This window comes from Bradyrhizobium sp. UFLA05-109 (assembly GCF_054185165.1).
Genome location: NZ_JBBIAR010000069.1, coordinates 1 through 49,295, shown reverse-complemented (window position 1 = coordinate 49,295; position 49,295 = coordinate 1). Strand labels below are relative to the sequence as shown.

Genomic DNA, 49,295 nt, shown 5'->3' with positions numbered 1-49,295 from the left:
TACGTGTTGCCCGTGTGCGCCCTCACGGAGAGCGACGAATCGAGCAGGTAACGGCTATTCAGCAAATAGAAGACCTGGCCGATTGTGATCGCATTGACGGCTACCGTTCGGGCAAGCGCGTCCGATGCGCCGTGCCCTTTCATCCAGAAGAACGCCAGCAAGGTGTAAGCAAGGAGCGCCAGGCCGACGAAGATGATCCGCCAAATCCCGAAGCCGGTCACGATCGGGCGGTCTACCGCGCGCGGGGGCCGTCGCATCACATCGATCTCGTGCGGCTCGAAGGAGATGACCAGGCCGAGTGCGACCGACGTGACCATATTGACCCAGAGCACTTGCGGAGCCGTGATCGGCATGGTGAACCCGACAAAGATCGCCACCGCAATGACCAGCGCCTGCGCGACGTTGGTCGGCAGCATGAATAGCATGGCCTTCTCGATGTTGTTGTAGACGGTGCGCCCTTCCTTTACCGCCGCCGAGATCGAGGCGAAATTATCGTCGGCCAGGATCATTTCGGCAGCTTCCTTCGTGACCTCGGTGCCTTTGATACCCATCGCGACCCCGATGTCGGCTTTCTTGAGAGACGGCGCGTCGTTCACACCGTCACCCGTCATCGCCACGATTTGATTGTTGGCCTGGATCGCTTTCACCAGGCGCAGCTTGTGTTCGGGACTGGCGCGCGCGAAGACGTCGACGGCGCGAACGCGTTCCTGCAGCGTCGCGGTGTCCATGTCCTCGATTTCGGCGCCCGTGATCGCGGTCTTTCCGTCGCCGAGGCCAAGCATCTTGGCGATCGCCGCAGCGGTGATCTTGTGATCGCCGGTGATCATGGTGACGCGGATGCCACCACCTTGGCACTCCTTCACGGCTTCGATGGCCTCCTTGCGCGGCGGATCCAGGAGGCCGATCAGGCCGAGCAAGACGAGCGTCCTTGGCAGATCGGCCGCGGTCAGACCGCCAGCCTTCACGTTCGGGTTCTGGAGCCACGCGAAGGCCAGCACACGCTCGCCTTGAGCCGCAAGCCTGTCCGATTGTTTCGAGAAGTGATTGCGGTCGAGCGGGCTCGACTGGCCGTCGTCGGTCTGCTGGCGATCGCAGTGTTCAAGAATGACCTCCGGGGCGCCCTTGACGAGCAGGACTTGCTCGCCGTTCGCATCTTTCTGGAGGGTCGCCATGAACTTGTGCTCGGATTCAAACGGAATGGCGTCGATACGCGGAGATGCAGCCTGCTCGCGCTGCCGATCCATGCCGAGCTTTGCCGCGAACGGATAAAGCGCGCCCTCGGTCGGATCGCCCTCCACCTTCCAGGTCCCCTCCTCCTGGAACAGCTCCGCATCGTTGCAGAGCAGGGACACTCGCCCCATCAGCGCGAGGACCGGATCCTTGCCGGCGGGCTGTCCGTCCTTTTTGATTTCTCCCACGGGAGAATAGCCATCGCCGGTGACCTGATACGCCGAGTCGGCTGTAACGGCGGACACCACCATCATCTCCATGAGCGTCAGCGTACCCGTCTTGTCCGAGCAGATTCGTGACACGGAGCCGAGCGTCTCGACCGCGGGCAACCGCCGGATAATCGCGTTGCGCTGCGCCATGCGCTGGACGCCGATGGCCAGGGTGATCGTGATGAGTGCAGGTAGTCCTTCCGGGATGAGCGATACGGCGATGCCGACGACGGCCTGGAAGAGCTCGACAAAGTCGATCCCTTTCACCCACTTGCCGTAGGCGAAGATCAGGACGCTGATCACCCCGATAGCCGCGCTGATGGCGTAGCCAAATTTCTTGATCTGGCGCAGCAGCGGAGTTTCGAGCGGGCTGACGTCGGCGAGCAACTGGTTGATGCGGCCGAGTTCGGTCTGAGTTCCGGTCGCGACGACCACTCCGGTTGCGCGACCGGATACGACCATGGTGCCGGAAAATGCCATGTTCTCGCGATCGCCGACCGTCGCGTTCGCAGGCACCGCGTCGACGCTTTTTTCTGCCGGCACCGATTCACCAGTGAGGGCCGCTTCTTCGGTCCGCAGGTTCTTTGTCTCGAACAGTCGCAGATCCGCTGGAATCTTGTCGCCCGACTCCAGGAGCACGACGTCCCCCGGGACAAGCTGCTCCGCGGGAATCATGCGGGTTTCCCCACCGCGCACCGCCCTGGCCTCGGCGGTCAGCATATTGCGGATGGAATCCAGTGCCTTCTCGGCCTTGCCCTCCTGAATGAACCCGAGGAGCGCGTTGAGAACGACCACGCCAAAGATGATCGCCGCATCGACCCACAGGTTCAGCATCAACTTGGTGAACCCTGCGGCGAGCAGCACATAGACCAGGATGTTGTTGAATTGTGCGAGAAGTCTCGCAAACGAGCCGCGTTTCCTCCCTTCGGGCAAGCGATTCTGACCGTATTTCTGAAGTCGGACAGCGGCCTCAGCCGGAGCAAGCCCTTTCTCGCAACTGGTAGCAAGTCGCTCCACGACCTCATGCTGAGGTATCGCGTGCCAGGGCGCCGCCTCGTTGGTCGTGCTCGCATTCGCTGCTGCGCGCATGCCGTTCTGCCTATCGGCCGATGTCTAAAGCCGATCTAGTCCGCTCAGCGGTCGACATCTGACATTTATTTCGAAGTCGCAATGACATGGGTTGTGATCCGCAAGGCTCTTGATCTGAATCAAGGGACTGAGAGCCGTTGGAAGAGCGATTTCAATCCGGAGAATCCCCCACTCAACTCGGGGCTTCGCAGTATGGTTTGACGAGCCTGGGAGCGAACGTTCGTCGAGAGCTTGCGCATGCGCGACGGTCTGGCGCGAGGCTTCAGGCGGACGCTCCGGGCGGCAATGGAAAGAATGCGCCGGTTCGCACCCGTGGGCGCGGCAGAGCTCGTCGGGTGCGCGCCGGAGACCGGCCAACGAAGACTGCCGGCGCCGACAAGGCCGGCCGAAAAAGCCCGGATGATGTCGACCGGGCCACTGGTCCACTCCCGCACCACCCAGGCGAACGTCACCGGAATCGCAGGCGAGAGCGAAGCGTCCCGAGATAGGTCGTCATGCAAAAAATCCGACTTTCAGTCTTCGGGAACGCCGGAGTTTTACAAAATGCCAAAGCCTCAAAGCCCCGGTTTCAGCTTTAGGTTCCCTGCTTACCCCTGAAATCGACCCCTTCCCGCTTTTTTTGGGCTGGCTCTGTGCCATAGTGCTGGCCGTAATTTGGGTTTCGCAACGGATGACATCGGCCATGAAGCCTGGCACTTCGCCCCGCTCCCCCATGGACAACGACTACATCAAACTGTCCTCCCCCAGCGTGTTCCTGGTGCGGATGCTGGTGTTTCTGGTGCTCTGCTCGCTGGTCGGGGTCGTGCTCTACAAGCAGATCATCACCGCGTTCTTCGCCAATCCCGGGCTGAACGCCCTGATCGGCGGCGTGCTGTTCATCGGCATCATCCTGGCGTTCCGGCAGGTGATTCGGCTCTATCCCGAGGTCTCCTGGGTCAACAATTTCCGCATCGCGGATCCCGGCCTTGCGCCGTCGCGCCATCCGAGACTGCTGGCCCCGATGGCGGCGATCCTCGGCGGCGAGCGGTCTGGGCGCATGAGCATCACCCAGCAGACCATGCGGCACCTGCTCGATTCGATCGCGACCCGCCTGGACGAGGCCCGCGACATCTCCCGCTATATGACCGGATTGCTGGTCTTCCTCGGCCTGCTCGGCACCTTCTGGGGCCTGATCGAGACCGTTGGCTCGGTCGGCAAGGTGATCGACGGTTTGAAGGTCGGCGGCGACGCCGGTGCTCTCTTCGATACCCTGAAGGAAGGCCTCGCCGCCCCGCTCGGCGGCATGGGTATCTCGTTCTCCAGCTCGCTGTTCGGCCTCGCCGGTTCGCTGATCCTCGGCTTCCTCGACCTGCAATCGAGCCAGGCGCAGAACCGCTTCTACACCGACCTCGAAGACTGGCTCGCCACCACCGTGCGCGAGTATAGCAGCGGCGAGGCCGTGGCTGTCGCCAGCGGCGGCGGTGTGGCATCCGGCGAGCTCCAGGCAGCGCTGGAACGGCTGCGCTCGGTGCTCGAGGAAGGCAGCGGCAGCCGCGGCACGACCGCGGCGATGGCGAGCCTTGCCGAGGCGATCCAGGCGCTGGTCTCGCATATGCGCACCGAGCAGCAGATGATCCGCGAATGGGCCGACGGCCAAGGCGAGCAAAATCGTGAGATCCGCCGCCTGCTCGAGCGCCTCGCGCGCCAGCCGGAGAAAAGTTGAAACGGTCTGGTGCCCCGTTCGAGACGCAGCATGAAATGATGCGTCGCTGAGCCGGGACACAGCGTTACTTGAGATGTGGGTCCCGGCTCTGCGGAGCAGCGTTGCACGCGCTACCCGCGCCCGGGACACGAAAGCGGAGTAATTCGAATGGCTCTTGCACGCGCCCGCCGCAGCGAAGGCCCCTTCAACTACTGGCCCGGCTTCGTCGACGCACTGTCGACGCTGGTGCTGTCGATCGTGTTCCTGCTCTCGGTCTTCCTGGTCGTGCAGTTCTTCCTGTCGCAGGAGGTCACCGGCAAGGACAAGGCGCTGGAGCAGCTTAATGCCAAGATCGCCCAGCTCAACGAGCTGCTGTCGCTGGAAAAACTCGGCAAGCTCAGCCTCGACGACCAGGTCTCGCAGCTCAAGGCCGGCCTCGCCTCGGCCGAGACCGAGCGCGACCGCCTGAAGGGGCTCTATGAAGGGCTTGCGAACGCCGGCAACGACGCGCAGGGCAAGACGACGGAGCTCAGCAAGGCGCTGGATTCCGAGAAGCAGGTGTCCGCGCGCGCACTCGCGCAGATCGAGGTCTTGAACCAGCAGATCAGCGCGTTGCGGCGGCAACTGGCGGCGCTTGAGGAAGCGCTCGACGCCTCCGAGAAGCGCGACAAGGAATCGCAGACACGGATTGCCGATCTGGGTTCCCGCCTCAACGTGGCTTTGGCCCAGCGGGTGCAGGAATTGTCGCGCTACCGCTCGGAATTCTTCGGCCGCCTGCGCGCCATCCTCGGCAACCGCCCCGACATCCGCGTCGTCGGCGACCGCTTCGTGTTCCAGTCCGAAGTATTCTTCGACACCGGCCAGGCAACGCTGCTGCCCGAGGGCCGCGTCGAACTCGACACGGTGGCAAGCGCACTCAACGAGCTCAACGGCAAGATCCCGAGCGAGATTCCCTGGGTGCTGCGCGTCGACGGCCACACCGACGTGCGGCCGGTCAGCGGCGCCAACTTCAAGTCCAACTGGGAATTGTCCTCGGCCCGCGCGATCTCGGTGGTGCAATACCTGATCTCGCTCGGCGTGCCCGCCGAGCGCCTGGTCGCGGCCGGCTTTGCCGAATTCCAGCCGCTCGATACCGGCAACACCGAAGACGCCTTCAAGCGCAACCGCCGCATCGAGCTGAAGCTGACGGAGCGGTAGTGGTCAGGCAGGCACGGTGCAGGCCACATCGTCATGGCCGGGCTTGTCCCGGCCATCCACGTTCTTGCTTCCTCACGCGCGGCTCTTCGTGGATGCCCCGGGACAAGCCCGGGCATGACGGTCTTTGCTAGATGAGCACTTTCCACCTCCGCCCCTATCGCGCCGAGGACGAGGCGGCGGCGATCGCGCTGTGGCATCGCACCTGGCAGCAGGCCTATCCGCAGATCGACTTCGCGGCGCGGCTGGACTGGTGGCGCGAGCGCTGGCGCAAGGACCTGGTGCCGAAAGCCGAGATCAGGGTCGCCGAGCAGGATGATGGCGCGCTGATCGGCTTCGTCACCATCGATGACGAAGGCTATCTCGACCAGCTCGTGGTCGATCCCGGACAATGGGGCTCGGATGCCGCGCGGCTTCTGGTGGATGAGGCCAAGCGCCTCTCGCCAACCGGCGTCACGCTGCTCGTCAACAAGGACAATACCCGCGCCATCCGCTTCTACGAGCGCAGCGGCTTTGCCCATGCGGGAGGTGATGTGAACCCGACCTCGGGACGGCCGGTGCTAAGGATGGAATGGAAGCCGTAGGCGCGGCGACCTCCCCAACGTCGTCGCTCTACTTTGCATGGGGTTGTTTTCGATGTTTTGCTTTGGGGTGCGAGAGTTAGCCGTTTCCGAGCCGCCCCGTCTCCCTCTGCTGTCATGCCCCGGCTTGACCGGGGCATCCAGTGCGCCGCGGCGCCTCCGTATCCTCGCACTGTCTGTGGAATGCTGGACCTCCCGCATTCGCGGGTCATGACACCGAGAATGGGGCGACGGTGGAGGCCCCTCACGCCCCCTCGAACTGCAACCTCGCCAGCCGCGCATAAAGCCCGTTCGCCGCGACCAGCTCGGCGTGCGAGCCCTGCTCGACGATCCGGCCCTGGTCCATCACCAGGATGCGATCGCATGACAGCACCGTCGCGAGGCGATGTGCGATCACGATCGTCGTGCGATGGCTCATCAGCTCTTCCAGCGCGGTCTGCACCAGCGTCTCGCTTTCCGCATCCAGCGACGACGTTGCTTCATCGAGCAGCAGCAGCGGCGCATCCCGCAAGATCGCGCGCGCGATCGCGATGCGCTGGCGCTGGCCGCCGGACAGCGTCACGCCGCGCTCGCCGAGCGACGTCTCAAAGCCTTCCGGCAGGCGGCGGATGAACTCGGCGGCATGCGCAAGCTCGGCGGCGCGCTCGACCTCGGCGTCGGTCGCATCGGGCCGGCCGAAGCGGATGTTCTCGCGGGCGGTGGCGGCGAACACCACCGATTCCTGCGGCACCAGCGCGATGCGCGCACGCAGCTCGCGCGGATCGACCGATCTGACCGGCACACCGTCGAGCGCGATCGCGCCCAGCATCGGATCGTAGAACCGCAGCAGGAGGTGAAACAGCGTGCTCTTGCCGGCGCCGGAAGGACCGACGATCGCGACCTTCTCGCCGGGGCGCACGTTGAGCGAGACGCTGTCGAGCACCTTGACGTCAGGCCGCGCCGGATAGGCGAAGCTCACTCTGTCGAAGCCGACTTCGCCGCGCGCTGGCGACGGCAGCGCACGCGGCATCGCCGGTGCGGTGATCTCCGGCTGCACATGCAGGATCTCGAACAGACGCTCGGCGGCACCGGAAGCGGCCGCGACCTCGCCCCAGACCTCGCTGAGCTGGCCAAGGCCGGCCGCGGCAAATGCTGCATAGAGCACGAACTGGCCGAGACGGCCGGGCGTGATCGAGCCGATCAGGACGTCATGCGACCCGATCCAGAGGATCGCGACCACGCTCGTGAACACGATGAAGATGATGATGGCGGTCAGCACCGCGCGCGCCTGCGTCGAGGTGCGTGCCGCCTCATAGGCCTGTTCGACCTCGCCGCCAAAGCGCTTCGCGGCGAGCTTCTCGCTGGTATAGGCCTGCACGGTACGGATGGCGCCGACCAGCTCGGAGGCGTAGGCCGAGGCGTCTGCGAGCGTATCCTGCGCATTGCGCGACAGCCGCCGCACCCAGCGCCCGAAGGCGACCAGCGGCAGCACGATCAGGGGAATGGCGAGCAGCACGAAACCGGAGAGGCGCGGGCTCGTGATCACCATCATCGCGACCGCGCCCAGGAACATCATCATGTTGCGCAGTGCGATCGACACCGAGGCGCCGACCGCGGATTTGATCTGGGTGGTGTCGGCGGTCAGCCGCGAGACCAGCTCGCCGCTGCGCGCACTATCGAAAAAGGTCGGCGAGAGCGAGAGCAGATGGCCGAACACGTCGCGGCGCAAATCCGCAACAATGCGCTCGCCGATCGTCATCACGAGGTAGTAGCGCGCGGCACTCGCCATTGCGAGCACCGCGACGACTGCGATCATCACCGCAAAGTAGCTGTTGATCAGCGCGATGCCTTCCGGCGTGAAGCCGAAGTCGATCATCCGCCGCACCGCAACGGGCACCAAAAGCGTGGTCAGCGCGGCAATCGTCAGCGCGACGAAGGCAAGCGCGGCACGTCCGCGATAGCGGTTCACATAGGGCGCAAGCGCCATCAGCGGCCGCAGCCTTGCCCGGCCTTTGGCCGGCTGCTCGATCAGCTCGGCCTCGATCGAAGGGGTGTCCGCGGCTTTCATCTTGCCCTGATCGACGTACCGGTCATCAAGCCGTTCCACTGCGCTCATGAGATCCGACCCATTGGATTGGTCCGCTCCAATAGGCCGGTGCAAAGGTAGTAGCAAATCCGGGATGTCCCTTAGGGGCAAGCCCGGTTGCTCATCCCGCAATGGCTTGTTTTGCGAGGTTTCGTGGGGTATAGAGCCGCCCAAATCCGTCATTCGCTAGCCACTCAATGAGGCGCCGGGGCGCCGAGGAATTGCCATGAAAGCCGAGATTCACCCGAATTATCATACGATTACCGTCGTGATGACCGACGGTACCGAGTACCAGACCCGCTCCACCTGGGGCAAGGAAGGCGACAAGCTTCAGCTCGACATCGACCCGAAGTCGCACCCGGCCTGGACCGGTGGCTCCGCCCAGATCATGGACCGCGGCGGCCGAGTCTCCCGGTTCCAGAAGAAGTTCTCGGGCTTCCTCAAGAAGGATTGATCCGGCCAATCAGGCCGCGACGAAAAAACGCCCCTGGGAGACCAGGGGCGTTTTTGTTTGTGAGCGGTCATTCTGGGGCGGTCCGCAAGACCGAACCCGGAATCTCGAGATTCCGGGTTCGAATGCTGGCGCATCGCCCCGGAATGACAATGAATCGGCTTACCCCTCGAACGCGGCCTTGAGTGCGTTGAGCTGGGGCACCAGGGGATTGCCGATCGGCATGCGGTCCGCCGGCGGGGTGTGGATGCTGGTGTCGAGGCGGCGCACGCGCGTCTGCAGGCTCATCGAGCGGGCGATCAGGTCCTGCAATTGCTGCGGCAGCTTCTCGATCGTGTCGGTGGGGCCGGGATCGGCCGCGGTCAGCTTGACCTTGGTCTTTTCGCGGTTGGCCTGAACCAGCGTCATCTCGCCTTCCTTCACTGCGCGGTGCAGCAGCAGCCAGGACGCGAGCTGCATCAGACGGGTGGTGAGACGCATGCTTTCGGTGGCGTAGGTCAGGCTGACGGCGCGGTCGAGCGCCTTGGCCTCGGTACGGCCGGCGCCGTCGAGATAGGCGGCGGTCTCCTCGACCAGATCCATGCCTTCGCGGAACAATGCACTGAACGCCGCCGAATTGGTGAACCGTTCGCTGAGTTGAACGAGAGCGCCGTCAGCTTGCAAACGTTCCATGGTTAACGCCCCTTACGCAACTGTTTACCATCCGGCTTTGGCGCCGGCTTATGATGAACAAATCATTGCGCGGGCGCCTCGCGAAGTCCAGCAGCAACCGCGTTTATGGTTTCCGCGCCTGATTGCACCAAGGCGGGACAGGTGAGGCGCAAAAAAAGAGCCGCCGGAGACCGGCGGCTTTGAAAGTTGATAACAGGGAGGCGTCAAACAGAGTGGACAGGAGCCACTCGGTGTCCAAACGAGGACGGTTCCAGTCATAAACGCGAAAGCTTAATCGACCGTAAACGAACGATTTTTTTGAGGGTTCGTTAGCCATGTCGGCCATTGGCCGAGGGGGTTGCGGAACCGTTTCAGAGACGGCGGCTCCAGCGGGCGGACTACCGATCCTCATGGTGAGGAGCGCTGCATCGCGCGCGTCTCGAACCATGAAGGCCGGGCTCCCGCGGCCATCATTCGAGACGCGGCCTTCAGCCGCTCCTCGTCAGGATGAGGACTGCAGGCTTTGCTACGACTTGAAAATGCTGTTCGCGGCGTCGCGCGAGGCACGCTTCTTGGTTGCCGCTTCCTCGAGCCTTGCGATCTCGGATTTCAGCAGCGCGATACGCTCGGTCAATTCCTCGACCGACAACAGTGAGAGGTCCTGTCCGATCTCGTGGCTGATCTTCTTGCGCGGCCGGTCGTCGTCGTCCATCGCCATCGTCGCTCCTCCATCACAACCGAAGCCGAAGCGGTTGCCAGCGCGTGGCCCGCTGGCTAATCAATTGCCTCGTTCGTCCTGCGGCCCAAGGATAATCAAGGACAAATCATGGAAAAGCTGCCTGCGCAAATGACCGTGGTCGCCATCTCCAAGCCCGGCGGCCCTGAGGTACTGGTGCCGGAGCAGCGTGCGCTGCCACAGCCGGGTCCAGACGAGATCCTGATCAAGGTGATGGCCGCCGGCGTGAACCGGCCCGACGTGGCGCAGCGTTCCGGCGCCTACCCGCCGCCGCCTGGCGCCAGCGACCTGCCGGGGCTGGAGGTTGCGGGCGAAGTGGTCGCGGTCGGAAGCAACGCCAAGCGGCACAAGATCGGCGACAAGGTGATGTCGCTCGTCGCCGGCGGGGGGTACGCCCAATACTGCATCGCCCAGGACGCCCAGGCGATGAGCGTGCCGCCAGCGCTGTCGATCAAGGAAGCCGGCGCGCTGCCGGAAACCCTGATGACGGTCTGGCACAATGTGTTCGAGCGCGGCGGGCTGAAGGCCGGCGAGACGCTCTTGATCCATGGCGGCTCCTCCGGCATCGGCACCATGGCGATCCAGCTTGCAAAAGCGTTCGGTGCGAAGGTGGTCGTCACCGTCGGCTCGCAGGACAAGATCGATGCTTGCCTCAAACTCGGCGCGGACCGCGCCATCAACTACAAGACCGAGGACTTCGTCGCCGTGGTCAAGGCGGAGACCGGCAACGCCGGCGCCAACCTGATCCTCGACATGGTCGCTGGCGATTATGTCGACCGCAACTATGATGCCGCCGCCGTCGACGGCCGCATCGTGCAGATCGCAACCCTCAACGGCCCCAAGGTCAACGTCAACATCGCCAAGGTCATGGTGAAGCGCCTCACTCATACCGGCTCGACCTTGCGCCCCCGTAGTAATGCGGACAAGGCGGCGATGGTGGCCGCGATCGAGGCCGAGGTGATGCCGCTCTTGCGCGAAGGCCGCATCAAACCGCTGATGGACAGCACTTTCCCGCTGGAAAAGGCAGCTGAGGCGCACCGGCGGATGGAGACGAGCGCACATATTGGCAAAATTGTGTTGGAGGTCTAGCCCGCACGACCCGCAAGCGAGGCGGAAACCCTTTGATTTTCCTCGCTTTCGTGGCATCTATCGCGAAGCGCCGAACCATCTCGTTCCGTTCGGAAATGCGCTTAGCACTGAAGAGTTTGCGTCGAACGCGGAGAACTGACCTTGCGTCTGATCAGGTGCCTCGCGCCCATAGCGCTGGGCCTCATGATTCTTGTCGCCGCGTCGCCTGCACGCGCGCTTGATGCCGTCAGCGTCCGCAGCGACGCGCCCGCGATCGACCTCACCGCTGTACTCGAGCACCAGCGCAGCGACGCCGACCGCATCCAGGTCTCCACTGCGCCTGGCACTGACGGCATTGTCCGCCGCATCGAGGTGCGCGCCCGCGAGGGCGGCCAGAACTGGGTGGTGTTCGCGCTCGCCAACAACACCGACGACCAGCTGGACCGCCTGATCGTCGCGCCGCATTACCGCATCGTCTCGTCCGGCCTCTTGTGGCCCGACCTCGGGCTGTCGCGCATCGCCACCATCACGCCCTCGATCGGCGACCGGCCCGAACGCCAGGAGAGCGCGACCGCAGACGTCTTCCGCGTCACTCTCGACCCCGGCTCCGTCGTCACCTTCGTCGCGGAACTGCGCACCGACAAACTGCCGCAGCTCTATCTGTGGGAGCCGGAGGCCTACAAGGACAAGGTCAACTCGTTCACGCTCTACCAGGGCATCGTGATCGGCATCTCGGGCCTCCTTGCGCTCGTGCTCACCATCCTGTTCGTGGTGAAGGGCAGCATCATGTTCCCGGCAGCCGCCGCGCTCGCCTGGGCGGTGTTGGTCTATATCGGCGTCGATTTCGGCTTCTGGGGCAAGGTGCTCGACATGTCGAACAACGCCGAGCGCATCTGGCGCGCGGCGGGCGAAGCGATTCTGGCCGCGACGCTGCTGGTGTTCCTGTTCGCCTACCTCAACCTCAGCCGCTGGCACGTGCGCTATTCGCACATCACGGTGGGCTGGCTCGCCTTCCTGGGCTCGCTCGTCGCGCTCGCCTTGTTCGATCCGGCGGTCGCCTCCGGCATCGCGCGCATGTCGCTGGTGTTGATCGCCTTCGCCGGCTTTGCGCTGATCGTCTACCTCTCGACCCACGGCTTTGACCGCGCGGTGCTGCTGATCCCGACCTGGTTCCTGCTCGTGATCTGGGTGGTCGCGGCCGGCATGACGGTCGCAGGTTCCGTGACCAACGACATCGTCGGACCCGCGCTGCTCGGTGGCCTCGTGCTGATCGTGATGCTGATCGGCTTCACGGTCATGCAGCACGCCTTCGCGGGCGGCGGCGCCACCACCGGCGTCGTGTCCGACATCGAGCGGCGTGCGCTCGCGCTGGCCGGCTCCGGCGATCTGATCTGGGACTGGGACGTTTCCGCCGACAAGGTGTTCACCAGCCCCGAGACCGAAGCGCTGCTCGGCCTGAAACGCGGCACGCTGGAAGGGCCGGCTGCGACCTGGCTGGAGGTGCTGCATCCGCTCGATCAGGATCGCTTCCGTGCCGCGCTCGACAGCGTGCTCGACCAGCGCCGCGGCCGCCTGGTGCAGGATTTCCGCCTGCGCACGCCGGACGGCCATTTCATGTGGTTCGCGCTCAAGGCACGTCCCGTGGTCGGCTCCGACGGCGAGGTCTCGCGCGTCGTCGGCACGCTCACCGACGTCACCGAGCTGCGCAATGCCGAAGAGCGACTGTTGCACGATTCCGTGCACGACAACCTCACCGGCCTGCCTAACCGCAAGCTGTTCATGGACCGCCTCGGCGCCGTCGCCAATTTCGCCAAGACCATGCCGACGCTGCGGCCGACGCTGATGGTGATCGATCTCGACCGCTTCAAGCAGGTCAACGATTCCGTCGGCATCGCGGTCGGCGATTCCATCCTGCTCACGCTCGCCCGCCGCCTCACCCGCATCCTGAAGCCGCAGGATACGCTGGCCCGGCTCGCCGGCGACCAGTTCGCGCTGATCCTGCTGTCGGAACAGGATCCGGCCCGCATCACCGCCTTTGCCGAGACCATCCGCAAGACGATCCGCGCGCCGATCGCCTTCAACGACCGCGAGATCTTCCTCACCGCCTCGATTGGCCTCGCGCTTTCCGATCCGCAAGTCCAGCTTACGGACGAGATCATCAAGGATGCCGAGCTTGCGATGTATCATTCCAAGCGCATCGGCGGCGATCGCATCGATGTCTATAAGCCCGCGATGCGCGCGCGGAAGACCGACCGCCTGACGCTGGAAAGCGAGCTCCGCCGCGCCATCGAGCGGCAGGAGTTGACGATCCTCTACCAGCCGATCGTGCGGCTGGAAGATCGCTCCATCGCCGGCTTCGAGGCGCTGTCGCGCTGGGATCATCCCAAGCTCGGACGGATGTCGCCGTCGGAATTCATCACGATTGCGGAAGAGACCGGCCTCATCGTCGACCTCGGCCTGTTCGTGCTCGACCAGACCGCCAAGCAGCTCTCGATCTGGCAGCGCGCGATGCGCTCACGCGAGCCGATCTTCGCATCCGTCAACGTCTCCTCGCGGCAGTTGCTCCGCCACGATCTCATCCACGACATCCGCACCGTGCTGTCGCGCTCCTCGGTCGCACGCGGCACGCTGAAGCTGGAATTGACGGAATCGCTGGTGATGGAGAATCCGGAGCACGCGGCGCAAATGCTGACGCGGATTCGCGAGCTCGGCACGGGGCTATCGCTTGACGATTTCGGCACCGGCCATTCCTCGCTCGCTTATCTCCAGCGCTTCCCGTTCGACACCATCAAGATCGACCAGTCCTTCGTGCGCACCACGAGCCGCGGTACCCGCCCCGTGATCCTGAAATCGATCATCGCGCTGGCGCACGATCTCGGCATGGACGTGGTGGCGGAAGGCGCGGAGACCGACTCGGACGCGGTCGAGCTCTACCAGCTCGGCTGCGAATACGCACAGGGCTTCGCCTTCGGCGAGCCGATGGACGCCGACGCCGCGATGCGGCTACTCACGGAAGTGCGGCTGGAAGCGGCGAGCTAGAGCATGATCCGGAAAAGTGTGAAGCGGTTTTCCGAAAAGATCATGCTCAAACAACAACCTAAAGCGCGATGACGATTCAACTCAATCTCATCGCGCTTTAGTAGCGCCGCTTCTCGCTCGGCATTCGCCTGAACCGCACGCTCTTGCCGTCCGGCATCCGCGTCGCCGTGAAGCCCGCCGCGAGGCAGGCTTCGCGCTGCGGCATCTGGATGTCGGGGCTGCGCAGGCTGTCCCACCAGGACGCGCGTTGCGCTGCGCGCGGCAGGGCAGCGCCGATGATCTCCTCGATCTGGTCAAAGCTCAGCACGAGCTCCATCTGCTTCTGCCGCTTCAGGTAATCGCGCAACGCGTCGTAGTCGTTCACCGTCGTCCTCGATCGTTCATCGGGGTCGCGCCCTTGCCGAAAAGCGCTAGCCCAGGAAACCATTTCTTAACTGATTGCGGCACCGGCGTCCCACCTTAAAGACTACTCAAGATTTCAGGCGCATCCACTAGTGTCGGGAGCAAGTGATGCTGTCTGGATGGCGCGAAGGCACGGCCCGGCGGCCGTGGCGGATCTCGGCGAAGCTGCTGATCATCTCGTCGGTCGTGACGGTGATCGGCTTTTCTGCCATTTGCGTCAACGTGATGCTGGACATGCGCCGCGGCGAGGAGGCGCTTGCCCGCCAGACCCTGGAAAACCTTGCCACGACCATCGAGGCCGACATCAGCCGCAACATCGAGATCTACGACCTGTCGCTGAAAGCGGTGGCCAGCAACATGCTGCTGCCCGAGATCGGGACGGTCAGCAAATCGATCCGGCAGCTCATCCTGTTCGACCACGCCACAACCGCCAAGCATTTTGGCGCCATTCAGGTGTTCGACGCCGACGGCAAGCTGACCATCGACGCATCCACGCTCGACCCGGTTGCGGAGAACCGCGCCGACGAGGAGTATTTCAGGGTTCACCGCGACAACCCCAATGCAGGGCTGTTCATCAGCCGCCCGATGCTGTTTCGCGGCGCCTACGCCATCGTGCTGAGCCGGCGGGTCAACGATCAGGACGGCGGTTTCATGGGCGTCGTCGCCGGCTCGATCCGCTTCAGCTATTTCCACGAGCTGTTCGAGCGGCTGAGCCTCGATCCGCAGGACACCATCACCGTGCTCAAGCGCGACCGCACCATCATCATGCGGCGGCCGTTCGATCTCGACGTGATCGGCAGAAATTTAGCCGACCGGCAGAGCTGGAAGGCGGACAATTTGAAGGAAGGCGGTTCTTTCGCGGGACAGGGCCCGGTGGATACGACGCCGCGCCTCTATGTCCGCAGCGGCAGTACCACCACCCCCCTGTTCGTCGTCGCGGGCAAGCCGCTCAGCACCGTGTTCGAACTCTGGCAGAAGGAAGCCTTGCGCATCGGCGCCGTGGTGCTGGTGCTCGCATTGTTCGTGCTGGGCTCGACGGCGGTGCTTGCGCGCGAGATCGGCCGGCGCGCCAAGGCGGAGAACAAGCTCGAGGAAATGGCGACCACCGACGCCCTCACGGGCCTGCGCAATCGCCGCAAGTTCGATTCCGTGATCGACGTCGAATGGCGGCGCGCGATGCGCCAGAAGACTCCGGTCGCCCTCTTGATGATCGATGCCGATCACTTCAAGGCTTACAACGACACGTTCGGCCACCAGGCCGGCGACCAGGTGCTGGTCGGCATCGCCATCTGCATTTCCGATTCCGTGCGCCGCGCCGGCGATTGCCCCGCACGCTATGGCGGTGAGGAATTTGCCGTGCTGCTGCCGGACACCTCGGAAGCCGCCGCGCTCAAGATCGCCGAGACGATCCGCTGCAAGGTGCAGGGCTGGTCCGACGACCAGGCGAGCACGACGGTCTCCTGCGGCATCGCCAGCCTCGTCCCCACGGCCGGCATGGACTGGTCCATCCTGGTGACCGCCGCCGACAAGGCGCTCTACGCCGCCAAGGCCGGCGGCCGCAACCAGTCCGTGGTTGCGAACATTCCAAAGCTGTCGCTGGTGGCGTGAGCTGTCGCTACACTGCCGTCATTTCCCGGCGGAGGCAGGGACCCATAACCACAGGGAGTGGTTGTGGCGCGAGCTGCCGGTTAGCGAGTCTTCGCCAAACTCCTCCCTGTGGTTATGGGTCCCGGATCGGCGCTCCGCTTCGCTGCGCTTGTCCGGGACGACGTCGGGAGGCACCGAGAGATAGCGTACGCTATCCGCCCAGATACTTCTTCATTTCCGCGAGCAGGCCGTCGCGCAGTTCGGGGCGCTTCAGGCCGTAGGCGATGTTGGCGCGCAGGAAGCCGGCCTTGGAGCCGCAATCATGGCGCTCGCCTTCGAACTCGACGCCGTAGAATTTCTGAGATCTGGCGAGTCCGATCATGGCGTCGGTGAGCTGAATCTCACCGCCGGCGCCGCGCTCCTGAGTCTCCAGGATCTTGAAGATATCGGGCTGCAGAATGTAGCGGCCGGTGATCGACAGATTAGAGGGCGCGGTGCCTTTCGGCGGCTTCTCCACCATGCCGTCAACCTCGAAGATCTTGCCGGTGCGTTTTCCCACGCCGCAGATGCCGTATTGATGCGTGAGATGGTCGGGCACAGCCTCGACCGCGAGCACGTTGGACTTCTCGCCAAGCTGGCTTGCAGCCTCGATCATTTGCTTCAGGCAGCCCGGCGTGTTGAGCACGAGCTCGTCGGGCAGCACGACCGCAAACGGCTCGTTGCCTACGATGTCTCGCGCGCACCAGACCGCGTGGCCGAGGCCAAGCGGCGCCTGTTGGCGAGTGAAGCTGACCGCGCCGGCCTCGGGCTGGTTTTGCGCCAAAACTTCCTGCTCGGCCTTCTTGCCGCGCGCGGCAAGCGTAGAGTCGAGCTCGAACATGCGGTCGAAATGGTCCTCGATGACGTTCTTGTTGCGCCCGGTGACGAAGACGAAATGCTCGATGCCGGCCTCTCTCGCCTCGTCATAGACGTACTGGATCAGCGGTTTGTCGACGATGGTCAGCATTTCCTTGGGCATCGCCTTGGTGGCGGGCAGCACGCGGGTGCCGAGGCCGGCGACGGGGAATACGGCTTTGCGGATTTTCATGGGATTGATCGAATACCTTGGGACGTGCGGGCTGGAGCAATGACATCTTGCTAGCCGGTTTGCAGCCGGTAACAAAGGCGGATGTTGGGCCCCTGCCCCGGGGATTCAAAGGAAAAGGCCGTCTGCAAAATTTCACCTTTGTTAAGGTATTGGCAACCGTAACAAGGGCCTCCTGCAGCCGGATTTTGGCCGCACAGGTGAGACATGACGCGATCGATGGCAGGACTTGCAGGAATGACCGGCGCAACTCTGGTTGCGGCCGCCCTCCTGTTCCCGCTTCAAACGCGCGCGCAGGGATCAAACGGCTTGTCGAACCTGTTCGGCGGCATTTTCTCCGGCTCCAATCCATCGCCCGCGCAACCTGCACCCGGTTCGGGCGGCGCGCAGCCGTGGAGCGGCGAGGACGGCGCTTCCGGCCATCCCCTGATGACGGCAGCCGCGATCCGGGAAGCCGCCGCCAATTTTGACAATTGCGTTGCATCGATGTGGCCGGATGCCGCACGCCGCAACATCACGCAGGAGAATTTTCAGCGGTTCACCGCCGGACTCACGCCGGACCTGCGTATCATGGACCTCCTGGACTCGCAGCCGGAGTTCACCAAATCGATCTGGGACTATCTCGACATCCTCGTGAACGACAACCGCCTCGCCAAGGGCAAGGAGATCCTCGCGAAGTACAAGACGCAGTTCGACGCCACGGAGAAGGCCTACGGCGTCGACCGCTATATCGTCGCGGCGATCTGGGGCATCGAATCCAACTACTCGACCCAGATGGGTGACCGCAGCGTGCTGCAATCCACCGCGACGCTGGCCTGTATCGGCCGCCGCCAGGCCTATTTTAGGGATGAGTTCCTCTCCGCGCTTGAAATCCTCAACCATGGCGATCTGCAGCCTGAGCAGATGCGCGGCTCCTGGGCCGGCGCGTTCGGCCCGACGCAATTCATGCCGACTGCGTTCAAGCGCTTTGCGGTGGATGCCGATGGCGACGGCCGGCGCGACGTGGTCGACAATCCGGCCGACCTGATCGCCTCCACAGCCAACAATCTGAAGAAGGACGGCTGGCAGAGCGGCGCGAGCTGGGGCTACGAGGTCGTGGTGCCCCAGGACTTCAACTACATGCTGGCCGACCGGGCGAAGGCGATGACGATCACGCAATGGGAGAAGCTCGGGATCACCCGCGCCACCCGCCAGCCCTTCCCGCACCCGGCCGAAAAGGCCTATCTGCTGGCTCCTGCCGGCGCCCAAGGGCCGGGCTTCCTGATGCTGCAGAATTTCCGCGTGATCATGAAGTACAACCCGGCCGAGGCCTACGCGCTGGCGATCGGCCATTTCGCCGACCGGCTGCGGGGGGGCCAGCCCTTCGTGCAGCCCTGGCCGCGGCAGGAGCGGGAGCTGTCCCGCGGTGAGCGGCTGGAATTGCAGCAGCTCCTGGCCCAGCGCGGCTTCTACAAGGGCACGCCCGACGGCCAATTCGGCGGCCAGACCCGCGACGCCCTGCGCAACTTCCAGGCCTCGATCGGGGCTCCCGCGGACGGATTTGCGTCCTCTGACGTGCTGGAACGGCTGCGCGGGCGGTAAATCCGTCCCGAAAGTAACCCTGAGCACGAAATCCGGCCTCCGCCCTTGACGAGGGCGGCAGTTCCCCGGTGTATGGCGCAATCAAATCTGCCCGTTTGCGGCCCGATTCCGTTATTATACCGAGCCTATTCCGAAACCGTAGCGCGCGCCTCCAGACCCGCATGTCGAAGCCGAAATCATTTTTCAAGGCGTTGACCGAGACCGGCCCGTTAATCGCGCTGGGGACGGCGCTTGCGATCATGGTGTCGGTCGCGGGCCCTGCGTCGGCGCAGTTCTTCAACTTCCCCGGCTTCGGCGGTCCGCCGCAGCGTTCTGCGCCACCGCGCAGTGGTGGTGGCTGGTTCGGCGGCGACTTCTTCGCGCCATTCCAGCAGCCTCAGCAACAACAGGCCCCGCGCCAGGATTTTTCGCGCGCGCCCGCGCCAGCCAAGCGCGACACGACTGCTGAGAAGAATGTCCTCGTGATCGGCGACGCCATGGCCGACTGGCTCGCCTACGGTCTTGAGGACGCCTATACCGAGCAGCCCGACATGGGCGTGATCCGCAAGCACAAGACCACGTCCGGCCTGATCAAGTACCAGCCGAAGGGTGAGCCCTCGGACTGGGCCGCCGCGGCCAGGGGCATTCTCGAGACTGAGAAGCCCGACGTCATCGTCGTCATGCTCGGCCTGAACGACCGCCTGGCGATCCGCGAGCCCGCGGCGGACAAATCCGACAAGCCTGCGGACAAGAAGAATGACAAGGGCGCGCGCGCCAAGCCGCAAGGCAAGCCGGGCGACGCCAAAACCGACACCAAGGCCGGCACGGATGCCGCCGCCAAGCCCGACGACAAACCAGCAGACACCGACCTGCCGCAGGACGACGTCGACAGTGCCGATGCACCGCAGACCGCGGCGCCGGAAAAGACCGCACGCTCGCCGAATGGGCTCTATGAATTCCGCGACGACCGCTGGGTCGAGCTCTACGGCAAGAAGATCGAGGAGCTGATCGGCGTGCTCAAGTCCAAGGGCGTGCCGGTGCTCTGGGTCGGCCTGCCCGCGATCCGCGGTCCGAAGGGCACGGCGGATATGCTGTTCCTGGATTCGCTCTATCGCGAAGGAGCAGCCAAGGCCGGCATCACCTATGTCGATGTCTGGGACGGCTTTGTCGACGAAGCGGGCCGCTTCCTCCAGAAGGGCCCCGACTTCGAAGGCCAGATCCGTCAGCTCCGCACCTCTGATGGCGTCTATTTCACCAAGGCTGGCGCACGCAAGCTCGCACACTATGTTGAGCGCGAGATTACGCGTCTGCTGGCGGGGCGCTCAGGCCCGATTGCACTGCCGAGCGAGCCGGCAACACCCGATACCAGCGCCGAGCCCGGCAAGCCCGCGCCGCGGCCGCTTGCGGGGCCGATCGTGCCGCTGGTTGCGGCCTCGATCTCCACCGATCAGTTGCTGGGCGGACCGGGATCGCGTCCGGCCGCCGTCGATGCACTCGCGGCCAAGACGCTGGTGAAGGGCGAGCCGCTGACGGCGCCGGCAGGCCGCGCCGACGACTATGCCTGGCCACGGCGCGAGGTCGGTCGCGAGCAGGCCAAGGGTGATACGCCGGTCGCGACGACGACGCCCGAGAGCGGCGCCGCTAATCCAAATGCGGGGTCTGCGCCGAACGCTGCGGCCGCGATCGCGCCGCCAAAGCCCGCGCCGAAGAAGCCGCCGGTGCAGCAACCGGCGCAGGCAGCGCCGTCGCTGCGCGATTTCTTCAGCTTCGGCTCGCCGTCGCCGCGTCAACTGGCACCGCAGCCTCCGCGCAACCCCAATTTCAATCCAGCGATCCCACGTCCGCCGGGCAGCATTGGGCGATCGGCGGAATTCTGGGGTAATCCGCCGCGATAGTCGTCTCGACTAGGTTAGCTGTAGTAGCGCCAGCGTGGCGGCGGGCGGCGGGCTGGCCGCGACATCAACAGCGCGAGCGCAAAGCCGATGCCACCGGCGACCAGCAGCGCGCCGAATGGGTTGTCCCGCACTCTCTTTGCAAGTGCCTGCGTCCCGTCGCGGAACGTATCCTGGCCAGCGTCATAAGCGTCCTTCGCGTAACTGGCAGCGGTATCCGTGGCATCGCGCGCGGCATCCTTGGCCTGCCCGTACAGGTTCTGCACGGTGCCGGCCGCTTCGCGCGCCTTGGCCGAGGCCTGCGTCCTCGCGTCTCCCGTCATCTCACCGACCGCACCTTCGACACGTCCGGCATACTCCTTGGCTGATCCGGCAATCCGATCGTTGTCCATGTTGGTCCTCCTCGGGGGTCAGCCGAAGTAACCGATCAGGCGCGGCGCGGTTCCGCATCGTCGCTTAGAGAATGAGCCCGCCGTCGACGACGATCGTCTGGCCGATGATGTAGGACGACAATGGCGAAGCCAGGAACAAGGCCGCGCCCGCCATATCCGCCGGCGTGCCCAATCGCCGCAGCGGAATGCGTGACAGCGCGCCCTCGAGCCGCTGGGGATTGGAGGTCGTGACTTTGGTCATCTTGGTATCGACGAGCCCCGGCGCGATTCCGTTGACGCGGATGCCGTCCCCGGCCCAGGCCTCGCCCAGCGTCCGCGTCAATCCGACAGCACCGGTCTTCGAGGCGTTGTAGGCCGGATTGCCCATGGTGGAGTGATAGGCCGCAGTCGACGAGACGATGATCAGCGATCCCCCCGAATCCCGCAGCATGGGATGAAAGCGCGTGGCACAGGCCATCAGGCTCATGAGATTGACTTCGAGTACCCTACGGAAGCCCGCCATCTCGAATTCGCCGCGGCGATAGATCACCGCGCCCTGTGCCAGCACCAGCACGTCGAGACGTTCGAACGACGGTTTGAACGCTTCGATCCCCCTCGCATCGCTGACATCGAGTTGGGCGTAAGCCAGACCCGCGAGATCCGAGCCTTCTTCCGCTGCATAGTCCTTCGCATGTGCGCGGGTGCCGCAGACCGCGACTTGCGCACCCTTGGCACGAAAGGCCTGTGCGATGCCGTTGCCGATGCCGCTGGAACCGCCGACGACCAGCACTTGCTTACTTGAGAAATCGAGCTCGTTCATCGCGGCCTCCCTTTGCTTTTGCTTTGTTTGACGTGTGTGGGGATCGATGCCAGCCTTGTCAATCTCACAACAACAAACATGCAGGCCTCGGGGAAACAGCATGCCAGAGTTCAAGCAGCTCAGCCGATCCGTCAGGGGATTGACCGTTCTCATTACAGGCGCGGCAAGCGGCATGGGACGCGCTACGGCACGCGTGTTCGCCGCTGAAGGCGCCAATGTCGCTGTGACCGACTACGACCCGGATGGTGCGCAGGCCGTCGCCAGGGAGATCACCGCGAGCGGCGGCTCTGCCGAGGCGTGGAAGCTCGACGTTGCCAACGCCAAGGAGATCAGCCAAGTGGTTGGCGACGTCGCTGCGCATTTCGGCGGGCTCGACATCGTCGTCAACAATGCCGGCATTTCCGTACGCGTCGCGATCGACGACGAAGGTTACGAAGACGCCTGGGCCAAGGGCATCGCGGTGATGTTGACGGCGCATCCGCGCATCATCCGCGCGGCCCTGCCGCATCTGCGCAAATCGAAGAGCCCACGCATCGTCAACATCGCGTCCACCGAGGCGCTCGGCGCCACCGCGCTGCACAGCCCCTATTCAGCCGCCAAGGGCGGCGTTGCGAGCCTGACGCGCTCACTCGCGGTCGAGCTTGGCCGCGATGGCATTACCGTGAACTGCATCTGTCCAGGGCCGATCCGCACCGCGATCACCGACCGGATTCCGGAAGATCACAAGACGATCTACGCCAAGCGCCGCACCGCGCTTGGCCGCTATGGCGACCCTGAGGAAGTCGCGCACATGACCTTGAGCCTGTGCCTGCCCGCAGCGTCATTCCTGACCGGCGCGGTAATCCCGGTCGACGGTGGCTTGATGGCGCGGAACGCGTGAGAGCCATGCGCGCATAGCGTTGACATCGGCAAGCGCGGGGATAGCCTTTTCACCAACAGAGCGGACAAACCGCCCGCGGGCCCCGGGAGAACACCAGGAGAATCGCAATGACGATCGCTATCCGGCAGCTTCAGAAGCATTTTGCCGGCGAGGTTTCGGGCCTCGATCTGCGCCAGCCGCTCACAAGGGATGAGGCGCAACAGATCGAGGCTGCGATGGACGAATACGCGGTGCTGGTGTTTCACGACCAGGACGTCACCGACGAGCAGCAGATGGCCTTTGCGCTGAATTTCGGCCAGCGCGAGGATGCGCGCGGCGGCACCGTCACCAAGGAGAAGGACTATCGCCTCAGTTCGGGCTTGAACGATGTCAGCAATCTCGGCAAGGACGGCAAGCCGCTGGCGAAGGACAGCCGCACGCATCTGTTCAATCTCGGCAATTGCCTCTGGCATTCCGACAGCTCATTTCGCCCGATCCCTGCAAAGTTCTCGCTGCTGTCGGCGCGCGTGGTGAACGCGAAGGGCGGCAACACCGAATTTGCCGACATGCGCGCAGCCTATGACGCGCTCGGTGACGAAAACAAGGCGGAGATCGAGGATATGATCTGCGAGCATTCGCTGATGTATTCGCGCGGCTCGCTCGGCTTCACCGAATATAGCGACGAGGAGAAGGCGATGTTCAAGCCGGTGTTGCAGCGCCTGGTGCGCACGCACCCGGTGCACCGTCGCAAGTCGCTGTATCTGTCCTCACATGCCGGCAAGATCGTCGGCATGAGCGTGCCCGAGGGCCGGCTCTTGCTGCGCGATCTCAACGAGCACGCGACGCAGGCTGAATTCGTCTACGTCCACAAATGGAAGCTGCATGACTTCGTGATGTGGGACAACCGCCAGACCATGCACCGCGTCCGCCGCTACGACCAGTCACAGCCCCGCGACATGCGCCGTGCGACCGTGGCAGGCACCGAGCCGACGGTGCAGCAGGCGGCGGAGTAGCCACATACTGCGCTGACGTCCTGGACAAGCGAAGCGCCAGAACCCATTACCACTGGAAATGGCTTGGCGAGAGCTGGCGCTTACCAGCGACCCAACAACTGCTCGCCGGGACGACGATCAAGCGCTACGCGTGCCCGGCCTCGTTCGAGAGCATGCCGGGGTCGATGCCGATTTTGCGCAAGGCGCGGGCGTACTTGTCCTCGACGTCGTCGCCGAAGATCAGATCCGCATCCGCGTCGCAATGCAGCCAGCCGTTGCTCTGGATCTCGGTTTCGAGCTGACCCGGCGCCCAGCCGGCGTAGCCGAGCGCGAGGATCGCATGCTTCGGGCCGGAGCCGTTGGCGATCGCGCGCAGGATGTCGACTGTCGCGGTGAGGCAGACGCCATCGTCGATCCGCAGCGTCGCGTTCTCGATGTAGAAGTCGCTGGAATGCAGCACGAAGCCGCGACCCGTATCGACCGGGCCGCCGCGCAATACCTTCATGCTCTCGGCGTTCTCCGGCAGCTTGATTTGCGCACCCTTCTTGATGATACCGAGTTGCTCCAGCAACTCCGGAAAATCGATGCTGCCGGCGGGATGATTGACGATGATGCCCATCGCGCCTTCCGCAGAATGCGCGCAGAGATAGATCACCGAGCGTTCGAAGCGGGGGTCGCCCATGACCGGCATGGCGATCAGGAGCCGCCCGTCGAGATAGCCCGCCGAATTGGGGACGGCGGGGCTGGCCGCCGGGGTGCTGTCGCCAGTTCTCTTGCCTGCAGAACCCATCGGTGAAGCACTCCCCTTTCGGTTCATATCCTGATGTCGGGCTTGCCCGCTGTCAAATCAAGGCTTGCGTAGCCCGAATTCCCCAAGCCTAACTCCGAAGTCTAATTCCCAAGCCTCATTCCGATGCATCCATCACAAGCAATTCAATGGTTTGCACCGCAGCGACCCTGTAAAGACGTGCCATGCTCACCATAGTTCCCAAGCTCGCTGCGACCATCGTCGCCGCAGCCTTGCTCGTCTCGGCGCAGCCCTCGAGTGTCCGCGCTGACGACGCCTCGCCCTGGCAGCGCGACGGCCATTCCGCCGTGCGCCTGTTGGCCGGATCGCGCAGCGGCCCGGTGCTGCTCGGCGGCATCGCATTCCAGCTTCAGCACGGCTGGAAGACCTATTGGCGTACGCCCGGCGATTCCGGCGTTCCACCGCGGTTCGACTTCTCCAAGTCTGAAAATGTCGAAGCTGTGACCGTGATGTGGCCGGCGCCGCTGAAATTTGACGACGGCGCCGGCGGCCATTCGATCGGCTATCACGACCAGATCGTGCTGCCGCTGCGCATCGTCGCCAAGGCCCCGGACAAACCCGTGATCCTGCGCGCCGAGATCAACTACGCGGTCTGCGAAAAGCTCTGTATCCCCGTTGATGCCAGCGCCGAACTCGGCTTCAACAGCGTCGCCTCGACCGAGGACGGTGCGCTGTTCGCGGCGCTCGACACCGTGCCGAAGCCCGCCAATATCGGCGATCCCACTCCGCTGACGATCCGCGACGTCAAGCGCGAGGGTGCGACGAAGGTGCTGGTCGACGTGGCCACGCCCGATGGGCGCGACGTCAACCTGTTCGTGGAGGGGCCGACGCCCGACTGGGCGCTTCCGATCCCCTCACCGGTCGAGCACAGCACGGCGGGCGTCAAGCGCTTCGCCTTCGAGCTCGATGGCCTGCCGCCCGGCGCCAAGCCCGATGGCGCCGCGTTGACGTTCACGCTGGTGGGGCCGGAGAAGGCGTACGAGTTCAATGTCAATCTGAATTGAGCCGAGGTGTCATTCCGGGGCGGGCGTAGCGCGAACCCGGAATTCCGCGCCACCACCTCTGGATTCCGCGTTCGATGCTGCGCATCGCCCCGGAATGACGGACGGCACCGTTTCTTAACGAATGGTTGCTACGCCAAACCCTGCCGCATCTTGCGGGGCGCAGGGGATCTTCGACGTGGCCATGATGGACGCACAACCTGCAACGCGTGAGCCTGTCGGCCTCATCGCGCGGCTGCGTGCCAGGCTGACCGGCGCGGGCGGTAGCACGAGCGAGGCGACGCTGACACGGCGGCTTGCGGGCACCATATTCCTCATCCGCGTGATCAGCGCAGGTCTTGCCTATCTCTCGCAGATCCTGTTGGCGCGCTGGATGGGCACGTCGGACTACGGCGTCTACGTCTACGTCTGGACTTGGGTGCTGCTGCTCGGCAGCATGATGGATTTCGGGATCTCGGCTTCCGCACAGAGGATCATCCCGGAATACCGCACCAGCCGCGAGGATGCGCTGCTGCGCGGCTTTCTTTCCGGCAGCCGCTGGCTGACCTTCGTCGTCTCGACCCTGGTCTCGCTTGCGCTGGCCGGCATCGTCTTCCTGCTCTCGCCATGGATCGATCCGGCCGCGCGGCTGCCGCTCTTCATCGGCTGCATGACGCTGCCAGCCTTCGTCGTCGCCAACACTCAGGACGGCATCGCCCGCGCGCATGACTGGATGCAGCTGGGCCTGATGCCGCAATTCATCATCCGCCAGGCGCTGATCATCGGCATCACCGCGTCCGCCTTCCTGCTCGGCTTTCATCTCGGCGCGACCGCTGCGATGGTGGCAAGCGCGGGCGCGGTGTGGATCGCGATGACCGGCCAGATGGTGGCGCTGAACCGCAAGCTCGCTGATCACGTCGAGGACGGCCCCAAGGCCTACGATATCAGCGGCTGGCTTGCGATCTCGCTGCCGATCCTGCTGGTCGAGAGTTTTTACCTGCTGTTGTCCTACACCGACGTGCTGGTGCTCCAGCAATTCCGCCCCTCCGACGAGGTCGGCGTCTATTTCGCCGTCGTGAAGACGCTGGCGCTGGTATCCTTCATCCACTACGCGATGTCGGCGACGACGGCACATCGCTTCGCCGAGTACAACGCGCTCGGCGACAAGAACCGTCTGTCGGCCTATGTCGCGCACGCCATCAACTGGACGTTCTGGCCCTCGCTCGCGGCGACCGCCGTGCTGCTGGCACTCGGCAAGCCGCTGCTCTGGCTGTTCGGACCGCAATTCGTGATCGGCTACGACATCATGTTCATCGCCGCGGTCGGGCTCGTGGTGCGCGCGGCGATTGGCCCGGTCGAGCGCCTCCTCAACATGCTCGGCCACCAGAAGATCTGCGCGCTCGCCTACGCGCTGGCCTTCGTGATGAACGTTATCCTCTGCATCGCACTGGTGCCGCGCTTCGGCGGTTATGGCGCGGCCGCCGCAACGTCGATCTCGCTCACCTTCGAGACCGTATTGCTGTTCTGGATCGTGCGGCAGCGGCTCGGCCTGCATGTGCTGGCGTTCGGGAACTAGCACCGGCTGCTGCCCGCGCCGGCCAACAACCGGCTTATGCAAAATCCTTCACCTGGATCGCCTTCCGCCCCGAAACGTCCATTTCGCGGAAGGGTGGGGAATTGGGCAAAATACCCCCTCGTCACCCACCTACAGCACGATTTTTCTTATTTGGCCCAAGGAGTTGCAGTTCAGGGGAAGTTTATTCTACGTCGTATTGCCCTGCAGACGAGATAAACCTAGATTCCAGCCAGACATGATTGATCCGCTCTACGTCGCTTCAGGATTCGGCGTCGGCCTGCTCGTCGGGATGACCGGTGTTGGCGGCGGCTCGCTGATGACCCCGCTGCTGATCCTGTTGTTCGGCGTTCATCCGTCGACAGCGGTCGGGACCGACCTGCTCTACGCCGCCGGCACCAAGACGGGCGGCAGCGTGGTGCATGGCTGGTCGCGCAGCGTGCATTGGCCTGCGGTGCTGCGGCTTGCATGCGGCAGCATTCCCGCGAGCGCGCTGACCCTGTTCGTGCTGTGGAAGCTCGATCTCAAGAGCGACGCCGAGCGCGGCCTGGTCAATCTGGTGCTGTGCTTCGCACTGCTGCTCACCGCAACCTCGCTGATCTTCCGCAAGGCGATCATGGAGCGCTATCGCAGGACGCTCGAAGGCGTCGACGAGCGCACCACGGCGATCGCGACCGTAGTCACCGGTGTCGTGCTCGGCGTGCTGGTCTCGATTTCGTCGGTCGGTGCCGGCGCGGTCGGCGTGACCGTGCTGCTCCTGCTCTACCCGCGCCTGCCGATGGCGACCATCGTCGGCTCCGACATCGCACACGCCGTGCCGCTGACGCTGGTGGCCGGCACCGGACACTGGGCGCTCGGCGACGTGGATTGGGGGCTGATGGGCGTGCTGCTGATGGGCTCGCTGCCCGGTATCGTGCTCGGCAGCTTCAGTGCCACGCGCGTGCCGGAGACGGTGCTGCGGCTGACCCTTGCCAGCGTCCTCTTCGTGGTCGCCGGCAAGATCATGTTTGCGGAGCTGAACCTGTCGTCGGCGATCGTCACCGCGCTGGCCTGGACTCATTGACCGCAGAACAGCGGCACAACTCTCGCTGTCATCGCTATCCAGTACCGCGAGACGGCTGTGATTGAATCGATAGGCCGCGGCGTACTGGATGCCCCGCCTTGACCGAAGGCGGGGCATGACAAGAAGTGGATTTACTCCGCCGTCCAGCCGCCGTCGATCGAAAGATTGGTGCCCGTGATCTGCGCCGCATCATCGCTGCACAGGAACAGCGCCAGTGACGCCACCTGCTCGGAGGTGACGAACTCTTTCGTCGGCTGCGCGTCGAGCAGCACGTCATGAATAACCTGCTCGCGCGTCAGATTGCGTGCCTTCATCGTGTCCGGAATCTGCTTCTCGACCAGCGGCGTCCAGACATAGCCGGGGCTGATGCAGTTGCAGGTGATCTTGTGGGTCGCAACTTCGAGCGCCACGGTCTTGGTGAGGCCGGCGATGCCGTGCTTGGCCGAGACGTAGGCCGACTTGAAGGGCGAAGCGACCAGCGAATGCGCGGATGCCGTGTTGATGATACGGCCCCAGCCCTTCTTCTTCATGCCGGGTACCGCCGCGCGGATGGCATGGAAGGCCGAAGAGAGGTTGATCGCGATGATCTGATCCCACTTCTCGATCGGGAATTCCTCGATTGGCGAAACGAACTGGATGCCGGCGTTGTTGACGAGGATGTCGACCGAGCCAAAGGTCTTTTCGCCGAGCGCGACCATCTCCGCGATCTCGGTGGGCTTGGTCATGTCGGCGGGCGAATAGATCGCCTTCACCTTGAAATCGGCCTCGATCTTGGCGCGCTCCTTCTCGATGTCCTCCGGCGAGCCGAAGCCATTGATGACGACATTGGCGCCGGCCCCCGCGAAGGCACGCGCATAGGCGAGCCCGATCCCGCTGGTCGATCCGGTCACGACGGCGTTCTTGCCTGACAAGCTACCCATTTTCGTTCGCTCCTTTTGAGGCCGGGGGCGCGGTGACGTCCCCCGTGAGATCATAAGTCACCATGGTCTCGCCGGATTGCGGCTTTTCAAGCCAATCCTTGTGGCGCATCGACAGGTGCACGTCGCGCACGCCGGCTTCCCAATGCTCGACCATGGCAACATGCGAAAAGTCGTAATCCTTGGATGAGGATTCGTAGTTCTTGCTGCGGTAGATCAGGTGCACCACCGTCACGGTGCTTTCGCGCGCCGCCTTGGCCAGGAATTCGACCGAGGGATCGTTCTTCAGATAATCCGGCAATTTGCCGATCAAATCGCGTACGGCCCGGCGGGCATTGTGCAACTGCCTGTTCTTGTCGGTGTTCATGCGCGTGCGGCTGGAAAAGCGGATGTCCTTCTCGCGCTCAGCCGCCTCGAGCAGCGAGTTCGGCAGCTCACCACGCGCGCTGAACAGGTCGACCTGGAAGATCAGCATGTCGCGGTCGAGCTCCGCGTCGAGCACGTAATCCAGCGGCGTGTTGGAGGCGATGCCGCCATCCCAGTAATGCTCGCCTTCGATGATGACGGATGGAAAGCCGGGCGGCAGCGCGCCGGAGGCCATGATATGCTCGGGGCCGATCTTCTTGCCGAGCTTCTTGAACTCGTAATTGTCGAAATATTTGAAGTTGCCCGAGGTGACGCCGACCGCGCCGACGGACAAACGTGTCTTCAGATCGTTGATACGATCGAAATCGACCAGCCGCTCCAGCGTCTTCTTCAGCGGCGCGGTGTCGTAATAGCTCTCTGCCTCTGGGTGGCCCGGCGGCCAGAGCGGCGCGGGCGGGACGCGCGGGACGAAGAAGCCGGGCACGCCAAAGGTCGCGATCAGCGCGGCGCTCGTGGAATTGAACAGCTCGCGGCTGTGATCACTCTTGCCGACCGGCTTCCAGGGCACCGGCGCCGACACCATCTCCCAGAATTCCTTCAGCCGCTTGACGCGGGTCTGGCCCTCATTGCCCGCAATGATGGCGGCGTTGACCGCGCCGATCGAGATGCCGGCAACCCATTCCGGCTCGAAGCCGAAATGGCACAGCGACTGATAGGCGCCCGCCTGATAGGAGCCGAGCGCACCACCGCCCTGGAGCACGAGGACGCGCTGAGCATTGGCGGGGATTCTGTTCGATGCCGGGCCTTGGTGATCGGTCATGAGTGGATCAATGAACTGAGGGCGGCCCACCGTGATCCCAGTTCACGGCGGCGTCAATGTTTTGGGGATCAAGACTGGCTTATCGGGGCTCGGTTGCCGCCATAATCATGGTCCAGAACACCTTGTATTTGGTGTTCGGAGCATAGCTCGCCGCTATACCCAATTTTGTGACACCGCTCTTGAGCATGTTGGCCCGGTGTGGCGGCGAGTCGCGCCAGCCGGAAAATGCTTCCGCCAGCGTATGATAGCCGGCCGAGATGTTCTCGACCGCGACAGTCGCCGGGTAGCCGCCGGCAGCGAGCCGCTTGGCGAGCGGCGCACGGACGTCATGGTCCATCTTGTTGGCGGACGCCATTGCCTGGGACTGGGATTCGGCCAGGCGCATGAGGTCGGGATCGATGATGACGGTGCCGAGGCCGTTGTTCTGGCGGTACTGCGAGATCATCACGGCTGCAGCCTGCGCATCCAGCCGCGCGCCTGAAACGGCCATGTCGGCATACATCGACGGCTGTTCGACCGGCGCTTCGTTACCCGCGCAGCCGGCGAGAAGCAAAGCGATGAGAATTGCGGCCGCAGCGCGCATGAATCGGGCCCCCAAAAAAGACGGGCCGTTGTTGCATATCAACCGTGGCTGAAAGGTGAACTTTACGCAATTTTTGAGCCTGAGGTAACGGCCTCAGGCACCCTCAAATATCCGGTAGCGGCGGGGCGCAAGGCCGACCGTGTCGCCGGCGCGGAGTTCCTTGTCACGGGGGGCGTCGATCTCGATGATCTCGCCGCCGAACAGCGCAACCTCAGCCCGTTGAACCGGACCAAAACTCCGCACGTGCTGCACGGCGCCGTCGAAGGCCCCGGAGCCGGGCGGCCCGACCAGCATATCGTGTCGCCGCACGAACAGCTTTGACGCACCAGACGCGGTCACCCCGGCCGCCAGATTGAGCTGGCGATCGCCGAGCCGCACCGCGCCATCAGCGACTTCGACCGGCAGCACGATGGACTCGCCGATGAAGCCATGGACGAAAGCGGTCGCCGGATTGTCATAGACATCGTCGGGCGAGCCGATCTGCTCAATCTTGCCCTTGTCCATCACCACGACCCGGTTGGCGACCTCGAGCGCCTCCTCCTGGTCGTGCGTGACGAAGATCGAGGTGACGTTGATCTCGTTGTGCAGCGAGCGCAGCCATTTGCGCAGCTCTTTGCGCACCTTCGCGTCAAGCGCACCGAAGGGCTCGTCGAGCAACAGGATCCGCGGCTCGATCGCAAGCGCGCGCGCCAGCGCGATGCGCTGGCGCTGGCCGCCGGAGAGCTGGCTCGGATAGCGGTCTGCGAGCCAGTCGAGTTGCACGAGATCGAGCAGCTCCTTTACCCGGGTGCGGATCGTGGCCTCGTCTTTCCGAACCGCGCGCGGCTGCACGCGCAGGCCGAAGGCGACGTTCTCGAACACCGTCATGTGACGGAACAGCGCGTAGTGTTGGAACACGAAGCCGACATGACGCTCGCGCGCGCCGCGCGCGAGCGCGTCCTCGCCGTTGAAGGAGACTTCGCCGGAATCCGGCCAATCCAGGCCGGCAATGATCCGAAGCAGCGTCGTCTTGCCGGAACCGGACGGTCCGAGCAGCGCCAGCAACTCGCCATTGTCGACCTTGAGGTCGACGCCGTCGAGCGCGGCAAATGTCCCGAACTTCTTGACGAGATTCCTGACTTCAATGGTCACGGGCGTCGTGTCCTTCGTCCAGATGACGTTCGAGAATGGTTTTTGCGATCAGCGTGATCAGCGCCAGCATCGCGAGCAGCGAGGCGATCGCGAACGCAGCGACGAACTGGTATTCGTTGTAGAGGATCTCGACCAGCAGCGGCATCGTGTTGGTCTCGCCGCGGATGTGGCCGGAGACGACCGAGACTGCGCCGAACTCGCCCATCGCGCGCGCATTACAGAGCAGGACGCCGTAGAGCACGCCCCATTTGATGTTCGGCAAGGTGACGCGGAAAAAAGTTTGCAGGCCTGAGGCACCGAGCGAGATCGCGGCCTCTTCCTCCTGCGTGCCCTGCTCCTGCATCAAGGGGATCAGCGCACGCGCCACGAACGGGAAAGTCACGAATGTGGTCGCAAGCGCAATACCAGGCACCGCGAACAGGATCTGGATGTTGTGGTCACGCAGCCAGCCGCCGAAATAGCCCTGCGCGCCGAACAAGAGCACGAAGACGAGACCCGAGATCACGGGGCTGACTGAGAATGGCAGGTCGATCAGCGTGATCAGGAAGGTCTTGCCCTTGAACTCGAATTTGGCGACCGCCCAGGCTGCGACCACACCGAAGACGAGATTGAGGCCGACCGAGATCGCCGCCACCAGCAGCGTCAGCCGGATCGCGGCCAGCGCCTCCGGCTCCGACAGCGCGGCGAGATAGGCCATGATGCCCTTGGAGAAAGCCTGCGCGAACACGACGACCAGCGGCAGCACGACGAAGACGGTGAGAAAGAGGATCGCGACGGAAATGATCGCGATGCGCACCGCCCTCGGTTCGGTACGAAGGTTTTCGCGCACGGCGACCGCATGCAGGCGCGCTTTCGCGTCGGGCGAGGACAGCGAGACTGAATCGGCGACCTGCATCGTCATCGTATCAGCCCTCAATGTACCGGAATCCGGTTCTGCGCCCAGCGCTGCAACCGGTTGACGGTGAAGATGATGACGAAAGACACGACGAGCATGATGACCGCGATCGCGGTCGCGTCGGCATAGCGGAATTCAGAGAGCCGGATCACGATCAGGAGCGGCGCGATCTCGGAAACGTTCGGCATGTTGCCGGCGATGAAGATCACCGAGCCATATTCTCCGACGGCACGGGCGAAGGCGAGCGCCAATCCGGTCAGCAGCGCCGGCGCGAGCGACGGCAGGATCACGCGAACGATGGTCTGCCAACGGCTGGCCCCCAAGCTGCCCGCCGCCTCCTCGATCTCGGGATCGAGATCCTGCAGCACCGGCTGCACGGTGCGCACCACGAAGGGGATACCAATGAAGATCATGGCGACGAAGATGCCGAACGGCGTGAACGCGACCTTGATGCCCAGCGCTGCCAGCGGTGCGCCCAGCCAGCCTTTTTCTGCGAACAGCGAGGTCAGTGCGACACCGGCAACCGCCGTCGGCAGCGCAAAGGGCACGTCGACGATGGCATCGAACAGCCGCCGGCCAGGGAAGCGGTAGCGCACCAATGCCCAGACGATGATGCTGCCCATGACGAGATTGACGCAGGCCGCAGCAAAGGCGAGCCCGAAGGACACCCGCAGCGCGTTCAGCGTGCGACGGCTGGTCAGGATGGTCCAGAACTGCTCGGGGCTCAGCTCAAGCGTGCGCAAGAAAAGGCCTGCGAGCGGAATCAGGATGATGATCGACAGCCAGGACAGCGTCAGTCCCATCGTGAGACCGAAGCCCGGCAATGTCCGTCGTCTTGCTGTGATTGCGCTCACCAGGCCCCCTGCTAATGCCGTCTGCGGCATCGCCCGATCAGTTCCTGTAGATCTGATCGAACACGCCGCCGTCGGCAAAATGTTCTTTCTGTGCCTTGGTCCAGCCGCCGAAAACGTCGTCGATCGTGAAAAGTTCGACCTTGGCGAAGGCGTTCTCGTATTTTTTCGCGACGTCGGGATCGCGCGGACGATAGAAATTGCGCGCGGCGATTTCCTGGCCTTCCTTGGTGTACCAATATTGAAGATAGGCATCGGCCGCATTGCGCGTGCCCTTCTTGTCGGCAACCTTGTCGACGATCGTGACCGGCGGCTCGGCGAGGATCGAGAGCGGCGGCGCCACGATCTCGAACTTGTCGGTGCCGAACTCCTTCTGCGCCAGAAACGCCTCGTTCTCCCATGCGAGCAGCACGTCTCCCACGCCGCGCTCGACGAAGGTCACGGTCGAGCCGCGGGCGCCGGTGTCTAGGACAGGCACGTTTTGATAGAGATTTGCGATGAATTGCTTCGCCTTGTCTACGGAGCCGAACTTCTTCAGCGCGTAGCCCCAGGCCGCCAGATAGTTCCAGCGCGCGCCGCCCGACGTCTTCGGGTTGGGCGTGATGACGGAAACGCCCGGCTTGACCAGATCGTCCCAGTCCTTGATGCCCTTGGGGTTGCCCTTGCGCACCAGGAACACGATGGTCGAGGTGTAGGGCGATGAATTCTGCGGCAGGCGCTTCTGCCAATCGGCGGCGGTGAGCCCTTTGGCCGCAATCGCGTCGATGTCATAGGCGAGCGCGAGCGTCACCACGTCGGCCTGCAATCCGTCGATCACCGCGCGCGCCTGCGATCCGCTGCCGCCATGCGACTGCTTGATCTCGACGCTCTTGCCGGTCTCCTTCTGATAGGCGTTCGCAAACGCCTTGTTGAATTCGACATAGAGCTCACGCGTCGGATCGTACGACACGTTCAAGAGATTGATGTCAGCAGCGAGAGCCGAGCTTGCCCAGAGGAGGCCTGCCGCGAGCGGAACGATACGGCGGATCATGTCCATCTCCATTCACCTCGACGACGTCGGTGTCGCCGATGGCATGCAGGCATAACTCGGATCGAAACGCTCTTAAGTCAACGGAACCGGATTTTCTTGTTTGCGGCGACGTAGCGCGGCTGTGCTACGAAATCTTCATCGTGTGGATGCCGCATTCTGTCTTGGCGCGACCGCGCCAACGACCGGCCCGCTCGTCCTCGCCTTCGGCCGCGCGGCTGGTGCAAGGCATACACCCAACCGACAGGAAACCTGAGGCCTGAAGTGGATGCTGCGGCAATTTGGCACGCACGAAGATCGCCTTGATGTCGTCGCGCGAGACATTGGCGAACGGATTGAACTTCAACCGCGCGCCGTCATCCTCGACGACGGGAATCTCGGCACGCACGCCGCCCTGAAAACGCTTGCGGCCGTTGATCCATGCGGTGAACGGTTCTAACGCCCGCGCCAACGGCTCGACTTTGCGGATGCGGCAGCAGGCGTCGGGATTGGAGAACCAGAGATCGCGATCGGGATCCTCGCGCGTCAACGTCTCCGTCAGAGGCGTGATTGATCGGACATCCTTCAGCCCGAGCGTCGCCATCAGCGTGTCGCGATAGGCGAGCGTCTCCTCGAACAGCCAGCCGGTATCGAGGAAGACCACCGGGATCGCCGGATCGACGTCGGCCACCACCCTGAGCAGCGCGGCCGATTCCGTGCCGAACGACGACACGACCGCCAACTGTTCGCGTCCGACGACCTTCAACGCGGCAGCAACGACTTCCGCGGGCGAGGCATCGCGCAACGCGCGATCCAGCTCCTCGACGGACGGCAGCGCTGGCGCGGATGACGATGAACCCTGCGGCGCGACCGCGTTCACGTGCCGACACCTTCCGAATGGCGCAGCTGCATGCGCCGATGCAGCGCCGTGATGCGGCCGTCGCCGGTCGGCTGGTAGAACACCGAATAGCGCTTCACGGTCTGCGTGAAGGCTTCCGCATCGGCCTGCTTCTTGACCTCGAAGCTGTCGAAGCCGGCGCGCAGCATGAACACGAACTGGTCGCGCAGCACCTGACCGGTGGCGCGCAGTTCGCCGCGATAGTCGTAGCGTTCGCGCAGCAGCCGCGACTGGCTGTAGGCGCGGCCATCGCGGAAGGTCGGGAACACCAGCGCGACCACGGCAAGCTTGCCGAGATACGGCACCAGCGCGTCGATGTCGCGATTGTTCGGCAAGATGACGCCGACCTTGCCGGGACGCGCAAGCAAGGCGTCCGCATCCTTGAGGAAGCGATCGCCGGGGAGCAGGATATCGCCGGCGGCGGGCAGCGGCGCATCGACGTCGAGCTTGACGAAACTATCCTCGACGATCTTTCCGCCCTTAACGAGTGGCATAAACCCGCTCCTTGAATGGTTCGACGCCGAGGCGCTTCACGGTATCGATAAACAGTTCCTCCGGCCGCTCGCGCAGTGCCAGATAGGCCTCGACGACATCCTCGATGACGTCGGCAACCTCGTCGAACTTCACGCCGGGCCCAATCAGTGTCCCAAGAGCCGCACTCTCGTCGGCGCGGCCGCCGATGGTGATCTGGTAGACCTCCTCACCGTTCTTCTCGACGCCGAGAATGCCGATATGGCCGACATGGTGATGGCCACAGGCATTGATGCAGCCCGAGATGTTGATGTGCAGCCGGCCGATCAAATTGGCGAGCTCGTGATTGGCAAAGCGGCGCGTCAACTCCTGCGCGATCGGGATCGAACGCGCGTTCGCCAGTGAGCAATAGTCGAGGCCTGGACAGGCGATGATGTCGGTGATCAGGTTGACATTGGGCGTGGCGAGCCCGAGCTTGTCGAGCGCCTTCCACAGCGCCGGCAGGTCGCGCTTGGCGACATGCGGAAGCGCCAGATTCTGCTCATGGCCGACACGGATTTCGCCGAAAGAGTATTTCTCGGCAAGGTCGGCGAGTGCGTCCATCTGCTCGGCCGTGGCATCGCCCGGAGGTCCGCCGGTCGGCTTCAGCGAGATTGTGACGATCGAGTAGCCCTGGACCTTGTGTGGGGCCACTGAGTTCTTCCGCCACGCCTCGAACTCCGGATCGGCCGCGGCCTGTCGGAGTTCGTCCGGCATATGTGGCAGCTTCTCATAAGCCGGATAGGTGAAGCGCGAGCGGATGTCCTCGATGACGTTGTCGTCGATCTGGAGCGAGGAGTTGCGGATATGCTGCCACTCGTCCTCGACCTCGCGCGAAAACTTCTCGATGCCGAGCTCGTGCACGAGGATCTTGATGCGCGCCTTGTAGATATTGTCGCGTCGGCCATACTGGTTGTAGACGCGCAGGATCGCCTCGACATAGCTCAGGATGTCGCGGCCATGAACGAAGTGCTTGATGGTCTTGGCGATGAACGGCGTGCGGCCGAGCCCGCCGCCGACCAGCACCTCGAAGCCGGTCTCGCCCCTCTCGTTCTTGACGAGGCGCAAGCCGATGTCGTGGATCTTGATCGCGGCGCGATCGTGATCGGACGCGGTGATCGCGATCTTGAATTTGCGCGGCAGGAACGAGAACTCGGGATGCAGCGTGGTGTGCTGGCGGAGCAGCTCCGACCAGATGCGTGGATCCTCGATCTCGCCGGGCGCGACGCCGGCCCACTGGTCCGAGGTGACGTTGCGCATGTTGTTGCCGGAGGTCTGCATCGCATGAATGCCGACTTCGGCGAGATCGGCGAGCGCATCCGGCAATTCGGCGAGCTTGATCCAGTTGAACTGGATGTTCTGCCGCGTGGTGAAGTGGCCATAACCGCGGTCATAGCGGCGCGCGACGTGGGCAAGCCGGCGCAGCTGCTCCGAGGACAGCGTCCCGTACGGGATCGCGACGCGGAACATGTAGGCGTGAAGCTGAAGATAAACGCCGTTCTGCAAGCGCAGGATCTTGAACTCGTCCTCGGTGAGCTCGCCCGAGAGGCGGCGCTTCACCTGGTCGCGAAATTCCGAGACCCGCTCGTTGACCAGCGTGCGGTCGATTTCGTCGTAAGCGTACATTAGAAAATGCCTTAAACTTGGGCCTGCGATCCGATGGTCACACCGGTGCGGCGGATCTGCTCGCGCAGGTTTCCGGGGAGGATCTTGCCCTCCTCGTCGACCTGCACAGGGGCGATATAGGCGCCAACTGCGCCGACGTCATCGGCCACCGACTCTGCGAGCAACGCCTTGGCCTCATCCGAGTTGCGCACGATCGCCGCCTCCGACAGGTCTGCAGACCAGCCCTTGGCGGCGGTGCGATACACCACGATGCCATCCCAGGTGCGGTTGGCGGTCACGATCGAGGGGCCGGCGATCTTGATTTTCTTTTGTTCAAGCGGAGAGGTCATTGGGCAGCTTCCAATAGCTCAGAGATGATTTGCCTGGTGGATTGATGGCGAAAGGCGCCGGCATGCCGGACCACGTCGCCGATGACGAGAATGGCGGGACCGCCGTCAAGACGCCTGACGAGCTCGGGCAGCTCGGCAAGCGTGCCGATCGCGCCTTGCGCATCGGGGCGCGTGACACGGGCGAACACGCCGACCGGTGTCTCCGGCGAGCGGCCGGCGGCCAACAGACCCGCGCGCACCACGGGCGCAGCGGTCATGCCCATATAGACGACGACAGTCATCTTGGTGTCGGTCAGCGTCGACCAGTCGACGGTCTCGGCATCCCGCGCCTTGTGCGCGGTGAGGAGGGTGATGCGCAGTGCTTCGTGACGGTAGGTGAGCGGCACCTCGAAGTCGGCAGCGGCCCCGAGACCGGCGGTGATGCCGGGAATAATCGAATAGGCGACGCCGGCCGCGCGCAGCGCCTCCACTTCCTCGCCGCCGCGACCGAACACGAAGGGATCGCCGCCCTTCAGGCGCACCACACGCTGGCCTGACTGCGCGGCTTCGATCATCAGCTTGTTGATCGCGTCCTGGCCGATGCCGGGCTTGCCGACACGGCGGCCGACCGGAATGCGTGCCGTGTCGCGGCGGATACGATCGAGAATTTCAGGTGACACCAGCTCGTCATAGAAAACGACGTCGGCATCCTGGAGCGCGCGCAGCGCCTTGATGGTGAGAAGATCGGGATCGCCGGGGCCGGCGCCTACCAGCGCGACGTGCCCTGCCGGCTTGTCGGCCAGCGCAAATGCGGAGGGATCGACAATGGCCTTGAGCGCGGCTTCCGCCTCGGCCTTTCGGCCCGCAAGCACCAGCGCACCGATGGGACCGTCGATCACGCGTTCCCAGAAGCGGCGGCGCAGCGGAAACTCGGCAATCGCGGCATGAATGGATTTGCGGAAGCCGCCGATGAATTCGGCAAGATCGCCGATTCTAGCGGGCAGCAGCGCCTCGATCTTCTCGCGCACGCGCCGCGCCACGACCGGCGAGGCACCGCCCGTGCCGACGGCAACCACGACGTCGCCACGGTCGACGATCGCGGGGAAAATGAAGCTCGAATGCTCGAGATCGTCCATGACGTTGACGGGCAGCCCGAGCGATCGCGCGCGCGCAGACATCGCCACGCCAATGTCACCTGCGCCTGCGCATACTATGGCGATAACCCCGGTCAGATCCGCGGTCAGCGGATCGCCGTCGAGAAAGGTCACGCGTTGTGCATCATCAGCGCCAACGCCGCTGAGATCGTGATTGTCATCCGTCGCATGCACGCGGATGCGCGCGCCAGCCGCCGCGAGCACTCGCAATTTCGCGCGCAGCAGCTCGCCGGCGCCGATGAGGACCACCGGACCGGTCTTGATGTCGAGGAACACCGGCAAGAAGCGCATACGGTACTCGCTTCCCCAATTACGGGGTTGACTGGAATTATTTTCTATATATGTCTCGTTTCGAGCGCGCAAAGAGAAAATTTTTTCTTCTCTTCCGCACCGCAACTATAGAATTTTCGCCTCCAAACGCAAAGTGGCAGAGATGCATCTTCTCAAGGACGATTCCGCAGCTGTCGGAGTGAGCAGCCCGGCCCTCATCGGCCGCGTCGGCGCGCAAGAATTTTCTCCGGATCTTCCGCCCAGCATGGACCATCTCGACCAGTTGGAAGCGCAGAGCATCTATATCTTCCGCGAGGCCTTCGCCCGGTTGAAGAAGATCGCGCTCTTGTGGTCGCTCGGCAAAGACTCGAACGTCATGATCTGGCTGGCGCGGAAGGCCTTCTTCGGCCGCATGCCCTTCCCGGCCCTGCATGTCGACACCGGCAAGAAGTTTCCCGAGATGTATCGCTTCCGCGATCATTATGGAAAGGAGTGGGACCTCGACCTGCGCGTCGAGCCCTGCCCGCCCATCGATGCCGTCGATCCGACGCTGCCGCCGGCCGCACGCTCGGCCGCACGCAAGACCGAAGGACTGAAGATGGCGCTCGCCAAATTTGGCTTCGACGGCCTGATCGCCGGCATTCGCCGCGACGAGGAGGCGACGCGTGCCAAGGAGCGCGTGTTCTCGCCGCGCGGTCTCGAAGGCAATTGGGACGTGCGCGACCAACCGCCGGAATTCTGGGACCATTTCAACGCCTCGCCGCCGCAGGGCGCGCATTTGCGCATCCACCCGATCCTGCATTGGACCGAGGCCGACATCTGGGCCTACACCAAACGCGAGAACATTCCGATCATTCCGCTGTATCTCGCCAAGGACGGCAAGCGCTATCGCTCGCTGGGTGATCAGGACATCACCAATCCGGTCGCTTCGACAGCGTCCAGCATCGACGAGATCCTGATCGAGCTCGAACAGACCAAGGTGCCGGAGCGCGCGGGCCGCGCGCTCGACCACGAGACCGAGGACGCCTTCGAGCGCCTGCGCGTCGCCGGTTATCTCTGATCCCTGAGGACGCAACGCGACCATGAACATGATCGTCACCTCTGCTACGCCGGCAACTCCGAACGGCACCACGCGTCCGCAGGTCCGCATCGTCATCGTCGGACATGTCGACCACGGCAAGTCGACGCTGGTCGGCCGCCTCTTGCACGAGACCGGCAGCCTGCCCGAGGGCAAGCTCGAAATGCTCAAGGCCGTCAGCGCGCGTCGCGGCATGCCGTTCGAATGGTCGTTCCTGCTCGATGCGCTGCAGACCGAGCGTGATCAGGGCATCACCATCGACACTACGCAGATCCGCTTCCGCACCAATTCGCGCGACATCGTGCTGATCGACGCGCCCGGCCACGCAGAATTCCTGCGCAACATGATCACCGGCGCCTCGCAAGCCGACGGCGCGGTGCTGATCATCGATGCACTCGAAGGCGTGCGCGACCAGACCCGCCGGCACGGCTATCTCCTGCATCTGCTCGGCGTGAAGCAGGTCGCGATCGTCGTCAACAAGATGGACCGCGTCGACTTCAGCGCCGATCGCTTCAAGGAGATCAGCGATGAGATTTCTGCACATCTGAAAGGCCTCGGCGTCACGCCGACGGCGGTGATCCCGATTTCGGCCCGCGACGGCGATGGTGTCGCCGAGCGCACCGACCGCATCGGCTGGTACAAGGGCCCGACCGTCGTCGAGGCGCTCGATCATCTCGAGCCGGCGCGGCCGCTGGAGGCGCTGGCGCTGCGGCTGCCCGTGCAGGCGATCTACAAGTTCGACGATCGCCGCATCGTGGCGGGCCGCATCGAATCCGGCAGCCTCAAAGCCGGCGACGAGATCGTCATCATGCCCGCCGGCAAGATCGCCAAGATCAAGACCGTCGAGAGCTGGCCGGTGACACCCGTCGCCGCGCGGCAGGGCGCGGGCCGCTCGGTCGGCATTACGCTCGACCGCGAACTGTTCGTGGAGCGCGGCGATATCATCGCGCATGCGGGGGCCGCTCCGCGCGAAACGCGGCGTCTGCGGGCGCGCATATTCTGGCTGCACGACAAGCCGCTCGCCAAGGGCGATCAGCTCCTGGTGCGCTGCGGGCCGAAGGAAAGCCGCGCCACGGTCGTTGCGATCGAAAAGGCGGTCGATCCCGGCGAGCTCGAAAGCAGCGAGAACAAGGCGATTGGCCGCAACCATGTCGGCGAGATCGACATTTCGCTTTCGAATCCAATTGCCACCGATCCCTATACCGAGAACCCGCGCACCGGGCGCCTCGTGATCGAGGTCTCCGGGCGCATCGCCGGCGGTGGCCTCGTGCTGTCGGTCGACGCTGGCCAGCGCGCCGTGCCCGTCGACATCGTGCCGGTCGAATCCGGACTCCGTCCCGACGAGCGCTCCGCGCGCTATCAGCACAACGGCGCCGTGGTCTGGCTCACGGGCCTGCCCGCCTCCGGCAAATCGACGCTGGCAAAAGCGCTGGAACGGCGGCTGTTCACCAATGGCGGCTCGCCGATCCTGCTCGACGGCGACACGCTGCGCGCCGGCTTGAACAGCGATCTCGGCTTCTCTGCCGCCGATCGCAGCGAGAACATCCGGCGGCTTGCGGAGGTCGCGACGCATCTCGCCCGCAACGGCCATATCGCGATCGTCGCGGCCGTCTCGCCCGCGCGCGAGGACCGCGCCACGGCACGCCGCATCGCCGACACGACGTTCCGCGAGATCTACGTCGCAACGCCCGCCGAAGTCTGCGAGAGCCGCGATCCCAAGGGCCACTACGCAAAAGCCCGCTCCGGCGCGCTTCAGTCATTCACCGGCATCGGCAACGACTACCAGCCGCCGCAAGGTGCCGAGCTGACCATCGATACCTCGACGCGTTCCGTCGCGGACGCGACCGACGCGATCGAACAGATGTTGAAGGCAAGCGGCGTGCTGTTCGACGAGGTCGTCGACCTCGCCTCAAATATTTGAGTCCCTTCTATTTCCCCTTGTCGTCGCCCGGCTTGACCGGGCGACCCGGTATTCCAGAGACAGCGATGGGATACGGAAAGGCCGCAGCGAACTGAATTCCCCGCCTTCGCGGGGAATGCCAACGTCCGCGCCACCTCAACTTGACATTTTGACAGACCTTTAGGGGTCTTCTCACCGCCCCGGTTTTGAGGCTAATAGGGCCTCGAAACCCGCCGGCGGCGGATGCATTTTGCTGCTTTCGGACCCGAAACCAGCCAAAAAACGCCATTCCAACAAGAAAGTCCCTCATGAAACGCCACGACGCCCATGGTTTGAAGATCGCCCCTGTTCTCTTCGACTTCATCGCGAAGGAAGCGGCCCCGAAGACGGGGATCGCACCGGACGCGTTCTGGGCCGGGCTTGCTGCAATCGTGAAGGAGCTGGGTCCCAAGAACCGCGCGCTGCTCGCGGCTCGCGACGCCTTGCAGGCCAAGATCGACGACTGGCATCGCGCACATAAGGGCAAGCCGTTCGACATCAATGCCTATACCGCATTCCTGAAGGAGATCGGCTATCTGCTGCCCGAGCCTGCGACGCAGAAGGTCGAGACCGCTGATGTCGACGAGGAGATCGGCAAGATCTGCGGGCCGCAGCTCGTCGTGCCCCTCACCAACGCGCGCTATGCGCTGAACGCGGCGAATGCGCGCTGGGGCTCGCTCTACGACGCCTTCTACGGCACCGACGCGATCCCGCACGATGCTGCTGATACCGCCAAGGGCTACAGCAAGTCACGCGGCGACAAGGTGATCGCCAAGGCCAAGGCATTCCTCGATGCCGCCGTGCCGCTCGCGACCGGCAGCCACACCGACGTCACCGCCTATAGCGTGGTCGCAGGCCAGCTCGCGGCGAAACTGAAGAGCGGCAACGCGACTGCGCTGAAGAACGCCGCGCAGTTCGCCGGCTTCCAGGGCGATGCGGCGGCGCCTTCCGCGGTGTTGCTCGTCAACAACGGCCTGCATGTCGAGGTGAAGATCGATCGCGGCAACACGATCGGCAAGGACGATCCGGCCGGCGTTGCCGACATGATCATGGAGGCCGCCGTCTCCACCATCCTCGACATGGAAGACTCCGTCGCCGCGGTCGATGCCGAGGACAAGGTGCTGGTCTACCGCAACACGCTCGGGCTGATGAACGGCACGCTGTCGGCGGATTTCGAGAAGGGCGGCAAGACGCTGACCCGCGCGCTCAACACCGACCGCAGCTACAAGACGGCGGACGGCAAGGGCGAAGTGAAGCTGCACGGCCGCAGCCTGCTGCTGATCCGCAATTGCGGTCACCACATGTTCACCGACGCAGTGCTCGACGAGACGGGCGAGGAAATTCCGGAAGGCCTGTTGGATGCCGCCGTCACCGGCCTGCTTGCAATCCATGACCTCAAGGGTCTTTCCAAGAGCAAGAACAGCCGCACCGGCTCGGTCTACATCGTCAAGCCGAAGATGCACGGTCCCGACGAGGTCGCGCTGACCTGCGAGATCTTCGGCCGCGTCGAGAAGATGCTGGCGCTACCGGAGAACACGCTCAAGGTCGGCATCATGGACGAGGAGCGGCGCACCACCGTGAACCTCAAGGCCTGCATCCAGCAGGCCTCCAAGCGCATCGTCTTCATCAATACCGGTTTCCTCGACCGCACCGGCGATGAGATCCACACCTCGATGGAAGCGGGTCCGATGATCCGCAAGAACGAGATGAAGGCGCAGCCGTGGATCAAGTCCTATGAGGACTGGAACGTCGACATGGGTCTGATCGACGGCCTGCCCGGCCACGCCCAGATCGGCAAGGGCATGTGGGCGGCGCCCGACAAGATGGCGGACATGCTGCAACAGAAGCTCGCGCATCCGCAGGCCGGCGCCACCACCGCCTGGGTGCCCTCGCCGACCGCAGCGACGCTGCACGCCCTGCACTACCACCAGGTCAACGTCATCGCGCGCCAGCAGGAACTCGCCAAGGGCGGGCCCCGCGCAAAGCTCTCCGACATCCTCACCATTCCGGTGTCGAAGTCGAACTGGGCGCCGGATGACGTCAAACAGGAGATCGACAACAACTGCCAGGGCATTCTGGGCTACGTGGTGCGCTGGATCGACCAGGGCGTCGGCTGCTCCAAGGTGCCTGACATCCACGACGTCGGGCTGATGGAAGACCGCGCCACCTTGCGCATCTCGAGCCAGCATCTGGCGAACTGGCTGCACCAGGGCGTCATCACCGAACAGCAGGTGATGGAGTCACTCAAGCGCATGGCGGTCGTCGTCGACAAGCAGAATGCCGGTGACCCAATCTACAAGCCGATGGCGCCGTCGTTCGACTGCCTCGCATTCAAGGCCGCCTGCGACCTCGTCTTCAAGGGCCGCACACAGCCGAACGGCTACACCGAGTACATCCTCACCGCACGCCGCCGCGAGGCCAAAGCCCTGGGCTAAGGGGCGGCCGGGTAGGCTCGGTCATTCAGGTGTCAAAAGCCCCGGCGCACACCGGGGCTTTTTTGTCGGTGCCGAGTACCCGGATTTTCGCTTCGCGCCATCCGGGCTACAGCTTCCGCCTAGAACACCGCGAGATATTTCAACAGCGAGACGATGCCGATGATGATGACGATGACACGCGCGATCTGCTTGGCGCGACCATCCATCGGCAACATGTTGATGAGATAAAGAACGAGGATGACGACGAGAAAGGTGACGAGCACGCCAACGAGCATCGGAAGGCCCCCTTCAGGCAAATTGCTAAGGAACTCCTAACGCCCGGCCGCTGCTCCGGTTCCGCTGCGGCAACCCATTACATTTTCGAACAAATACGCGGCGACACAGGAGATCACGCAGCACGCAATTGCTGCGCAGGGCACCAGGAACGTCTCGGACAGCATCGCCGGTGTGGGAGTGCTCCCGACAAAATGTCGAAAACAACCCCATGCAAAGTAGCCGGGGGTGGTTCGGGCGACGCCAAAAGCCGTTGACACGTCGGGAAATCATCCGCGCAATTCCATCATCGGATAGGCTGGATGCCTCGCCATTCGCGGGACATGACCGTGCCCCGTGAAACGCTCCCGCGCCGATAGCAGCACTCACTCCCGCGCCACCACGGGCAGGTGGCGGAATTTCGCCCGCATGGACTCCGGCAGCGGCGAGAAGTTCATGGCGACGCCATGCCTGTCGGTGGCATTGCGATTGGCGACCACCAATCCGCCGGGGCTCGCGACGATATCGCCCTTGCGCAAGGTCGGGTCGTCCGTGACCTTGACCGCGGCAAGGCCGACGGAATCCTTGCCATTGCAGGTACAGCCCGCGACGAGCTCGTTGCGGTAGCGGTAGGCATTCGGCAGGTCGGCATACTCCTGCCCGGTCTCCGTGGTCGCATCGTCGATGTCGCTGCCATAGACCAGCGTGGTCTCGGCCGCCGGGCAGAAGCTGTTGCAGCTCTGCGCCTTGCTTTCGCTGTCGTTGCCTTGCGCCGGGAAGTGGCGCCCGTCGCAGGTGCGTACGCACCAAGCCTGCCCGCCGCCATAGGAACGCGCCCGCGGCGCCTCGTAGCGCGGCATGTCGTCCGTCGGGAATGGCATCCTGATCTGTGGCGGCGGCCGGGCACCGAACGCGCCGAACAGCGCCGAGAGGAAATCCTCCGCTCGCGCCGACGACGTCAGCGCCAGGCTGAGCGAAGCGAACAGCAAGACCGCCGCTCCGCCTGTCGCTATGACTGATGAACGCCCGATCATGTTACCTCGGCGCCGAAGTGGTCACGGAGACAGGCGACAGATTGAGCGCCTGGCGTCCCGAAGCCAGCGTCGTCGTGACCGGACGCGCGGGCTTGCGCAGGCCATCGCCGCCACGCGCCACGAGCGGCGCGCTCTTCGGGAGCACCACGACCCTGGTACCGATGTTGACCCGGTTGAAGAGATCGACGACGTCCTCGTTGGTCATGCGAATGCAGCCGGAGGAGACGAACTTTCCGATCGTGGTGGGATCATTGGTGCCGTGGATGCGATATTCGCTTGCGCCCAGATACATCGCGCGCGCGCCGAGCGGATTGCCGAGGCCGCCGGCGACGAAGCGCGGCAGATATGGCTGGCGCGCGATCATCTCCGCCGGTGGATGCCAGTCCGGCCATTCCGCCTTGCGACTGATCGACTGCACGCCCGACCAGGTGAAGCCATCGCGCCCGACACCGACGCCGTAGCGGATCGCACGGCCCTGACCGAGCACGTAATAGAGCACGGTATTTCCGGTATCGATCACGATCGTGCCGGCCGGCTGGCTGCCGTCGAAACCGACGATCTGCCGGCGCAGTCGCTCCGGCAGCACAGACTCGTCCGAGGCAACCTGATCATCCGAGGCCTGCGGCTGCTCGGTCACATAGCCTTGCGGAAAGGCCTGCGGCTGCATCGGCGCGAAGCCAAGCGTCTGCGCGCTTGCAGCGCCGAGGGACATCGTCAGCAATGCTGTCGCAAGGGCAAAGGCTTTGAAGGCGCACGGCGAAGACCGGCGGTGGGATGCAGATAACTGTGTCATGTGCTGCCCCGTTTGAATCGAAGTGCATCAGGGTGATGCGCTGCCGAACAAACGCGCTTGTGACGACTCAAGTTCCGCGCGCTCGCGAAGCCGGCCGGTCACAGTCAAGCGAAGGCGACTTCACGAGTCCGCGACGGAACCTTCCGATCAGAGGCACGTTCTCCAGCAGTCTTGCGCGCGCGGAGCGTGAGCTCCGTGCGGGAGAATGGCTGTGCGCGTCCTTCCCAGTGAACGTCTGCTTTCCAACGACAGCGAAGGCACGCCGCTTCCCGACAGCAAAAGCGATCTGCCGCCGATCATCCGGCGCACCGAGTTCGTCGCCTTCTCGCTCGCTTGTATGCTTCTGATCACGGTCGTGGCCGTGCTCTATCTCGGCAAGCCGTTCTTCCTTCCCGTGGTAATGGCCTTCGTCACCGGCACCATGCTGTCGCCGGCGGCCACATTTTTGGAGCGGCAACGGGTACCACGCGCGCTGGCCGCGGTGCTGATCGTGATCACGGTCACTGCGATGGTCACCTTCGTCGTCGCCCTGATCGCTTCGCCCGTCATGGAATGGAGCACCCGCCTGCCGGAGCTCGGCGCGCGGCTCAAGGACAAGCTGCATTTGTTCGACCGGCCGCTGGCGCTGTGGCAGGAGCTGCAAGCCATGGTCGGCGGTTCGGAAGGCCTGCCGAGCTTCCAGATGCCGAAGTTCGAATGGGTGCAGCCGACCCTGGAATTCCTGTCGCCGACCTTCACCGAATTCCTGCTGTTCTTCGCGACCCTGATCCTCTTCATCGCGAGCTGGCGCGAGCTGAGGCGCGCCCTGATCATGACCTTCAGCGACCGCGATGCGCGGCTGCGCACGTTGCGGATCCTCAACGAGATCGAGGTCCATCTCGGCACCTATCTCTTGACGGTGACGGTCATCAATATCGGCGTTGGCATCGCCACCGGAATCGTCTGTGCGCTGACCGGCATGCCCAATCCGGCCGGGCTGGGCGCGCTGGCTGCGACGCTGAACTTCATCCCGATCATCGGACCGATCGCGATGTTCGTCGTGCTCGTCGTGGTCGGCCTGATCGCCTTTCCGACCCTCGGCAGCGGATTGATGGCAGCGCTCGCCTTCGGCGGCCTCACCTTCCTGGAGGGACATTTCGTCACGCCCACCATCATCGGCCGGCGGCTGGCACTTAATGCACTGGCGGTATTCCTCGCGCTCGCCTTCTGGACCTGGCTGTGGGGCCCGATGGGGGCATTCCTGTCATCGCCGCTTCTGATCGTCGCGCTGATCCTGAAGGAGCATCTTGCTCCGGCGGATGCGCCGCAATTGCCCGGAGACTAGGCATGATGGGGGGTAGGCGTGATGGCTGCCACGAAGGAGGTGCGCCCCCTCTCCCGCTTGCGGGGGGAGGGCGGGGGTGGCGGTGTTTCCGCAATCGATACTCCCACCGTGGAGAGATCCCCCACCCGGCGCTGCGCGCCGACCTCCCCCGCAAGCGGGAGAGGTTGAACGAGCCCGTGGCTCGATCGATTCAAACTAGAGCCAGTTGGCTCTACGCAGTTTCCACAAGGGGAACTTCCGTCACGGCGGAACGTTTTCCGGCTAGCTCACCGCCAACGATCCGGAGCTTTCGATGTCAATGTCCAATGCCGAAACAGGAATGAAAGACTGGACCGACAAGGCCACCCGCGAACGCCTCGAAAAGGATGTCCTAGCCGTGAAAAACGATATTGCCGCCCTCACCGAACAGATCACCGACGCGCTCAATACCTTTGCCAACTCCGCCGGCAAGCAGGCCCGTCGCGGCTACAAGCAGGCGCGCCAACAGGTGGATTCAGCGATGGATGACGCCTCCGAGCGCGGTAGTGCGATGATGGATGCGGCGCAGGACGCAGCGACCTCGCTGGAGGAAACGCTCGAGGATGCCATCACCCAGCGCCCGCTCGCGACCGTAGGTATTGCGCTCGGTATCGGCTTCCTGATCGGCATCGCCTGGCGCCGCTAAAAGCCGAGCCCCGAAGAGGACCGAACTTCATCGCCATGCTGGCGGGAGGGATTGAGGAGCGAGGGCGATGTTTCAGCGGATAATCGATGGCATCAGCGCCTCGACCGGTACGACCGTGCGGCTGACGTCGCTGGCGGCAGCCGCGGCGCTTGCGCTCTTCATCACCACGGCCTTTCTCTGCGCCGCGGTCTTCATCCTGGTGCTGCAAAACTATGGTCCGGTGCAGGCGTGCCTTGCCGGCGCCGGCGTGTTCTTCCTGCTCACGCTGGCCGCCGCCGGTAGCTACGTCGCCTACAAGAGAGAGACCGAGAAGCGCGCGCGACAGGCGGCGGAAAAAGCTGCACGATCCGCGGCGCAAAGCATGCTTTCCGATCCCATGCTGATCGCAACCGGCTTGCAGATCGTCCGCGCCATCGGCATCAAGCGGCTGCTTCCCATCCTCGCGATCGGCGGCGT

44 protein-coding genes are annotated in these 49,295 nt (G+C 64.0%); 20 read left to right on the top strand and 24 right to left on the bottom strand.

Annotated features, from left to right (window positions below):
* A partial coding sequence (locus tag Q3C01_RS36030) for an HAD-IC family P-type ATPase (RefSeq protein WP_458150022.1) occupies window positions 1-2,528 on the bottom strand: 2,528 nt, incomplete at its 3' end.
* Window positions 2,529-3,210: 682 nt separating this feature from the next.
* Between Q3C01_RS36030 and Q3C01_RS36025 the strand changes: the two genes are divergently transcribed.
* The 3 genes from Q3C01_RS36025 to Q3C01_RS36015 all read left to right on the top strand — a co-directional run bounded on the left by Q3C01_RS36025 (window position 3,211) and on the right by Q3C01_RS36015 (window position 5,987).
* Window positions 3,211-4,230, top strand: coding sequence for a flagellar motor protein MotA (locus Q3C01_RS36025; protein ID WP_458150021.1), 1,020 nt, complete (start codon window positions 3,211-3,213; stop codon window positions 4,228-4,230).
* 147 nt (window positions 4,231-4,377) lie between these two features.
* Entirely contained in the window at window positions 4,378-5,406 is a 1,029-nt protein-coding gene (locus Q3C01_RS36020) for a peptidoglycan -binding protein (RefSeq protein ID WP_458150020.1), read from the top strand.
* 131 nt (window positions 5,407-5,537) lie between these two features.
* Window positions 5,538-5,987 (top strand): GNAT family N-acetyltransferase, encoded by a 450-nt coding sequence (locus Q3C01_RS36015; protein ID WP_458150019.1) that lies wholly within the window; start codon window positions 5,538-5,540, stop codon window positions 5,985-5,987.
* 241 nt (window positions 5,988-6,228) lie between these two features.
* Here Q3C01_RS36015 and Q3C01_RS36010 read toward each other — a convergent pair whose 3' ends face one another.
* Window positions 6,229-8,079 (bottom strand): ABC transporter ATP-binding protein/permease, encoded by a 1,851-nt coding sequence (locus Q3C01_RS36010; RefSeq protein ID WP_458150018.1) that lies wholly within the window; start codon window positions 8,077-8,079, stop codon window positions 6,229-6,231.
* 196 nt (window positions 8,080-8,275) lie between these two features.
* On the opposite strand from Q3C01_RS36010, the gene rpmE reads away from it, so the two are divergent.
* Window positions 8,276-8,503, top strand: coding sequence for a 50S ribosomal protein L31 (gene rpmE, locus Q3C01_RS36005; RefSeq protein ID WP_027521816.1), 228 nt, complete (start codon window positions 8,276-8,278; stop codon window positions 8,501-8,503).
* A gap of 159 nt (window positions 8,504-8,662) precedes the next feature.
* On the opposite strand, the gene rcdA is transcribed toward rpmE, so the two are convergent.
* On the bottom strand, window positions 8,663-9,172 hold the full coding sequence (rcdA, locus tag Q3C01_RS36000; protein ID WP_458150017.1) for a protease adaptor protein RcdA: 510 nt from the start codon (window positions 9,170-9,172) through the stop codon (window positions 8,663-8,665).
* A gap of 505 nt (window positions 9,173-9,677) precedes the next feature.
* A complete protein-coding gene (locus Q3C01_RS35995; protein ID WP_027521814.1) occupies window positions 9,678-9,869 on the bottom strand; it encodes a DUF1192 domain-containing protein in 192 nt (63 codons plus the stop codon).
* A gap of 108 nt (window positions 9,870-9,977) precedes the next feature.
* On the opposite strand from Q3C01_RS35995, the gene Q3C01_RS35990 reads away from it, so the two are divergent.
* Together Q3C01_RS35990 and Q3C01_RS35985 are read left to right on the top strand one after the other, a co-directional pair.
* Window positions 9,978-10,976, top strand: coding sequence for an NAD(P)H-quinone oxidoreductase (locus Q3C01_RS35990; RefSeq protein WP_458150016.1), 999 nt, complete (start codon window positions 9,978-9,980; stop codon window positions 10,974-10,976).
* Between the two features lie 141 nt (window positions 10,977-11,117).
* Window positions 11,118-13,994 (top strand): EAL domain-containing protein, encoded by a 2,877-nt coding sequence (locus Q3C01_RS35985; protein WP_458150015.1) that lies wholly within the window; start codon window positions 11,118-11,120, stop codon window positions 13,992-13,994.
* A gap of 97 nt (window positions 13,995-14,091) precedes the next feature.
* On the opposite strand, the gene Q3C01_RS35980 is transcribed toward Q3C01_RS35985, so the two are convergent.
* The gene (locus tag Q3C01_RS35980; protein ID WP_458150014.1) at window positions 14,092-14,358 is read right to left on the bottom strand and encodes a DUF7662 domain-containing protein; all 267 of its coding nucleotides are present in this window, start codon (window positions 14,356-14,358) and stop codon (window positions 14,092-14,094) included.
* Window positions 14,359-14,504: 146 nt separating this feature from the next.
* Between Q3C01_RS35980 and Q3C01_RS35975 the strand changes: the two genes are divergently transcribed.
* Window positions 14,505-16,004, top strand: a complete 1,500-nt coding sequence (locus Q3C01_RS35975; RefSeq protein ID WP_458150013.1) for a GGDEF domain-containing protein — start codon at window positions 14,505-14,507, stop codon at window positions 16,002-16,004.
* Window positions 16,005-16,194: 190 nt separating this feature from the next.
* Here Q3C01_RS35975 and Q3C01_RS35970 read toward each other — a convergent pair whose 3' ends face one another.
* Window positions 16,195-17,070: a UTP--glucose-1-phosphate uridylyltransferase gene (locus Q3C01_RS35970; RefSeq protein WP_458150012.1), complete on the bottom strand. Its 876-nt coding sequence runs from the start codon at window positions 17,068-17,070 to the stop codon at window positions 16,195-16,197.
* Window positions 17,071-17,304: 234 nt separating this feature from the next.
* Between Q3C01_RS35970 and Q3C01_RS35965 the strand changes: the two genes are divergently transcribed.
* Window positions 17,305-18,648, top strand: a complete 1,344-nt coding sequence (locus tag Q3C01_RS35965; protein WP_458150011.1) for a lytic murein transglycosylase — start codon at window positions 17,305-17,307, stop codon at window positions 18,646-18,648.
* A gap of 161 nt (window positions 18,649-18,809) precedes the next feature.
* Window positions 18,810-20,522, top strand: a complete 1,713-nt coding sequence (locus tag Q3C01_RS35960; RefSeq protein WP_458150010.1) for an SGNH/GDSL hydrolase family protein — start codon at window positions 18,810-18,812, stop codon at window positions 20,520-20,522.
* Between the two features lie 14 nt (window positions 20,523-20,536).
* On the opposite strand, the gene Q3C01_RS35955 is transcribed toward Q3C01_RS35960, so the two are convergent.
* On the bottom strand, window positions 20,537-20,911 hold the full coding sequence (locus Q3C01_RS35955) for a CsbD family protein (protein WP_458150009.1): 375 nt from the start codon (window positions 20,909-20,911) through the stop codon (window positions 20,537-20,539).
* Between the two features lie 64 nt (window positions 20,912-20,975).
* A complete protein-coding gene (locus Q3C01_RS35950) occupies window positions 20,976-21,710 on the bottom strand; it encodes an SDR family NAD(P)-dependent oxidoreductase (protein WP_458150008.1) in 735 nt (244 codons plus the stop codon).
* A gap of 100 nt (window positions 21,711-21,810) precedes the next feature.
* On the opposite strand from Q3C01_RS35950, the gene Q3C01_RS35945 reads away from it, so the two are divergent.
* Window positions 21,811-22,590 (top strand): SDR family NAD(P)-dependent oxidoreductase, encoded by a 780-nt coding sequence (locus tag Q3C01_RS35945; RefSeq protein ID WP_458150007.1) that lies wholly within the window; start codon window positions 21,811-21,813, stop codon window positions 22,588-22,590.
* A 107-nt stretch (window positions 22,591-22,697) separates the two neighbouring features.
* A complete protein-coding gene (locus Q3C01_RS35940) occupies window positions 22,698-23,582 on the top strand; it encodes a TauD/TfdA dioxygenase family protein (RefSeq protein WP_458150006.1) in 885 nt (294 codons plus the stop codon).
* A gap of 124 nt (window positions 23,583-23,706) precedes the next feature.
* Here Q3C01_RS35940 and Q3C01_RS35935 read toward each other — a convergent pair whose 3' ends face one another.
* Window positions 23,707-24,351, bottom strand: a complete 645-nt coding sequence (locus Q3C01_RS35935) for a YqgE/AlgH family protein (RefSeq protein WP_458150005.1) — start codon at window positions 24,349-24,351, stop codon at window positions 23,707-23,709.
* Between the two features lie 182 nt (window positions 24,352-24,533).
* Here Q3C01_RS35935 and Q3C01_RS35930 point away from each other — a divergent pair, with 182 nt between their 5' ends.
* The 3 genes from Q3C01_RS35930 (at window position 24,534) to Q3C01_RS35920 (ending at window position 27,985) form a co-directional block, all read left to right on the top strand.
* On the top strand, window positions 24,534-25,373 hold the full coding sequence (locus tag Q3C01_RS35930) for a protein-disulfide reductase DsbD domain-containing protein (RefSeq protein ID WP_458150004.1): 840 nt from the start codon (window positions 24,534-24,536) through the stop codon (window positions 25,371-25,373).
* 175 nt (window positions 25,374-25,548) lie between these two features.
* Window positions 25,549-26,925: an oligosaccharide flippase family protein gene (locus tag Q3C01_RS35925; RefSeq protein WP_458150003.1), complete on the top strand. Its 1,377-nt coding sequence runs from the start codon at window positions 25,549-25,551 to the stop codon at window positions 26,923-26,925.
* Window positions 26,926-27,160: 235 nt separating this feature from the next.
* Window positions 27,161-27,985, top strand: coding sequence for a sulfite exporter TauE/SafE family protein (locus Q3C01_RS35920; RefSeq protein WP_458150002.1), 825 nt, complete (start codon window positions 27,161-27,163; stop codon window positions 27,983-27,985).
* Window positions 27,986-28,116: 131 nt separating this feature from the next.
* Here Q3C01_RS35920 and Q3C01_RS35915 read toward each other — a convergent pair whose 3' ends face one another.
* From Q3C01_RS35915 to cysG, 12 genes are all read right to left on the bottom strand, one after another.
* Complete coding sequence (locus tag Q3C01_RS35915) at window positions 28,117-28,905, bottom strand: 3-hydroxybutyrate dehydrogenase (protein WP_458150001.1); 789 nt, start codon at window positions 28,903-28,905, stop codon at window positions 28,117-28,119.
* Window positions 28,898-30,088 (bottom strand): DUF3734 domain-containing protein, encoded by a 1,191-nt coding sequence (locus tag Q3C01_RS35910; RefSeq protein ID WP_458150000.1) that lies wholly within the window; start codon window positions 30,086-30,088, stop codon window positions 28,898-28,900. Before Q3C01_RS35910 ends, Q3C01_RS35915 begins: the two co-directional genes overlap by 8 nt.
* 79 nt (window positions 30,089-30,167) lie before the next feature.
* A complete protein-coding gene (locus Q3C01_RS35905; RefSeq protein ID WP_458149999.1) occupies window positions 30,168-30,671 on the bottom strand; it encodes a CAP domain-containing protein in 504 nt (167 codons plus the stop codon).
* Between the two features lie 93 nt (window positions 30,672-30,764).
* Window positions 30,765-31,802: a sulfate/molybdate ABC transporter ATP-binding protein gene (locus Q3C01_RS35900; RefSeq protein ID WP_458149998.1), complete on the bottom strand. Its 1,038-nt coding sequence runs from the start codon at window positions 31,800-31,802 to the stop codon at window positions 30,765-30,767.
* Window positions 31,792-32,703: a sulfate ABC transporter permease subunit CysW gene (gene cysW / locus Q3C01_RS35895; RefSeq protein ID WP_458149997.1), complete on the bottom strand. Its 912-nt coding sequence runs from the start codon at window positions 32,701-32,703 to the stop codon at window positions 31,792-31,794. Before cysW ends, Q3C01_RS35900 begins: the two co-directional genes overlap by 11 nt.
* An 11-nt stretch (window positions 32,704-32,714) precedes the next feature.
* Entirely contained in the window at window positions 32,715-33,521 is an 807-nt protein-coding gene (cysT, locus tag Q3C01_RS35890) for a sulfate ABC transporter permease subunit CysT (protein WP_458150024.1), read from the bottom strand.
* Window positions 33,522-33,588: 67 nt separating this feature from the next.
* The gene (locus Q3C01_RS35885; protein ID WP_458149996.1) at window positions 33,589-34,590 is read right to left on the bottom strand and encodes a sulfate ABC transporter substrate-binding protein; all 1,002 of its coding nucleotides are present in this window, start codon (window positions 34,588-34,590) and stop codon (window positions 33,589-33,591) included.
* A 112-nt stretch (window positions 34,591-34,702) separates the two neighbouring features.
* Window positions 34,703-35,434, bottom strand: coding sequence for a phosphoadenylyl-sulfate reductase (locus Q3C01_RS35880; RefSeq protein WP_458149995.1), 732 nt, complete (start codon window positions 35,432-35,434; stop codon window positions 34,703-34,705).
* Window positions 35,431-35,946 carry a DUF934 domain-containing protein gene (locus Q3C01_RS35875; RefSeq protein ID WP_458149994.1) on the bottom strand — a complete coding sequence of 172 codons (516 nt, stop codon included), beginning with the start codon at window positions 35,944-35,946 and terminating at the stop codon, window positions 35,431-35,433. Before Q3C01_RS35875 ends, Q3C01_RS35880 begins: the two co-directional genes overlap by 4 nt.
* Window positions 35,933-37,588 carry a nitrite/sulfite reductase gene (locus Q3C01_RS35870; RefSeq protein WP_458149993.1) on the bottom strand — a complete coding sequence of 552 codons (1,656 nt, stop codon included), beginning with the start codon at window positions 37,586-37,588 and terminating at the stop codon, window positions 35,933-35,935. The genes Q3C01_RS35875 and Q3C01_RS35870 overlap by 14 nt, the downstream gene beginning before the upstream one ends.
* Window positions 37,589-37,599: 11 nt before the next feature.
* Entirely contained in the window at window positions 37,600-37,917 is a 318-nt protein-coding gene (locus Q3C01_RS35865; RefSeq protein ID WP_458149992.1) for a DUF2849 domain-containing protein, read from the bottom strand.
* The gene (gene cysG, locus Q3C01_RS35860) at window positions 37,914-39,341 is read right to left on the bottom strand and encodes a siroheme synthase CysG (protein ID WP_458149991.1); all 1,428 of its coding nucleotides are present in this window, start codon (window positions 39,339-39,341) and stop codon (window positions 37,914-37,916) included. Before cysG ends, Q3C01_RS35865 begins: the two co-directional genes overlap by 4 nt.
* A gap of 244 nt (window positions 39,342-39,585) precedes the next feature.
* Between cysG and cysD the strand changes: the two genes are divergently transcribed.
* The 3 genes from cysD (at window position 39,586) to Q3C01_RS35845 (ending at window position 44,772) form a co-directional block, all read left to right on the top strand.
* Window positions 39,586-40,380, top strand: coding sequence for a sulfate adenylyltransferase subunit CysD (gene cysD, locus Q3C01_RS35855; RefSeq protein ID WP_458150023.1), 795 nt, complete (start codon window positions 39,586-39,588; stop codon window positions 40,378-40,380).
* A 22-nt stretch (window positions 40,381-40,402) separates the two neighbouring features.
* On the top strand, window positions 40,403-42,319 hold the full coding sequence (gene cysC / locus Q3C01_RS35850; protein WP_458149990.1) for an adenylyl-sulfate kinase: 1,917 nt from the start codon (window positions 40,403-40,405) through the stop codon (window positions 42,317-42,319).
* A 287-nt stretch (window positions 42,320-42,606) separates the two neighbouring features.
* Window positions 42,607-44,772, top strand: coding sequence for a malate synthase G (locus tag Q3C01_RS35845; RefSeq protein ID WP_458149989.1), 2,166 nt, complete (start codon window positions 42,607-42,609; stop codon window positions 44,770-44,772).
* A gap of 119 nt (window positions 44,773-44,891) precedes the next feature.
* Here Q3C01_RS35845 and Q3C01_RS35840 read toward each other — a convergent pair whose 3' ends face one another.
* From Q3C01_RS35840 to Q3C01_RS35830, 3 genes are all read right to left on the bottom strand, one after another.
* Entirely contained in the window at window positions 44,892-45,047 is a 156-nt protein-coding gene (locus Q3C01_RS35840; RefSeq protein WP_008546817.1) for a Thivi_2564 family membrane protein, read from the bottom strand.
* Window positions 45,048-45,410: 363 nt separating this feature from the next.
* Window positions 45,411-46,058: a DUF2865 domain-containing protein gene (locus Q3C01_RS35835; protein WP_458149988.1), complete on the bottom strand. Its 648-nt coding sequence runs from the start codon at window positions 46,056-46,058 to the stop codon at window positions 45,411-45,413.
* Between the two features lies 1 nt (window position 46,059).
* Window positions 46,060-46,851 carry a L,D-transpeptidase gene (locus Q3C01_RS35830; protein WP_458149987.1) on the bottom strand — a complete coding sequence of 264 codons (792 nt, stop codon included), beginning with the start codon at window positions 46,849-46,851 and terminating at the stop codon, window positions 46,060-46,062.
* Between the two features lie 211 nt (window positions 46,852-47,062).
* On the opposite strand from Q3C01_RS35830, the gene Q3C01_RS35825 reads away from it, so the two are divergent.
* The 3 genes from Q3C01_RS35825 to Q3C01_RS35815 all read left to right on the top strand — a co-directional run.
* On the top strand, window positions 47,063-48,175 hold the full coding sequence (locus Q3C01_RS35825) for an AI-2E family transporter (protein WP_458149986.1): 1,113 nt from the start codon (window positions 47,063-47,065) through the stop codon (window positions 48,173-48,175).
* A gap of 292 nt (window positions 48,176-48,467) precedes the next feature.
* Window positions 48,468-48,839, top strand: coding sequence for an ElaB/YgaM/YqjD family protein (locus Q3C01_RS35820; protein ID WP_458149985.1), 372 nt, complete (start codon window positions 48,468-48,470; stop codon window positions 48,837-48,839).
* A gap of 67 nt (window positions 48,840-48,906) precedes the next feature.
* Window positions 48,907-49,295, top strand: a 389-nt coding sequence (locus Q3C01_RS35815) for a hypothetical protein (protein WP_458149984.1), incomplete at its 3' end; no start/stop codon positions are given.

Excerpts from the sequence above, each read along its gene's own strand:
- Q3C01_RS35915 (WP_458150001.1), bottom strand. The coding sequence starts at position 28,905 with ATGGGTAGCTTGTCAGGCAAGAACGCCGTCGTGACCGGATCGACCAGC.
- Q3C01_RS35990 (WP_458150016.1), top strand. The coding sequence starts at position 9,978 with ATGGAAAAGCTGCCTGCGCAAATGACCGTGGTCGCCATCTCCAAGCCC.
- Q3C01_RS35835 (WP_458149988.1), bottom strand. The coding sequence starts at position 46,058 with ATGATCGGGCGTTCATCAGTCATAGCGACAGGCGGAGCGGCGGTCTTG.
- Q3C01_RS35920 (WP_458150002.1), top strand. The coding sequence starts at position 27,161 with ATGATTGATCCGCTCTACGTCGCTTCAGGATTCGGCGTCGGCCTGCTC.
- cysG (WP_458149991.1), bottom strand. The coding sequence starts at position 39,341 with ATGCGCTTCTTGCCGGTGTTCCTCGACATCAAGACCGGTCCGGTGGTC.
- Q3C01_RS35950 (WP_458150008.1), bottom strand. The coding sequence starts at position 21,710 with ATGAACGAGCTCGATTTCTCAAGTAAGCAAGTGCTGGTCGTCGGCGGT.
- Q3C01_RS36015 (WP_458150019.1), top strand. The coding sequence starts at position 5,538 with ATGAGCACTTTCCACCTCCGCCCCTATCGCGCCGAGGACGAGGCGGCG.
- Q3C01_RS35995 (WP_027521814.1), bottom strand. The coding sequence starts at position 9,869 with ATGGCGATGGACGACGACGACCGGCCGCGCAAGAAGATCAGCCACGAG.
- Q3C01_RS35830 (WP_458149987.1), bottom strand. The coding sequence starts at position 46,851 with ATGACACAGTTATCTGCATCCCACCGCCGGTCTTCGCCGTGCGCCTTC.
- Q3C01_RS35965 (WP_458150011.1), top strand. The coding sequence starts at position 17,305 with ATGACCGGCGCAACTCTGGTTGCGGCCGCCCTCCTGTTCCCGCTTCAA.
- Q3C01_RS35845 (WP_458149989.1), top strand. The coding sequence starts at position 42,607 with ATGAAACGCCACGACGCCCATGGTTTGAAGATCGCCCCTGTTCTCTTC.
- Q3C01_RS35870 (WP_458149993.1), bottom strand. The coding sequence starts at position 37,588 with ATGTACGCTTACGACGAAATCGACCGCACGCTGGTCAACGAGCGGGTC.
- Q3C01_RS35930 (WP_458150004.1), top strand. The coding sequence starts at position 24,534 with ATGCTCACCATAGTTCCCAAGCTCGCTGCGACCATCGTCGCCGCAGCC.
- cysW (WP_458149997.1), bottom strand. The coding sequence starts at position 32,703 with ATGACGATGCAGGTCGCCGATTCAGTCTCGCTGTCCTCGCCCGACGCG.
- rcdA (WP_458150017.1), bottom strand. The coding sequence starts at position 9,172 with ATGGAACGTTTGCAAGCTGACGGCGCTCTCGTTCAACTCAGCGAACGG.
- Q3C01_RS35940 (WP_458150006.1), top strand. The coding sequence starts at position 22,698 with ATGACGATCGCTATCCGGCAGCTTCAGAAGCATTTTGCCGGCGAGGTT.
- cysC (WP_458149990.1), top strand. The coding sequence starts at position 40,403 with ATGAACATGATCGTCACCTCTGCTACGCCGGCAACTCCGAACGGCACC.
- Q3C01_RS35840 (WP_008546817.1), bottom strand. The coding sequence starts at position 45,047 with ATGCTCGTTGGCGTGCTCGTCACCTTTCTCGTCGTCATCCTCGTTCTT.
- Q3C01_RS35975 (WP_458150013.1), top strand. The coding sequence starts at position 14,505 with ATGCTGTCTGGATGGCGCGAAGGCACGGCCCGGCGGCCGTGGCGGATC.
- Q3C01_RS35865 (WP_458149992.1), bottom strand. The coding sequence starts at position 37,917 with ATGACCTCTCCGCTTGAACAAAAGAAAATCAAGATCGCCGGCCCCTCG.
- rpmE (WP_027521816.1), top strand. The coding sequence starts at position 8,276 with ATGAAAGCCGAGATTCACCCGAATTATCATACGATTACCGTCGTGATG.
- Q3C01_RS36025 (WP_458150021.1), top strand. The coding sequence starts at position 3,211 with ATGAAGCCTGGCACTTCGCCCCGCTCCCCCATGGACAACGACTACATC.
- Q3C01_RS35875 (WP_458149994.1), bottom strand. The coding sequence starts at position 35,946 with ATGCCACTCGTTAAGGGCGGAAAGATCGTCGAGGATAGTTTCGTCAAG.
- Q3C01_RS36010 (WP_458150018.1), bottom strand. The coding sequence starts at position 8,079 with ATGAGCGCAGTGGAACGGCTTGATGACCGGTACGTCGATCAGGGCAAG.
- Q3C01_RS35885 (WP_458149996.1), bottom strand. The coding sequence starts at position 34,590 with ATGGAGATGGACATGATCCGCCGTATCGTTCCGCTCGCGGCAGGCCTC.
- cysD (WP_458150023.1), top strand. The coding sequence starts at position 39,586 with ATGGACCATCTCGACCAGTTGGAAGCGCAGAGCATCTATATCTTCCGC.
- Q3C01_RS35970 (WP_458150012.1), bottom strand. The coding sequence starts at position 17,070 with ATGAAAATCCGCAAAGCCGTATTCCCCGTCGCCGGCCTCGGCACCCGC.
- Q3C01_RS35960 (WP_458150010.1), top strand. The coding sequence starts at position 18,810 with ATGTCGAAGCCGAAATCATTTTTCAAGGCGTTGACCGAGACCGGCCCG.
- Q3C01_RS35905 (WP_458149999.1), bottom strand. The coding sequence starts at position 30,671 with ATGCGCGCTGCGGCCGCAATTCTCATCGCTTTGCTTCTCGCCGGCTGC.
- Q3C01_RS35945 (WP_458150007.1), top strand. The coding sequence starts at position 21,811 with ATGCCAGAGTTCAAGCAGCTCAGCCGATCCGTCAGGGGATTGACCGTT.
- Q3C01_RS35910 (WP_458150000.1), bottom strand. The coding sequence starts at position 30,088 with ATGACCGATCACCAAGGCCCGGCATCGAACAGAATCCCCGCCAATGCT.
- Q3C01_RS35955 (WP_458150009.1), bottom strand. The coding sequence starts at position 20,911 with ATGGACAACGATCGGATTGCCGGATCAGCCAAGGAGTATGCCGGACGT.
- Q3C01_RS35935 (WP_458150005.1), bottom strand. The coding sequence starts at position 24,351 with ATGGGTTCTGCAGGCAAGAGAACTGGCGACAGCACCCCGGCGGCCAGC.
- Q3C01_RS36020 (WP_458150020.1), top strand. The coding sequence starts at position 4,378 with ATGGCTCTTGCACGCGCCCGCCGCAGCGAAGGCCCCTTCAACTACTGG.
- Q3C01_RS35820 (WP_458149985.1), top strand. The coding sequence starts at position 48,468 with ATGTCAATGTCCAATGCCGAAACAGGAATGAAAGACTGGACCGACAAG.